Origin of the sequence: Phaeobacter sp. JH20_26 (assembly GCF_048056275.1) — a bacterium.
Lineage (GTDB): Bacteria > Pseudomonadota > Alphaproteobacteria > Rhodobacterales > Rhodobacteraceae > Phaeobacter > Phaeobacter bryozoorum.
In genome coordinates this window covers 111955-169625 of sequence record NZ_JAYMWL010000013.1, presented here as the reverse complement: position 1 = coordinate 169625, position 57671 = coordinate 111955, and the positions used below count along the sequence as shown (strand labels likewise).

General features: G+C 61.9%; 47 protein-coding genes and 3 pseudogenes (1 of these 50 running past the window's edge). 32 read left to right on the top strand and 18 right to left on the bottom strand.

What is annotated here, in order from left to right; all coding sequences use genetic code 11:
* On the bottom strand, positions 1-392 hold the 5' portion of the coding sequence (locus tag VWY60_RS06645) for a DUF808 domain-containing protein (protein WP_416540107.1). 580 nt of this gene lie to the left of the window's left edge; only the first 392 of its 972 coding nucleotides appear in the window; its start codon is at positions 390-392; its stop codon lies off the left edge, out of view.
* A gap of 284 nt (positions 393-676) precedes the next feature.
* Here VWY60_RS06645 and gap point away from each other — a divergent pair, with 284 nt between their 5' ends.
* Together gap and VWY60_RS06635 are read left to right on the top strand one after the other, a co-directional pair.
* Positions 677-1678 carry a type I glyceraldehyde-3-phosphate dehydrogenase gene (gene gap, locus VWY60_RS06640; RefSeq protein ID WP_340545723.1) on the top strand — a complete coding sequence of 334 codons (1002 nt, stop codon included), beginning with the start codon at positions 677-679 and terminating at the stop codon, positions 1676-1678.
* Positions 1679-1792: 114 nt separating this feature from the next.
* Positions 1793-1936 (top strand): hypothetical protein, encoded by a 144-nt coding sequence (locus VWY60_RS06635; RefSeq protein ID WP_340545724.1) that lies wholly within the window; start codon positions 1793-1795, stop codon positions 1934-1936.
* A 113-nt stretch (positions 1937-2049) separates the two neighbouring features.
* Here the strand turns inward: VWY60_RS06635 and coaD are convergent, their stop codons facing one another.
* The 3 genes from coaD to VWY60_RS06620 all read right to left on the bottom strand — a co-directional run bounded on the left by coaD (position 2050) and on the right by VWY60_RS06620 (position 4101).
* Positions 2050-2544 carry a pantetheine-phosphate adenylyltransferase gene (gene coaD, locus VWY60_RS06630; RefSeq protein WP_340545725.1) on the bottom strand — a complete coding sequence of 165 codons (495 nt, stop codon included), beginning with the start codon at positions 2542-2544 and terminating at the stop codon, positions 2050-2052.
* Between the two features lie 169 nt (positions 2545-2713).
* Positions 2714-3148 (bottom strand): CBS domain-containing protein, encoded by a 435-nt coding sequence (locus VWY60_RS06625; protein ID WP_340545726.1) that lies wholly within the window; start codon positions 3146-3148, stop codon positions 2714-2716.
* Positions 3149-3204: 56 nt separating this feature from the next.
* Complete coding sequence (locus VWY60_RS06620; protein WP_416534849.1) at positions 3205-4101, bottom strand: LysR family transcriptional regulator; 897 nt, start codon at positions 4099-4101, stop codon at positions 3205-3207.
* Positions 4102-4233: 132 nt separating this feature from the next.
* On the opposite strand from VWY60_RS06620, the gene VWY60_RS06615 reads away from it, so the two are divergent.
* The 3 genes from VWY60_RS06615 (at position 4234) to VWY60_RS06605 (ending at position 7741) form a co-directional block, all read left to right on the top strand.
* A complete protein-coding gene (locus tag VWY60_RS06615) occupies positions 4234-5733 on the top strand; it encodes a CoA-acylating methylmalonate-semialdehyde dehydrogenase (protein ID WP_416534848.1) in 1500 nt (499 codons plus the stop codon).
* Between the two features lie 201 nt (positions 5734-5934).
* Positions 5935-6969 carry a fatty acid desaturase gene (locus VWY60_RS06610; protein ID WP_416540106.1) on the top strand — a complete coding sequence of 345 codons (1035 nt, stop codon included), beginning with the start codon at positions 5935-5937 and terminating at the stop codon, positions 6967-6969.
* Positions 6970-7138: 169 nt separating this feature from the next.
* Positions 7139-7741: a L,D-transpeptidase gene (locus VWY60_RS06605; protein ID WP_340545730.1), complete on the top strand. Its 603-nt coding sequence runs from the start codon at positions 7139-7141 to the stop codon at positions 7739-7741.
* Positions 7742-7988: 247 nt separating this feature from the next.
* On the opposite strand, the gene VWY60_RS06600 is transcribed toward VWY60_RS06605, so the two are convergent.
* Positions 7989-9746: a UDP-N-acetylglucosamine-peptide N-acetylglucosaminyltransferase gene (locus tag VWY60_RS06600; protein ID WP_416540105.1), complete on the bottom strand. Its 1758-nt coding sequence runs from the start codon at positions 9744-9746 to the stop codon at positions 7989-7991.
* 307 nt (positions 9747-10053) lie between these two features.
* Between VWY60_RS06600 and VWY60_RS06595 the strand changes: the two genes are divergently transcribed.
* From VWY60_RS06595 to mmsB, 3 genes are read left to right on the top strand one after another with little or no spacing between them, the layout of a single operon-like run.
* The gene (locus tag VWY60_RS06595; protein ID WP_416540104.1) at positions 10054-11199 is read left to right on the top strand and encodes an acyl-CoA dehydrogenase family protein; all 1146 of its coding nucleotides are present in this window, start codon (positions 10054-10056) and stop codon (positions 11197-11199) included.
* A gap of 7 nt (positions 11200-11206) precedes the next feature.
* A complete protein-coding gene (locus VWY60_RS06590) occupies positions 11207-12247 on the top strand; it encodes an enoyl-CoA hydratase/isomerase family protein (protein ID WP_416540103.1) in 1041 nt (346 codons plus the stop codon).
* Between the two features lie 3 nt (positions 12248-12250).
* Entirely contained in the window at positions 12251-13126 is an 876-nt protein-coding gene (gene mmsB / locus VWY60_RS06585; RefSeq protein ID WP_416540102.1) for a 3-hydroxyisobutyrate dehydrogenase, read from the top strand.
* An 855-nt stretch (positions 13127-13981) separates the two neighbouring features.
* Here mmsB and uvrA read toward each other — a convergent pair.
* The 7 genes from uvrA to VWY60_RS06550 all read right to left on the bottom strand — a co-directional run bounded on the left by uvrA (position 13982) and on the right by VWY60_RS06550 (position 27027).
* Positions 13982-16858: an excinuclease ABC subunit UvrA gene (gene uvrA / locus VWY60_RS06580; protein WP_416540101.1), complete on the bottom strand. Its 2877-nt coding sequence runs from the start codon at positions 16856-16858 to the stop codon at positions 13982-13984.
* 110 nt (positions 16859-16968) lie between these two features.
* Complete coding sequence (locus VWY60_RS06575) at positions 16969-18219, bottom strand: MFS transporter (RefSeq protein WP_416540100.1); 1251 nt, start codon at positions 18217-18219, stop codon at positions 16969-16971.
* A 129-nt stretch (positions 18220-18348) separates the two neighbouring features.
* Positions 18349-19743, bottom strand: coding sequence for a dihydrolipoyl dehydrogenase (lpdA, locus tag VWY60_RS06570; protein WP_340545737.1), 1395 nt, complete (start codon positions 19741-19743; stop codon positions 18349-18351).
* A 191-nt stretch (positions 19744-19934) separates the two neighbouring features.
* On the bottom strand, positions 19935-20513 hold the full coding sequence (locus tag VWY60_RS06565) for a DUF924 family protein (protein WP_340545738.1): 579 nt from the start codon (positions 20511-20513) through the stop codon (positions 19935-19937).
* 137 nt (positions 20514-20650) lie between these two features.
* Complete coding sequence (locus tag VWY60_RS06560) at positions 20651-21925, bottom strand: MFS transporter (protein ID WP_340545739.1); 1275 nt, start codon at positions 21923-21925, stop codon at positions 20651-20653.
* Between the two features lie 249 nt (positions 21926-22174).
* On the bottom strand, positions 22175-23245 hold the full coding sequence (gene queA / locus VWY60_RS06555) for a tRNA preQ1(34) S-adenosylmethionine ribosyltransferase-isomerase QueA (RefSeq protein WP_416540099.1): 1071 nt from the start codon (positions 23243-23245) through the stop codon (positions 22175-22177).
* A 125-nt stretch (positions 23246-23370) separates the two neighbouring features.
* Entirely contained in the window at positions 23371-27027 is a 3657-nt protein-coding gene (locus VWY60_RS06550; protein ID WP_416540098.1) for a DUF3971 domain-containing protein, read from the bottom strand.
* A gap of 100 nt (positions 27028-27127) precedes the next feature.
* Between VWY60_RS06550 and VWY60_RS06545 the strand changes: the two genes are divergently transcribed.
* From VWY60_RS06545 to VWY60_RS06520, 6 genes are all read left to right on the top strand, one after another.
* A complete protein-coding gene (locus VWY60_RS06545; RefSeq protein WP_416540097.1) occupies positions 27128-27589 on the top strand; it encodes a peroxiredoxin in 462 nt (153 codons plus the stop codon).
* A gap of 156 nt (positions 27590-27745) precedes the next feature.
* Positions 27746-28624: a ferritin-like domain-containing protein gene (locus VWY60_RS06540; protein ID WP_416540096.1), complete on the top strand. Its 879-nt coding sequence runs from the start codon at positions 27746-27748 to the stop codon at positions 28622-28624.
* Between the two features lie 462 nt (positions 28625-29086).
* Positions 29087-30418 carry a DUF5930 domain-containing protein gene (locus VWY60_RS06535; protein WP_416540095.1) on the top strand — a complete coding sequence of 444 codons (1332 nt, stop codon included), beginning with the start codon at positions 29087-29089 and terminating at the stop codon, positions 30416-30418.
* The gene (locus VWY60_RS06530) at positions 30408-30950 is read left to right on the top strand and encodes a bactofilin family protein (protein WP_416534837.1); all 543 of its coding nucleotides are present in this window, start codon (positions 30408-30410) and stop codon (positions 30948-30950) included. Before VWY60_RS06535 ends, VWY60_RS06530 begins: the two co-directional genes overlap by 11 nt.
* A gap of 247 nt (positions 30951-31197) precedes the next feature.
* The gene (locus tag VWY60_RS06525; RefSeq protein ID WP_416538877.1) at positions 31198-32442 is read left to right on the top strand and encodes a calcium-binding protein; all 1245 of its coding nucleotides are present in this window, start codon (positions 31198-31200) and stop codon (positions 32440-32442) included.
* A gap of 225 nt (positions 32443-32667) precedes the next feature.
* Entirely contained in the window at positions 32668-34164 is a 1497-nt protein-coding gene (locus VWY60_RS06520; RefSeq protein ID WP_416540094.1) for a calcium-binding protein, read from the top strand.
* Between the two features lie 88 nt (positions 34165-34252).
* Here VWY60_RS06520 and VWY60_RS06515 read toward each other — a convergent pair whose 3' ends face one another.
* From VWY60_RS06515 to VWY60_RS06505, 3 genes are all read right to left on the bottom strand, one after another.
* Positions 34253-35260, bottom strand: a complete 1008-nt coding sequence (locus tag VWY60_RS06515; RefSeq protein WP_416540093.1) for a DUF3179 domain-containing protein — start codon at positions 35258-35260, stop codon at positions 34253-34255.
* Positions 35261-35461: 201 nt separating this feature from the next.
* Entirely contained in the window at positions 35462-36013 is a 552-nt protein-coding gene (locus tag VWY60_RS06510) for a peptidylprolyl isomerase (RefSeq protein WP_340545748.1), read from the bottom strand.
* A complete protein-coding gene (locus VWY60_RS06505; protein ID WP_416540092.1) occupies positions 36006-36512 on the bottom strand; it encodes a peptidylprolyl isomerase in 507 nt (168 codons plus the stop codon). Before VWY60_RS06505 ends, VWY60_RS06510 begins: the two co-directional genes overlap by 8 nt.
* Positions 36513-36705: 193 nt before the next feature.
* Between VWY60_RS06505 and VWY60_RS06500 the strand changes: the two genes are divergently transcribed.
* The 5 genes from VWY60_RS06500 (at position 36706) to VWY60_RS06480 (ending at position 42521) form a co-directional block, all read left to right on the top strand.
* Positions 36706-37896, top strand: a complete 1191-nt coding sequence (locus VWY60_RS06500) for a phosphoglycerate kinase (protein WP_416538880.1) — start codon at positions 36706-36708, stop codon at positions 37894-37896.
* Positions 37897-38152: 256 nt separating this feature from the next.
* Complete coding sequence (locus VWY60_RS06495) at positions 38153-38452, top strand: FtsB family cell division protein (protein ID WP_340545751.1); 300 nt, start codon at positions 38153-38155, stop codon at positions 38450-38452.
* A gap of 303 nt (positions 38453-38755) precedes the next feature.
* Positions 38756-39769 (top strand): pyruvate dehydrogenase (acetyl-transferring) E1 component subunit alpha, encoded by a 1014-nt coding sequence (pdhA, locus tag VWY60_RS06490; protein ID WP_340545752.1) that lies wholly within the window; start codon positions 38756-38758, stop codon positions 39767-39769.
* Positions 39770-39785: 16 nt separating this feature from the next.
* The gene (locus tag VWY60_RS06485) at positions 39786-41171 is read left to right on the top strand and encodes a pyruvate dehydrogenase complex E1 component subunit beta (RefSeq protein ID WP_340545753.1); all 1386 of its coding nucleotides are present in this window, start codon (positions 39786-39788) and stop codon (positions 41169-41171) included.
* 12 nt (positions 41172-41183) lie between these two features.
* Positions 41184-42521, top strand: coding sequence for a pyruvate dehydrogenase complex dihydrolipoamide acetyltransferase (locus VWY60_RS06480; protein ID WP_416540091.1), 1338 nt, complete (start codon positions 41184-41186; stop codon positions 42519-42521).
* Between the two features lie 289 nt (positions 42522-42810).
* Here VWY60_RS06480 and VWY60_RS06475 read toward each other — a convergent pair whose 3' ends face one another.
* Positions 42811-43701 (bottom strand): GlxA family transcriptional regulator, encoded by an 891-nt coding sequence (locus tag VWY60_RS06475; protein WP_416540090.1) that lies wholly within the window; start codon positions 43699-43701, stop codon positions 42811-42813.
* 180 nt (positions 43702-43881) lie between these two features.
* Here VWY60_RS06475 and VWY60_RS06470 point away from each other — a divergent pair, with 180 nt between their 5' ends.
* The 4 genes and pseudogenes from VWY60_RS06470 to VWY60_RS06455 form a co-directional block, all read left to right on the top strand.
* Entirely contained in the window at positions 43882-44892 is a 1011-nt protein-coding gene (locus VWY60_RS06470; protein WP_416540089.1) for a hypothetical protein, read from the top strand.
* Positions 44889-45704: an MBL fold metallo-hydrolase gene (locus tag VWY60_RS06465; protein WP_416540088.1), complete on the top strand. Its 816-nt coding sequence runs from the start codon at positions 44889-44891 to the stop codon at positions 45702-45704. The genes VWY60_RS06470 and VWY60_RS06465 overlap by 4 nt, the downstream gene beginning before the upstream one ends.
* Complete coding sequence (locus VWY60_RS06460) at positions 45701-47167, top strand: sulfatase-like hydrolase/transferase (RefSeq protein WP_416540087.1); 1467 nt, start codon at positions 45701-45703, stop codon at positions 47165-47167. Before VWY60_RS06465 ends, VWY60_RS06460 begins: the two co-directional genes overlap by 4 nt.
* Positions 47168-47798: 631 nt before the next feature.
* Positions 47799-48326 (top strand): annotated as a pseudogene (locus tag VWY60_RS06455) (IS5 family transposase); the annotation flags it as partial.
* A 330-nt stretch (positions 48327-48656) separates the two neighbouring features.
* Here VWY60_RS06455 and VWY60_RS06450 read toward each other — a convergent pair.
* Positions 48657-48950, bottom strand: coding sequence for a transposase (locus tag VWY60_RS06450; RefSeq protein WP_416540086.1), 294 nt, complete (start codon positions 48948-48950; stop codon positions 48657-48659).
* Positions 48951-49162: 212 nt separating this feature from the next.
* On the opposite strand from VWY60_RS06450, the gene VWY60_RS06445 reads away from it, so the two are divergent.
* From VWY60_RS06445 to VWY60_RS06420, 6 genes are all read left to right on the top strand, one after another.
* Positions 49163-49954 carry a MerR family transcriptional regulator gene (locus VWY60_RS06445; RefSeq protein WP_416540085.1) on the top strand — a complete coding sequence of 264 codons (792 nt, stop codon included), beginning with the start codon at positions 49163-49165 and terminating at the stop codon, positions 49952-49954.
* Between the two features lie 157 nt (positions 49955-50111).
* A complete protein-coding gene (locus tag VWY60_RS06440) occupies positions 50112-51029 on the top strand; it encodes a UbiA prenyltransferase family protein (protein WP_416540084.1) in 918 nt (305 codons plus the stop codon).
* Positions 51030-51504: 475 nt separating this feature from the next.
* Complete coding sequence (locus VWY60_RS06435) at positions 51505-51834, top strand: hypothetical protein (RefSeq protein ID WP_416540083.1); 330 nt, start codon at positions 51505-51507, stop codon at positions 51832-51834.
* Positions 51831-52778 carry a glycosyltransferase family 4 protein gene (locus tag VWY60_RS06430; protein WP_416540082.1) on the top strand — a complete coding sequence of 316 codons (948 nt, stop codon included), beginning with the start codon at positions 51831-51833 and terminating at the stop codon, positions 52776-52778. The genes VWY60_RS06435 and VWY60_RS06430 overlap by 4 nt, the downstream gene beginning before the upstream one ends.
* Before the next feature lie 262 nt (positions 52779-53040).
* Positions 53041-54078 carry an NAD-dependent epimerase/dehydratase family protein gene (locus tag VWY60_RS06425; protein ID WP_416540081.1) on the top strand — a complete coding sequence of 346 codons (1038 nt, stop codon included), beginning with the start codon at positions 53041-53043 and terminating at the stop codon, positions 54076-54078.
* A gap of 30 nt (positions 54079-54108) precedes the next feature.
* Entirely contained in the window at positions 54109-55206 is a 1098-nt protein-coding gene (locus VWY60_RS06420; protein ID WP_416540080.1) for an endonuclease/exonuclease/phosphatase family protein, read from the top strand.
* An 8-nt stretch (positions 55207-55214) separates the two neighbouring features.
* Here VWY60_RS06420 and VWY60_RS06415 read toward each other — a convergent pair whose 3' ends face one another.
* Entirely contained in the window at positions 55215-56069 is an 855-nt protein-coding gene (locus VWY60_RS06415; RefSeq protein ID WP_416540079.1) for a LysR family transcriptional regulator, read from the bottom strand.
* Between the two features lie 116 nt (positions 56070-56185).
* On the opposite strand from VWY60_RS06415, the gene VWY60_RS06410 reads away from it, so the two are divergent.
* From VWY60_RS06410 to VWY60_RS06400, 3 genes and pseudogenes are all read left to right on the top strand, one after another.
* The gene (locus VWY60_RS06410) at positions 56186-56425 is read left to right on the top strand and encodes a hypothetical protein (RefSeq protein ID WP_416540078.1); all 240 of its coding nucleotides are present in this window, start codon (positions 56186-56188) and stop codon (positions 56423-56425) included.
* Positions 56422-56816 (top strand): annotated as a pseudogene (locus tag VWY60_RS06405) (aldo/keto reductase). Before VWY60_RS06410 ends, VWY60_RS06405 begins: the two are co-directional and overlap by 4 nt.
* 4 nt (positions 56817-56820) lie before the next feature.
* Positions 56821-57351 (top strand): annotated as a pseudogene (locus VWY60_RS06400) (aldo/keto reductase); the annotation flags it as partial.
* Between the last annotated feature and the right edge of the window lie 320 nt (positions 57352-57671).

Here is a 57671-nt window from a genome sequence, read left to right as displayed (position 1 = left end):
TTGATGCTCATGTCTTCGTCAATGGCGTGGCTCGCATGGGGGAACAGCACGTGAAAGATCTTCTCGGCTCCCTCAAAACACAGATAGGAGCCGCCGAGCATTAGCAAGGGCGTGATCAGCCAGGGCGCGAAATTCGCCAGCAGCATGGCGACCGGCAGCAACAGAATCAGTTTGTTGAACAGCGACCCACGGGTAATGCGCCAGATGATCGGCAGTTCGCGCGCCGGGGCAAAGCCTTGCAGATACTTCGGCGTGACCGCCGCATCGTCGATGATCACGCCCGCCGTCTTGGCGCCCGCCTTGCCCGCCGCCGCGGCCACATCATCCACCGAGGCCGCAGCCACCTTTGCGATGCCTGCCACATCATCAAGCAAAGCCAACAAACCGCTCATACCCGGTCCCCTTTTCCATTCGCGCGCATTTTGGCCCACCCTATCCTATCGCCTATCAGGTACAAGCCGTTCAGCGCCCGCTTTGTTCCCGATGGCATGCAATCCGGGGCGCGTCGCACATCCGCCGCAGGGCCGCGAAAACCGTTATCGCAATCAGTCAATTTTGTTACCGCAACCAGTCAAGTTTTGCGCTAACAGTCTGGAATAAAGCCATTTTTAAGCTTTTGACCCGAGGGAATGGCAGCTATAGCGGAGGCAATTCTTGCTCGCTTGGAGATACGCATATGACCATCAAAGTCGGGATCAACGGGTTTGGCCGCATCGGCCGCTGCACCTTGGCGCATATCGCAGCCTCGGGCCGGGACGATATCGAAGTGGTCAAGGTCAATGCCACCGGCCCGCTGGAAACCGCAGCGCATCTGCTGAAATACGACTCCGTGCATGGCCGTTTCCCCGGCGAGGTCACCTTGGGTGAAAACACCATGAACCTCGGCCGTGGCGATATGCAGATGTTCTCCACCTATAATATGGACGATCTGGACTGGTCCGGCTGTGACGTGGTGCTGGAATGCACCGGCAAATTCAACGACGGCGAAAAGGCCAAGGCGCATCTGGCGCGCGGCGCCAAGAAGGTTCTGCTGTCCGCCCCCGGCACCAATGTCGACAAGACCATCGTCTTTGGCGTCAATGACGACAAGCTGCGGGCGGGCGACCGCATGGTCTCCAACGGCTCCTGCACCACCAACTGCCTCGCCCCTCTGGCCAAAGTGCTGGATGAAACCGTCGGCATCGAAAGCGGGATCATGACCACGATCCACGCCTATACCGGCGATCAGCCGACACTGGACCGCCGCCACGACGATCTCTACCGCGCCCGCGCCGCTGCCATGGCGATGATCCCGACCACCACCGGTGCCGCCAAGGCGCTGGGTGAGGTGCTGCCAAACCTGAAGGGCCGTCTGGATGGCTCTGCGATCCGCGTGCCGACCCCGAATGTCTCTGCTGTGGATCTGACCTTCCGCTCCAGCAAGCAGACCAGCGTCACCGAAATCAACGCCATCATGAGCGAAGCCGCCAAGGGCCATATGTCCCGCGTGATCGGCTATGAACCCGCGCCGCTGGTCTCGATTGATTTCAACCACACGGAGCAAAGCTCGATCTTTGCGCCGGATCAGACCCGCGTCGTGGAAAACAGCCTGGTGCGCGTTCTGGCCTGGTATGACAACGAATGGGCCTTCTCGGTGCGTATGGCGGACGTCGCTGTCGCGATGGGTCGTCTGGGCTGAGCCCCGGCACCACGGCCTCTGTGCGCAGCACTTGGCCCGCATGGCTTGTAAGACACCGCCCGGTCAGGCATATCTGGCCGGGCGTATCTTGTTTACCCCGGCCCCAGACCCATCATGACCAATAGAATTGCCCTGTTCCTTGCACTGCTGATCCTGGCTGGTCTGGCCGTGGATCTCTGGCTGTTTGGCACCGGGCATATGGTGTTTCTGGGCAAGCGCCTGTTTGAACTGATCGACTGGATTGCCTTCTGGCGCTGATCCGGCGGCGCCGCACAGATCAGGATCAGGTCACAACACATTGTTTGCAGACATAAAAAAGCGGCCCCGAACCGGGCCGCTCCCAATGTCGCATCTCTATCGCCGCAGGCGGACTATTTCGCCAGCTGGCGGCTCAGCTCGCTCTTGACCATCGGCGTGACGAACTTCGAAACATCGCCCCCCAGCCGAGCGATTTCCTTCACCAGCTTGGAGGCAATTGCCTGATGGCGCGCCTCGGCCATCAGGAACACCGTCTCGACCGAGCTGTCGAGCGCCCGGTTCATGCCAACCATCTGGAATTCATACTCGAAATCCGCCACCGCGCGCAGCCCGCGCACGATGATCTGCGCGCCCACGTCGCGGGCGCAGTCGATCAACAGGTTTTCAAACGGATGGGCGACAATCTCGGTGCCGGTCTGTTCGCTGAGCTTGGCGCATTCCGCCTCGATCATGGCGACACGCTCTTCCAGCGAAAACAGCGGCCCCTTGTCCCGGTTGATCGCAACGCCGATCACCAGCTTGTCCACCAGCGCGCTGGCCCGACGGATAATATCTATATGCCCCAATGTGATGGGATCGAATGTGCCGGGATACAAGCCAATACGCATGGGGCCTCTCCTGCCTGCTGGTTGGTTGCGCGCAAGCAAACATTTTTGTCATCAGGGCGCAAGAGCGTGGAAATACCGACCTGCTCCTGCGCCGTGACGTCAGCCGTCCGATGCGGGAGGACACCGCATCAGACGCGGGGCCACAGCCCCGGGTGTCAGGATCCTGAGGTCAGTGCCCCATGATCATACCTGCAAGGGCGTCTTTCTCCATCGCGACCTCGGCCAGCTGCGCCTTAACGACATCGCCCAGCGACACCAGCCCGATCAGCTTGCCATCTTCGACCACCGGCATGTGGCGAAAGCGGCCTTCGGTCATCTGCTGTAGCACGTCCTCGACGTTGGACTGGCTGGTGCAGGTGACCAGCTTGCGGGTCATATATTCGCTGGTGGCCTTGCTCAGGCAGCCGGAGCCGCTGCGGGCCAGCTCGCGCACGATATCGCGCTCGGACAGGATACCCTCGGCGGTTTCGCCATCACTGGAGACAACAACAGTACCGATCTTGTGCTCGCCCAGCAATTTGGCGGCCTCGGATATCGTTGCCTCGGGAGCAATGGTGACCACCCCAGAGCTTGCCTTGGACTTCAGAATCAATTGAACCAGCATAGGCGCTCCTTTTTGTAATTTTATTACCTACCACCAAGGGTTGCCCTAACCCGGCATCAAGTCAAGCCTTCCAGCCGGACCACTTCGTCGCGTATGCCTTTTGACAACGCCTGGGCAAACCGGTTCAGCCGGTCGCTGCGCTGATCCCCCTGGTGGCGCACCAGATAAAAACTGCGCGTCAGGCTGATCTTGTCGGTCAGAACCTTGCGCAGCGAGCGGTGCGACGGCAGCGTAAAATCATGCGCCACGCACAGCGCCGTACCCTCCGCCGCCAGTTTGATCTGCACCGACACCGAATTGGAGGCCAGCGCCACCCGGTCCACCCCTAGATCATTGAGATAATCCAGCTCCCGGTCAAAGATCATGTCAGGAATATAGCCGATCATCTTGTGATCCTTCAGATCCTCCAGCTTTTCGATCGGCGGATGGGCGCGCAGATAGTGGCGCGATCCCACCAGATGCAGTTTGTAATCGGTGATTTTCTGCACCAGCAGCTGGCCTGCGGTGGGCGCGCTGACGGTCACCGCCATATCGGCCTCCCGGCGGCTGAGGTTGATGACCCGTGGCAGCGCCACGATCTGGATATCCAGATCCGGGTTCTCGGCCCCGATTCTGGCACAGACCTGCGGCAGCAGATAATTGGCGCTGCCATCCGGCGCACCGATGCGGATCTGGCCCGACAGCGTGTCACTGGGGCCGACCAGCGCCTCCTGCCCGGCCCGCATCGCCTGTTCGGCAGCCTCGGCATGGCCCAGCAAACGGTCCCCCGCAGCACTCAGCGCATAGCCCTGCGGGGATTTCACGAACAGCGGCGTGTCCAGCGCCTCCTCAAAGCGCGAGATCCGCCGACCCACGGTGGCCGGATCCATCTTCAGGATCCGCCCCGCCCCCGACAGGCTGCTTTCGCGCGCCACTGCCAGGAACACCCGCATGTCATCCCATTGTGGATCCATGAGCTTTTCCCTCTCCTGCCGTCAACATTCTGTTAACCTTTGCGTTCCTGCAAAGCCTCTTTGAGATCTTTCCTCTTTTCCAGTGTTTTTTGCAAGCCTACGATACCGGCAACTGGAATGTAGGAGGATCCGATGAAAGAACTCGGCCATTTTATCAACGGCAAGCTGGTGTCCGGCACCTCGGGCCGTTTTGACGATGTCTTCAACCCGGCAACCGGCGAAGTGCAGTACAAATGCCCGATGGCCAGCGCGTCGGAGACCACCGATGCCATTGAAAAAGCCGCCGCGGCACAGCCCGCATGGGGCGCCACCAACCCGCAGAAGCGCGCCCGCGTGATGATGGCGATGGTTGGCCTGATGAACCGCGACATGGACAAGCTGGCCGAGGCGCTCTCGCGCGAGCACGGCAAGACCATCCCGGACGCCAAGGGCGACCTGCAGCGCGGTCTGGAAGTGATCGAATACTGCATCGGCGCGCCGCAGATGCTGAAGGGGGAATTCACCGACAGCGCCGGCCCCGGCATCGACATGTACTCCATGCGCCAGCCGCTGGGTGTTGTCGGCTCCATCATGCCGTTCAACTTCCCCGCCATGATGCCGCTGTGGCACGTCGGCCCGGCCTTGGCCTGCGGCAACGCCGTGGTGCTGAAACCGTCCGAGCGCGACCCCTCCGTGCCACTGATGCTGGCTGAGCTGTTCGTCGAGGCAGGCCTGCCCGAAGGCGTGTTCCAGGTGGTGAACGGCGACCGCGAGGCGGTTGACACCATTCTGGACAGCGAAATCATTCAGGGCGTGTCCTTCGTCGGCTCCACCCCGATTGCGCAGTACATCTACTCCCGCGCCACCGCCAACGGCAAGCGCGCCCAGTGCTTCGGCGGCGCCAAGAACCACATGATCGTGATGCCCGATGCCGATCTGGATCAGGCCGCTGACGCGCTGGTTGGCGCAGGCTTCGGCGCGGCCGGCGAACGCTGCATGGCAATCTCGGTTGCGGTTCCGGTTGGTGAGGAAACCGCCGACAAGCTGATCGAAAAGCTGATCCCGCGCATCGAGAAACTGAAGGTCGGCCCCTACACCGCCGGCGACGACGTGGATCTGGGTCCGGTTGTGACCGCGGCGGCCAAGGACCGCATCCTGGGCCTGATCCAGTCCGGTGTCGATCAGGGCGCCACGCTGGTGGTCGATAACCGCGACTTCAAACTGCAGGGTTACGAGGACGGCTTCTTTGTCGGTGCCCACCTGTTCGACCACGTCACCCCCGACATGGACATCTACAAGCAGGAGATCTTCGGCCCGGTGCTTTCCACTGTGCGTGCAGGCACTTACGAGGAAGCATTGAAGCTGGCGATGGATCACGAGTACGGCAATGGCACCGCGATCTTTACCCGTGACGGCGACACCGCGCGCGACTTTGCCTCCCGCGTGAACATCGGCATGGTGGGTATCAACGTGCCGATCCCGGTGCCGCTGGCCTATCACACCTTCGGCGGCTGGAAGAAGTCGATGTTCGGTGACCTGAACCAGCACGGGCCCGACAGCTTCAAATTCTACACCCGCACCAAGACGGTGACCTCCCGCTGGCCCTCGGGCATCAAGGAAGGTGGCGAATTCAACTTCAAGGCGATGGACTGACCTGTCGCCCCAAAACGAGAAAAGGCCCCGGACATTCCGGGGCCTTTTTCCATGGCGCTGCGCGCTCCCGCCCAGATAGAGCGGCAGGCGGGCGTTATTCGCGGCACAGGGCAAGAAAAATAAGGGCTTCGACCAATTTATGCTTGTTCCGCCGCGTAACTCGTCTATCCGGTCATGGATGGACAGAAAAACGGCAGGCGCATGAGCACGACAGACGAATCCAACCAGCCGCGGGCGGCTGCGAAATCCGCCCGCGACTGGGTCAAGATCCTGGCCCAATACCGCGACCCAAGCCCCCTGCGCAGCAGCTTTGAGCTGGCAGTGACGGTCGTGCCCTTCCTGCTGCTCTGGGCCCTGGCCTGGTGGTCGCTGTCGATCAGTTACTGGCTGACGCTGGCCATCTCCGTTCTGATCGCCGCCTTCCTGCTGCGGCTGTTCACCATTCAGCACGATTGCGGCCATGGCTCCTTTTTCAGCAACCGTCGGCTCAGCGACTGGACCGGTCGCATCATCGGTGTGCTGACCCTCACGCCATATGATGTCTGGCGCCGCACCCATTCGATCCATCACAGCACCCATGGCAATCTGGGCAAACGCGGCATGGGTGATATCCACACCATGACCGTGGCCGAATACCACGCCGAAAACCGCTGGGGCCGTCTGATGTATCGGCTCTATCGCCATCCTGTGACGCTTTTTGCCATCGGTCCCGGCTATCTGTTCTTCCTGCAAAACCGTATCCCCTACGGTCTGATGGGCCAAGCCCGCTACTGGATCAGCGCCATGGGCACCAATCTGACCATTATTCTGGCGCTGGCGGTGATCTGGTATTTCGGCGGGCTGATGCCGCTGCTGCTGATTTTTGTGCCCGCCACGCTGCTGGCTGCCACCGCCGGGCTGTGGCTGTTCTACGTCCAGCATCAGTTCGAGACGACACAGTGGGAACAGGAAGAGGACTGGCACCTGCATGACGCCGCACTGCACGGCAGCTCCCATTATGTTCTGCCGCCGGTGCTGCAATGGATCAGCGCCAATATCGGCATCCACCACGTTCATCACCTTTATAGCCGCATTCCTTTCTACCGGCTTCCCCAGGTGCTGCGCGACCATGCCGAACTGGCCGAGGGCAACCGGATGACCATCCGCGAAAGCCTCGCCAATGCGCGGCTGCACCTCTGGGACGAGAAGACCAAGCGCCTGCTGTCCTTTGCCCAGGCGCGCCAGCTCTACGGCTGACCCTCACCGGCGCCCAGGCGCCGAAAGAACGGCAGACTTCCGCCACTCACGGTCTCACCGGGCTACACAACCCTGTGAGACCGGCTGAATTTCGCGACCTGCCCCTAGGAAATTCCGCAGCACTACCTAGTTTGACAACTAATGCCCGAGCAGACTGTCGAAGGATACCATGAGCAACTTTCGTATGACCCGCCGCGCTGCCCTCACCGGGATTGGCGCCACATTGGCCACCCCGGCGCTGCTGCGCGCCCAGTCGAGCGACGCCTTTCCGGTGGAAGAGCCAAAGATCGAAACCGAAATCCCGGTGAAACGCAATATTTCCTCCTTCCAGCAGCAGGCCTGGCAGGATCACTTCGATGATCTGGGCGTGGGCTGCATGTTGGCCGATATTTCCTCGCGCGCGCTGCATTACTGGGGGCCGGATGGCGAGACCTACCGGCTGTTCCCCTCCTCGGTGCCGATGACCGAGGAGCTGACCCGACGCGGCTATACCGAAATCGTGCGCAAGGCGGAGAACCCCAGCTGGACTCCAACCGCCTCCATGCGCGAGCGTGATCCGACACTGCCGGTCCGCATCGACGGCGGCGACCCGGGCAACCCGCTGGGCACACGTGCGATGTATCTCGACTGGCCGGCCTATCTGGTGCATGGCACCCATGACACCCGCAAGATCGGACGGCAAAGCTCCTCCGGCTGCATCGGCCTTTACAATCAGCACGTCGAATCGCTCTACGAGATGGTGAAGATCGGCACAAAGGTGCGCCTGCTCTGATCCATCCGCCCGCAGGCGGCGGCCGGTCGAATATCTGTCGGCCTGAGCGCCGGTCGGCCACCATGGCAGATCCCCGCGCGACGCGGATGTCATAACAAAAACGCGCCTCCGGCAGACCGGGGCGCGTTTTTTTCCTCTTTGGCGGGTCGCTTTGCCGGGTCGCTTTTTCGACGGCAGGCTTTGCGCCGGAAGCACCGCCCGGCTCAGCAAAATGCGGATCCCGGTCAGCGACGCCACGGATGGCGGGTTAGACCTTGCCCTCCGCCAGGCTTAAATGATCCGGCTTCAGCCCATCGTCATAGCGCTGGATCGCCTTTGTTAGAAGCGCCTCGAAATCGCGGACATATTGCTCGGTATCATACAGCGGCGTGGTGGCAATATTCGCCTTCAGCTTCTCGCGCAGCGCCTGTCGTTCCTCGGCGTTCCGGGCCAGCCGCAGCGCCAGCGCGCGATACTCCTCCTCCGTCTCGGCAATCAGCTCAGGACAACCCACGGCGGTGACGACGCTCGCCGCGACCCGCGCCGCAAACTGCTGCCCCGGTTTGGTCACCACCGGAACACCCGACCACAGCGTCTCACTCGCCGTGGTGTGGGCATTACAGGCAAAGGTATCAAGAAAGATATCCGCCAGCGGCAGACGCGCAATGTGATGGGGAGTAGGACAACGCCCGGCAAAGACGATCCGATCCGCCGGCACGCCACGAGCCTCCGCCTCCTTGCGGATGTTATCACGGATCACACCAGGCACCGCAAGGAACCACAGGACACTGCCATCGACCTCCTTAAGCAGGTCCATCCAGATGTCGAACTCCGCCGGGGAAACCTTGTTATGGTTGTTGAACGAACAGAAAACCACCGCATCCTCGGGCAGCCCCATATCCGCGCGGGTCGGTCCGGTCTCGGGATGGGGACGACTGTTGTCATTTACCTGATAGCAATTCGGCATATACAGGATTTTTTCTGAGAAATGGCGCCGCCCCTCTTTTGGTACGGTGACAGCGTCAGCGACGAAATAGTCCATCGCGGGCATTCCCGTGGTGCCTGGGTAGCCGAGATAGGAGATCTGCACCGGTGCCGCGCGAAAGCCGAATATCGTTGGCCTTGCGTCTTTGGTGTAGCCTTTCAGATCGATCGCGATGTCCAGACTGTCCCCCCGGGCCAGCTCCGCGACATCCTCGTCTTTCAGGTTATGGATCGGCCGGTAGCAGTCGGCAGCGTCGAGCACGCGCTGACGCATGACATCGCTTGGTTCGCGGCTGTAGTCATAGATGTAGATTTCGTAGTTATCACGGTCATGCAATTCGAAGTGGCGCGCCATCAGGAACATGGTCGCGTGATTGAAGAAATCGCAGGAGAAATAGCCAATCCGGATCTTGCGACCAGCCACCGGAGTCCTGTTGAACTTACGGGCCACTTTTCGTTCGGAAATCGTCACCTTGTTCTTCGTCTTGCTCACCACGCGTTTCTTCTGGAACGCGGCGTCATCGACATAGAGCAGCGTGGTGAACGGATCGCCGTTGGCCGGGTCGTTATCGAGGATCCTCAGCTTGTTCTTCTGATCCTTGTAGACGGTCCAGTCGCAAAGGTTCATCTGCGACTGCACAAGCCGGGAGACATTCATCGCATTTTCCGGGTCGATCTGATAAACCGCCTCAAAGAAGCCAACGGCATCTGTCAGCTTGTCCATCAGAAACAGAATGGTCCCGATCGCGCTGAGCCATTTCGGATTGGTCGGCTCAAGTTTAAGCGCACCCATAAGATGCTTCAGCGCCAGTTCGTATTTTTTCTCCTGCATGAAGCTGGAAGCAATCTCCGCATGCAGCGTCGCGTTGTCCGGCTCAAAGGCAAGCGCGCGGGTCGCAAAGTCGCGCGCGCGTGGATAGTCAGCCTCGATAAAGGCACGCCCCGCCTCTGCTTTCAGCGCCAGCGCCGGCGATGGCGCCGGAGTTTCCAGCCTGCGACGCGCTGATTTCGGAAGATGTTTGGTGCGCAATGGCTTGTTCATCGAAAGTCTGCCCTCAGCTGATCATCCATGGCGGGCGATGCACCACGGTTTTTGACAAATTTCGGTCAGTTTGGAAGAAAATACCTAAGAAACGGTTCACTTACAGCCAGATGGCGCCCCTTGCGTCAATGCCACGGTCAACCATCGGCAAACGCCGCCGGACCGACATTTCTGCACAGCAGCTTTGCACCGCTGCGGCTTGCCCTGCTGCCCTTGGGTCGCTAGAAAATAAACAACCGTTCAATTCATGACGACCCCGGCGGGTCAGATCCGGGCCGGGCCGCGTTCACATCAGGGAGGATATGCTGTGGATTTCGCATTGACCGAGGAACAGACCGCCATTTTCGATATGGCTTTCGCCTTTGGACAGGAGCATATCGCCCCCTTCGCCCGCCAGTGGGAGGCCGAAGGCACCATTCCGAAATCGCTCTGGCCGCAGATCGGCGAGCTGGGGTTCGGCGCGCTTTATGTCTCCGAGGAAACCGGCGGCGCGGGGCTGTCCCGGCTGGATGCCACATTGGTCTTTGAGGCGCTGTCGATGGCCTGCCCGTCTGTTGCCGCCTTCCTGTCGATCCACAATATGTGCGCCAAGATGCTCGACAGCTTTGCCAGCGACGAGATGAAGGCCCGGATCATGCCCGACATCCTGTCGATGCAGACCGTGCTCAGCTACTGTCTGACCGAGCCCGGCTCCGGCTCCGATGCCGCCGCCCTCAAAACCCGCGCCACCAAGACCAACGAGGGCTACACCCTCAACGGCACCAAGGCGTTCATCTCCGGTGGCGGCTACTCTGACGCCTATGTCTGCATGGTGCGCACCGGCGAAGACGGCCCCAAGGGGATCTCCACCGTCTATGTCGAAGATGGCACGGCAGGCCTCAGCTTTGGCGGGCTTGAGGAAAAAATGGGCTGGAAGAGCCAGCCCACCGCGCAGGTCCAGTTCGACGACTGCACGATCCCGGCCAATAACCTGGTCGGCGAAGAAGGCAGCGGCTTCAAATACGCGATGAAGGGTCTCGACGGCGGGCGCCTGAATATCGCCTCCTGCTCGCTCGGGGCTGCGCAGCAGGCGCTGACCATGACCCTGAAATACATGTCCGAACGCAAGGCCTTTGGCAAATCTATCGACCAGTTTCAGGGGCTGCAATTCCGCCTCGCGGATATGGAAATCGAATTGCAGGCGGCCCGTGTGTTCCTGCGTCAGGCGGCGTGGAAGCTGGATCAGGGCGCGCCAGATGCCTCCAAACACTGCGCGATGGCAAAGAAATTTGTCACCGAAGCAGGCTCCAGAGTGGTGGATCAATGTTTGCAGCTGCATGGCGGCTACGGCTATCTTGCCGATTACGGCATCGAAAAACTGGTGCGTGATCTGCGCGTCCACCAGATCCTGGAAGGCACCAATGAAATCATGCGGGTGATTACCGCGCGCCATCTGCTGGCGGAAAACCACTGAGGCCGACATGAGCGATATTGATATCCGCATCACCGGCCGCGCAGGGCGGATCACCCTGACCCGTGGCAAGGCGCTGAATGCGCTGAGTTATGACATGTGTCTGGCGGTCGATGACGCCCTCAGGGCCTGGGCAACGGATGACGCAGTCGATCTGGTGGTCATGGACGCCGAGGGCGAAAAAGCCTTCTGCGCCGGCGGTGACATTGCCGAACTCTACCAGACCGGCACCAGTGGCGACTATGACTATGGTCGCCGGTTTTGGCGCGATGAATACCGTATGAACGCCCGGATCTTCGAATATCCCAAACCGGTGGTCAGCTTCCTTCAGGGGTTTGTCATGGGTGGCGGCGTCGGTCTTGGCTGCCACGGCACCCATCGCATTGTCGGCGACAGCACACGTATTGCCATGCCCGAGGTCGGCATCGGCCTCATCCCCGATGTGGGCGGCAGCCTGATGCTGGCTCTGGCGCCCGGTCGGCTTGGTGAATATCTGGGCCTCACCGGTGCGCGCATGACGGCGGCGGACGCGATCTACGCAGGCTTTGCCGACCATTACATTCCCGAGGCCAGCTGGCCTGCGCTGATTTCGGAGCTTGAGCAGACCGGCCATGCCAAGAGTCTCGAAAGCAGCGCGGAGACCGCTCCCGAGGGGCAGCTGGCCGCCCTGCGTGCCGACATTGACCGCAGCTTTGGCGGCGAGGCGCTTGGCGATATCCTGACAGCGCTCAATCATGACGCCAGCAGCTTTGCCGAGGACACGCTGAAAACCCTGCGCCGCAATTCGCCGCTATCAATGGCCTGCACCGTCGAGCTGCTGCACCGGCTGCGCCTTGGCAGCATGAGTATTCGCAAAGCGCTGGAACTGGAGTATCGCTTTACTCACCGCGCAATGGAAAAGGGCGATTTTCTGGAGGGCATCCGCGCCCAGATCATTGACAAGGACCGCCAGCCCAAATGGCAATATGCAGATCGTGAAGTGCCTGCTACCGCTGTCAGCCAGATGCTGATGCCGCTGGCCCGCGACACGCTGCAGTTCGAGGAGGAGTAAGACATGAACATCGGATTTATCGGTCTCGGCAATATGGGAGGCCCAATGGCCGCCAATCTGGCCAAGGCAGGCCACACCGTCACCGGCTTTGACATGGCGGATGTCTCGATCGTGGGCGTCACCATGGCGGCCTCCGCCGCTGAGGCCGCGACCGGCGCAGAGGTGGTGATCACGATGCTGCCCAACGGCGAGATCCTGCGCTCGGTTGCCGATGACGTGATCCCCGCAATGGCGACCGGTGCTACATTGGTTGACTGCTCTACCGTCGACGTCGACAGCGCCCGCGCGGTCGCCGATCGTGCCGGGTCGGCCAATCTGATGTTTGTCGACGCCCCGGTTTCCGGCGGTATTGGTGGCGCATCGGCCGGCACGCTGACCTTCATGGCCGGTGGTAGCCAGGCCGCCTTCGACGCCGCCAAGCCGCTGTTTGACGTGATGGGACAAAAGGCTGTGCACTGCGGCGATGCCGGCGCCGGTCAGGCCGCCAAGATCTGTAACAACATGATCCTCGGCATCACCATGATCGGCACCTGCGAGGCCTTTGCCCTTGCCGACAAACTGGGTCTCGACCGTCAGAAGATGTTCGATGTGGTCTCCACCTCCTCTGGCTACAGCTGGTCGATGAACGCCTATTGCCCGGCGCCGGGGGTTGGCCCGCAGTCGCCTGCCGATAATGACTACAAACCCGGGTTTGCCGCCGAGCTGATGCTGAAAGATCTGCGTCTGGCCCAGCAGGCCGCCCATAGCGCCGATGCCGACACGCCGATGGGGGCACTGGCGCAGGCGCTTTATTCCATGTTTGTTGAGGAAGAAGGCGGCGCAGGCAAGGATTTCAGCGCCATGTTGCCGCGCTTCGCGGCCCGCAGCCGCCACGATTGAACCGACAGCTGAGCCTTTTTGTCTCCGCCAGATCCGGCCCCCCTTGACCTGACGCCTGCCTCAGGGTTCGTAAAAACATCCAGACGCCGCACCCATTCCGGGCTGCGGCGTTTTTCTCTGATTTGGCGTTATTCACGCATTTTGATGCTGGCCCCCTCAGGCGCTTTACAAGCGGGGGAATTAAATAAAATGATCAACAGTTTGGCGGGAAAGCTTCGTTAACAGACAATTAATTAACAGATCTTCACATTAGGAAATGTAAAATTATTATTTTTACGCAAGGCGACGCGTTAACTTTTTCCTAGACGCATGAATATTCATATGTCAACCTACGAATAGATCAGCCAAATATCTGATCCCCCCTGACGATGCGGCTAAAAATGGCCACTCTCTCTGGAAGCAATCCGGGCCCTATTTCGTTAATTGGCAGTAGGCCGATGGCGTATAGACATTAATACAGCAATTATCAGGAAAGGACCGACCGATATATAAGCGACACTTTGCGAATACGTAAGAAACGACACTGAACCCCCACCGGTATCGTCTATTTCGTCGCATTTACACAGGTTCGCTTGGCTTCTGAGAAGAAGACTTCCACGCCAATTGGATTAAACGATTTTGGTTTGCGGCATCTGCTGCCTGCGCCCCTCGTCCGCAGGCTCTCCCCCACCCCCCCGAAGGGTGCCGCGCCGTCCCAATCCAGCTCTGTGGAAAGCGCCGCTGACAGAATGTCGGCGGCGCTTCGTCTTTTTAGGCTTCGTCGTTTCAGGATACCGTTTCGCAGGACATTGGCAGGATCGGCTCAGCGCGACAGGGACTATGTCCCGCCATAGACTGACCGCCGCGCCTGGCGGATCACTCCGCCGCCAGGCTGCGCGCCTTCAGGATATCCTTCAGGTAGTGGCCGGTATGGCTGCCTTCGGTGGCGGCAACCTCCTCGGGTGTGCCTGCGGCCACGATCTGACCGCCGCCGTCACCACCTTCAGGACCGATATCAATGATCCAGTCGGCTGTTTTGATCACATCGAGGTTATGCTCGATCACCACGACGGAATTGCCCTGGTCGACCAGCTCATGCAGCACTTCCAGCAGCTTGCGCACATCCTCGAAATGCAGACCAGTGGTCGGCTCGTCCAGAATATAGAGCGTCCGCCCGGTTGAGCGTTTGGCCAGTTCCTTTGACAGCTTGACCCGCTGCGCCTCGCCGCCGGACAGGGTGGTCGCCTGCTGGCCCACCTTGATATAGCCAAGGCCCACCCGCATCAGCGCATCCATCTTGTCACGGATGGACGGCACTGCCTGGAAGAACTGCTGCGCATCCTCCACCGTCATATCCAGCACATCGGCAATCGACTTGCCCTTGAACTGGATCTCCAGCGTCTCACGGTTATAGCGTGCGCCCTTGCAGGTTTCGCATTCGACATAGACATCCGGCAGGAAGTGCATCTCGATCTTGATCACCCCGTCACCCTGACAGGCCTCGCAGCGACCGCCCTTCACGTTGAAGGAAAACCGACCCGGTTTGTAGCCGCGCGTCTTTGACTCCGGCAGCCCTGCAAACCATTCGCGGATCGGGGTAAAAGCACCGGTGTAGGTCGCCGGGTTTGACCGTGGCGTCCGGCCAATCGGGCGCTGGTCGATGTCGATCACCTTGTCCAGATGCTCCAGCCCCTTGATCGTCTCGCAGGGCGCCGGTGTCTGACGCGCGCCGTTCAATCGCATGGAGGCGGTCTTGAACAGCGTCTCAATCGTCAGCGTGGATTTGCCGCCGCCAGAGACGCCGGACACACAGAGGAATTTGCCCAGCGGAAACTCCGCCGTCACCTCTTTCAGGTTGTTGCCGGTGGCCTTCACCACTTTCACCGATTTGCCATTGCCCTTGCGCCGCTCGGCGGGGACCGCGATCTCACGCTTGCCCGACAGATATTGCCCGGTGATCGAGGCTTCATCGGCCGCGATCATCTCCGGCGTGCCATGGCTGACCACCTGGCCGCCATGCACCCCGGCACCCGGACCAATGTCAAAAACATAATCCGCCTCGCGGATCGCATCCTCGTCATGTTCGACAACAATCACCGTATTGCCCTGATCGCGCAGGTTTTTCAGCGTCTCCAGCAGCCGGTCATTGTCGCGCTGATGCAGCCCGATAGAGGGTTCATCCAGCACATAGAGAACACCCGTCAGACCAGAGCCGATCTGCGACGCCAGACGGATCCGCTGGCTTTCGCCACCGGAGAGCGTGCCGGCATTGCGGCTGAGCGTCAGATATTCCAGACCGACATTGTTGAGGAACCCCAGACGTTCGCGGATCTCCTTCACGATGGCGCGGGCGATTTCCTGTTTCTGCGTCGACAGGTGGTTGGGCACATCCTCGATCCAGGCCAGCGCCTCGCGGATCGACATCTGCACCACCTGCCCCACATGCAGCCCGGCGATCTTGACCGCCAGCGCCTCTTCGCGCAGCCGGTAGCCTTCGCAGGTGCCACAGGGGCGGTTGTTCTGATAGCGTTCGAACTCCTCACGGATCCAGCTGGAGTCGGTCTCGCGGTAGCGGCGTTCCATATTGGGGATCACCCCCTCAAAAACCCGCGTCACCTCATAGACACGACCGCCCTCATCGTAGCGGAACTTGATTTCCTCATCGCCAGAACCGTGCAGAAACACCTGCTGCACCTTATTGGGCAGGTCCTTCCACTTGGTGTTCTTGTCGAACTGGTAATGTTTGGCGATGGCTTCGATGGTCTGTAGGAAATAGGGCGATTTGCCCTTGCGCCAGGGCGCCAGCGCGCCGTCATAGATCTTCAGGTTCTGATCCGGCACCACCAGCCGCTCGTCAAAGAACAGCTCAACCCCCAGACCGTCACATTCCGGGCAGGCCCCAAACGGCGCGTTAAAGGAAAACAGCCGTGGTTCGATCTCGGGAATGGTAAAACCGCTGACCGGACAAGCAAAATTCTCGGAAAAAGTAATCCGCTCCGGCTTCGGCGCTTCTTCGCCCTCGGCCGCACGCGGGGCGGTTTCCAGAATGGCGATGCCATCAGCCAGATCCAGCGCGGTGCGCAGGCTGTCGGCCAGCCGGGTTTCCAGCCCCTCACGGACCACCAGACGATCAACCACCACATCAATGTCATGGCGGAACTTCTTGTCCAATGTCGGCGGTTCATCCAGCTCGTAGAATTCGCCATCCACCTTCACGCGCTGGAAGCCCTGTTTGCGCAGCTCGAGGAACTCCTTGCGGTACTCCCCCTTGCGGTCCCGCACGATGGGCGCCAGCAGGAAACCACGGGTGCCCTCCTCCAGCGTCATGATGCGATCGACCATATCCTGCACCTGCTGCGCCTCGATCGGCATTCCGGTGGCCGGCGAATAGGGCGTGCCCGCGCGGGCAAACAGCAGACGCAGATAATCGTAGATCTCGGTCACGGTCCCCACAGTCGAACGCGGGTTCTTCGAGGTGGTCTTCTGCTCGATGGAGATCGCAGGCGACAGGCCGCTGATGTGATCCACATCCGGCTTTTCCATCATGTCGAGGAACTGGCGTGCATAGGCCGACAGGCTCTCGACATAGCGGCGCTGGCCTTCGGCATAGATGGTATCAAACGCGAGGCTGGACTTGCCCGAGCCGGACAGGCCGGTGATCACCACCAGCTGATCGCGCGGGATATCCACGTCGATGTTTTTCAGGTTGTGCTCGCGCGCGCCGCGCACTTCGATCGATTTCAACTCAGCCATACTGCCCCCAGATTCAACGCCAGCCGCCCTTGCGACCGGTGTCCGACCCTACAGATAGGGACTGCGCGCCGAGTCTCCAATAGAAAAAAGAGAACAGAGGGCGAACGCCTTCAGATAGCTGCCCTTTGCGCCCGCCGTCGGGCCAGCATCACATGCACGGCCAAGCCGCCAAGGAACAGCAGCAGCGCCATCCCCATCATCCCGTGGTATCCGCCAAGCGCAACAGCCGCCACCATCAGCGGCGTGCCAATGGCATTGCCCATATTGCCGGCCTGGCTCATCGCGCCATTGGATTGCGCCTGCTCTGCCGCCTCAGCATTCAGCTGCGGCACCGAGGCAAAGCTGGCCCCCTGCACCAACCCAAAGGCCACCGCCAGCGCCATGCAGGCCAGCGGCAGCCCCGGCGCCAGCAGCAGCCAGACCGCGCCACCAGCGGCCAGCAGGAACCCGGCCTGCACCACCCGCACCGCCGCCACCCGGCGCAGCAACCAGACCCCGAGTGTCATCGAGGTGGCAATGCTGACCAGCGGCATGGCGCTGACCACGCCGACCCGTACGTCCGCATCCAGATGCGGCGGCAGGACCGTCAGCAGCGCCACGAAACAGGTGGTATAGAACAACCAGCCCGCCGCCGGGGCCACTTTGGCCGGAGAGCGGTAGATCTCAAGATGCAGGCCCGGCAGCTCCGCCAGCTTGGGCAGCGGCAGACGCGGCGGCACCTGCACCGATTTCAGCACCCGCCCCAGCACCAGCGCCAGCACCGCCATCACCAGCGCATGAGCGCCAAACAGCGACAACAGGCCGAACCCGGCAACCAGCGGCAGGCCGAACCAGACTAGCAGTGCAAAGGACACGCCAAAGAAGGTGCTCCAGATCGACAGCGCCGTGCCACGGTGGCGCGGGCTACAGATCTGCGGGATCAGTGTTGGGGCTGCCACCACGATCCCCAGATGCGACAGACCTTCGATCAGCCGTGTTGCCAGAAACAGACCATAAGGCAAATGCAGCGCCTGAAGCGCCGACATCGCCGCCCCGATCCACAGCGCCCAGACAAGGCTGCGGCGATAGCCGAAGGAGGCGACAAACCCGCCCGCAACCACGCCCAGCAGAATGCCCAGCACCCCGACCATGGTCACCGTCAGGCTCAGCGATGACCCCGCAGCCGGATACAGCAGCCCCAGCTGATCAAAAATGATCGCGATCTTGCCGTATTGCGCCGCTGCCCCCAGACCGGCGACCCAGATGATCATCACCACGCCCCAGCGGGTCTGCGGTTCCTGGAGGTGGGGGGTGTTCATGGGGCTGCCCTCATTGCAATTGCGCCTGGCGCTTGGAATCCGCCAAAACCGGTCGAAGCGCATGGCATAGCGCGCCCCACTGCAAAGCACCAGCCGAGCGATACATCAAACACGCCCCCCCGGACGCAGAAACGCCCGAAGCATGGCCTCGGGCGTTTCTGTCATCTCAATCAATCAGGCCAAAAGACCAGATTACATATGGATCACCCGATCAAATGCATCGAGCACGCTCTCATGCATCATCTCGCTCAGCGTCGGATGCGGGAAGACGGTGTTCATCAGGTCTTCTTCGGTGGTCTCCAGCTGGCGACCCACCACATAGCCCTGGATCATCTCGGTCACCTCGGCGCCAACCATATGGGCCCCCAGCAGTTCGCCAGTCTTGGCGTCAAAGATGGTCTTCACCATGCCCTCGGCCTCACCCAGCGCAATCGCCTTGCCGTTGCCGATGAAGGGGAAGCGGCCGACCTTGATGTCATAGCCCAGCTCCTTGGCTTTCGCTTCGGTATAACCAACTGAGGCGACCTGCGGCTGACAATAGGTGCAGCCTGCAATGCTTTCCGGCTTCACCGGATGCGCGTGCTTGCCCGCGATCAGCTCGGCCACCATGACGCCCTCATGCGACGCCTTATGCGCCAGCCAGGGCGCCCCTGCGATATCGCCGATGGCATAAAGGCCATCGACGCCGGTGCGGCAGTATTCATCGGTCACGACATGAGTGCGGTCGACCTTGACGCCCAGACCTTCCAGCCCCAGCCCCTCGACATTGCCGACGATGCCCACGGCGGAAATCACGGTGTCGAATTCCTGTTTCTCCACCTTGCCGCCGACCTCAATATGGGCGGTGACTTTGCCCTTGCCGCGGTCAAGCTGCTTGACCATGGCTTTCTCCATGATCTTCATGCCCTGTTTGACAAAGGCCTTCTTGGCAAAGGCGGAGATTTCCGCGTCCTCGACCGGCAGCACCCGGTCCATCACCTCAACAACCGTGGTGTCAGCGCCCAGCGTGTTGTAGAAGCTGGCAAATTCAATGCCGATGGCGCCGGAGCCGATGACCAGCAGCTTCTTCGGCATCCGCACCGGTTGCAGCGCGTGCTTGTAGGTCCAGACCAGATCGCCGTCCGCTTCCAGCCCCGGCAGCTCGCGCGCACGGGCGCCAGTCGCCAGCACGATATTCTTCGCCGCCAGTTCCTGCGTGCCCTTTTCGGTTTTCACCGACACTTTGCCCTTGGCCGGGATCGTCGCCTCGCCCATGACCACGGCAATCTTGTTCTTCTTCATCAGATGGCCAATGCCGCTGGACAGCTGCTTGGCCACCCCGCGCGAACGTTTCACCACAGCGTCCAGATCATAGCCGATGTTGTCTGCCTTCAGGCCGAAATCCTTGGCCCGCTCCATCAGGTGGAACACTTCCGACGAGCGCAGCAGCGCCTTGGTCGGGATGCAGCCCCAGTTCAGGCAGATGCCACCCATATGTTCACGTTCGACAATGCAGGTCTTCAACCCCAGCTGGGCGGCACGGATGGCGGCAACATAGCCCCCCGGCCCTGCGCCGATTACGATCACGTCATAGGTTTCTGCGGCCATGGTGGTTCCTCGCCATACTGGATCAAAAACTAGTTCACCGTTAAACTATTTCTCGCGGCACTGCAATCACACTATGCAACCGCATAGGAGCCATGCAAGAAACAGCGACGCCGCACCCCGTTCCTTGGGGCGCGGCGCAAAAACAGTGTCAGGGCAGGATGCGTTTCAGGCAAGCCCGAAAGGCAGCCGCCTCAGCCTGCGGCCTGAAGACTGCGCATGGTGCTGCCATAGCCACCGGCCATGACGTAATCCATTTCCGGCGCGGTGCTGCTGCGCGCCAGCGCCTCGTTGCGATAGGGGAAACGGCCGAACTGGCGGATCACCTCGCGGTGGGCGCGCGCATGCAGCAGATTGGACGCGCCGTTCTTGGGCATCCGCTCCAGCATCAGCCGCACGCAGCGTTCCTGATCGCACAGGTTCTCCGAATGCATCAGCGGCAGGTAGAAAAACTGCCGCTGCGGTTCGTCGATCTTCATGTCCCAGGACTTGCTGATCGCACATTTCGCCGCCGCCAGTGCCAATGTATCCGACGAGAAGGCCTGCGCCTGCCCCCGGAACATGTTGCGCGGAAACTGATCGGTCAGGATGATATAGGCCAGAACCCCCTGCGGGCTGCTGCGCCAATGGTCGCATTTGCCGGCACAGGCCGCCTCCCATGTTGGCTGAAACCGGCGCCGGATCTCCTCATCCAGCGCGTCATCCTGCATGTACCACCCCTTCTCTCCCGTGCTTACAAGCCAGAAGTCCAGGATCTCCTCGGGACCTGTCATAGGTCTGCCTCCACATAGATACCGTTCTGAAATTCAGACTTTTTTGCAGAGATTTTACAAGGGCAAGCCCGTCACGGTTTGCGTCATACACGACAGTTTCGTGAAAAACTTGCCACAGTTCCCGTGAGTTAGCGCAATCAGCTCGCTTCGGCGGCGGCTTCTTGCTCCTCGATGTCCGCCTCGATGGCATATTCCTGGGCGAACTCAACCGCAACAGGAGAGGCCGTCGGCGACATCGCAGACATGATCCCAGTCTCTTCGGTGGGAATCGCCGGGCGCTGGGTTGTGCGATAGGCAGCATAGACCGCCAGCATCAGCAGCAGCAGCGCGGTAAACAGGAAGAACCCCGGCGCACCAAAGACCTCATCCCCCATCAGCCAGCCGGTGATCAGCGGCCCGGCGACAGCGCCCAGCCCGTTGATGAACACCAGCCCACCCGAGGCCGCCGCCATGTCGTCATAGTCGAGATAATCGTTGGTATGGGCAATCAGCAGCGAATAAAGCGGGTTGGTCATGCCCCCGATCAGGAAGGCCGCAATCAGCAGGAAACGGAAATCAGCCCCCAGGATCATCGCCCCGATCGCAGCACCGCCGGCAACCGCCGCGCCAAACAGGATCAGGATCCGCCGGTCCATCCGGTCGGACATCCACCCCAGCGGGTATTGCATCAGCACAGCCCCCACATAGAAGGTCGCAACGAAGATCGAAATCTGCGTCAGGCTCAGCCCGGCCGCAGCGCCATAGACCGCGCTCATGCCAAATTGCGCCGAGAACACGCCCCCCAGCAGGAACATGCCCACACAGCCCAGCGGCGAGGCATCCATCAGCTGGCGCAGGGTCATCGGCTTGGTCCGGTCAAAGGCCGGGGTTGGCGAGATCGACAGCAGAATGGGGGCAAAGGAGACCGAAACCACCACCGAGGCGATGACAAAGGTCTCATAGCCCGAGGGATCGCCGACCAGCAACAGCGCCTGCGCGCTGACGATGCCGATCATCTGCACGATCATATAGAGCGACAGCGCCTTGCCCCGGTTGGCATTGTCAGAGGCATTGTTGAGCCAGCTTTCGGCGGTGACATACACGCCGGAGAAACAGAAACCGATCAGCACCCGGCCCAGCATCCAGGCCACCGGGTTGGTGATTGCCGGATAAAGGATCATCACCGCCGAGATGAACGAGGCCAGCGCCGCAAAGACCCGCACATGGCCGACCCGCCGGATCATCTCCGGCGCCAGACGCGATCCGCCCAGAAAGCCGACAAAATAGGCCGACATGACAAAGGACATCTCGAGGGTAGAAAACCCCTCGATCTCGCCCCGAACGCCCAGCAGGGTCCCCTGAAGACCGTTGCCGACCATCAGCATACCCATACCCAAAAGCAGCGCCCATGCGCTCGACAGCACCTGCCACATTGCCCGTCTCTCCTACTTCGCTTGTCCGTACCAGAGCGCGCCGAACGGGCTCTGGGCCCGCTCCGGGGTCCTGGTGAATTGGTCACGGGCATCGCAATCGCCCGGCGCCGTTATGAACAGGGTCTTATGGCAGCTTCATGACCAAGAGACCCCAAAAACCGGGTGTGCCCATCGCAAACCCGGTGACAATTGGATCCGGCAGGACCATAGCCCAGACCAGTTAAAAATGCTTCTCGCTGAAATTATCCCTCAGGTCTGCGACATCTCCGCCACCGGCGGTATCAAAAACGACGCATCGCCATAGGAAAAGAAGCGGTAGTTTTCTGCCAGCGCATGGTCATAAATCGCCCGGATCCGGTCCTGCCCCATCAGCGCCGAGACCAGCATCAACAGCGTCGATTTCGGCAGGTGGAAATTGGTCATCAGCGCATCCGCCACATGGAAGGTGAAACCGGGATAGATGAAGATGTCGGTATCGCCTTCCCAGGGCTCGATTGCACCGCTCTGCCCGGCGCTTTCGATCAGCCGCAGCGCCGTGGTGCCAACCGGGATCACCCGGCCACCTGCGGCCTTGGTTGCGGCAATCTCGGTGGCGGCCTCGGCGCTGACGCGGCCCCATTCGGCGTGCATCCGGTGGGTGGTCACATCCTCGACCTTGACCGGCAGGAAGGTGCCTGCCCCCACATGCAGGGTCACATAGCTGATCTCGACCCCCATGGCCTTCAGCTGTGCCAGCAGCGCCTCGTCGAAATGCAACGAGGCTGTCGGCGCCGCCACCGCGCCGGAATTGCGCGCCCAGACGGTCTGGTAATCGCTCTTGTCCTGCTCATCCGCTGGCCGCTTGGCCGCGATATAAGGCGGCAGCGGCATCGCCCCCGCCTCGGCCAGAGCCGCATCGAAATCGGTGCCACTCAGATTGAACGTCAGGTAGCCCTGCCCGTCCTCGACCCGCTCCAATGTCGCGCTCAGCGCCTCGGAGAACACGATCTCCTCGCCCGGTTTGACCTTTTTCAACGGCTTCAGCAGCGCCGCCCAGCTGCCATCGGCGCCGGGATCCAGCAGCGTGACCTCCACTTTGGCGGCCATCGGCCCCTGTGCGGTGTCGCGGTGGCGCAGCCCGCTCAGCCGCGCGGGAATCACCTTGGTGTCATTCAGCACCAGCCGGTCACCGGGGCGCAGCCACTGGCCCAGATTGGCAACACGCGCGTCGCAGATGCTATCGCCCTCGGCCACCAGCAGCCGCGCGGAACTGCGCGGCACTGCCGGACGGGTGGCAATGCGGTCATCGGGGAGGTCGAAGTCAAAATCACTGAGTTTCATAGGCTGCGATATAGGCTGTTGCGCGGCCCTTGGCCAATAGGTTTTGCACCTTTGTCCGCGATCGGCACACCGCCCATGAATCGCCTTGGAATGGCCCATGGATGGCCCGATGGCAGCGGGTCGCCCTAGCGGTCTTCGCCCGGCGAAACCGAATAGCTCGGCCTGTCGCGTTCGGCGCGCGGCACGGCGGGGGCTGGCGGCTCCTCCCCCGGCAGCCGCGGCGCCGGTCCGCGAAACAGCTCGCGGAACATCCCCGGCGCCAGCCCCGACAGCGGGTTCACCTGCACCTGAGGATCATCCGCCGTGCCCTTCAGCGTAAAGGCAAAGCCGATCAGCCCCTCACCCTTGCGGGTAAAGACGCGGCCGATGGCGTTGAGCAGATAAATCGGCGAGACCACCCCGCGCATGTTCAGCACGCTGCGCTCCAGATCGTAATTGCCGTCCATCGACAGGCCGATCGACGGCCCCACCGCGCTGCTTTCATGGACAATCAGATGGGTCGCCCCCAGCCTGAACCTCGCCTCCACCGTGGTGAACAGAATGCCCTGCCCGGCCAGCGCGTCGATCAGCCCGACAACGCTGACCGCATTCAGCAGCGCCGCCATTGCGGGGGCGTCCTTGATCCGGGTGTTCTTGACCTCGATCTGGCCGTCATATTCGCCGGGGGCGCCGGAGGCCGGCACCAGCGACATGTCGAATGTCCCGCCAGAGCCATGGCGCAGCACCCCCGCCGCGCGGAACACCCCACCGGCATCCTGAGACTGGATCCGGGTGGCAAAGCCACCATCCTTGGGCACCACCACGCCGCTGACCCCGGTCTGCCCGTTCAGCGCCGCGGTGAAGTTGCCGTTGAGACCGCCAGTGGTGGAAAACCGCCCGGCAAAACCGGTGAGCGCGATACTGTCGGTGACCTGCATCCGGTCCAGTTGCAGGCTGATCGGCCCGGTGCCGCCAGAGGCACCACCGCTGCTGCCGCTGCCGCCGGAACCATCGGGCATCTGCCGCAGATCCAGCACCCCGTTCAGCACATTGATGGCCGGCGACCGCGCGCCGCGCCCCACCAGATCGACAGCGCCCCGGAACCAGCCCTGCAGGTCAACGCGGTCAAACCGCGCCCGGCGCAGACCACCGCCCGGCTCCAGCGTGATGGCACCGGCCGCCCGCAGCCCCGCCGCCTCCAGCGACAGCGCCTGCACATCCGGCGTCTCCCCAAGGGTCGCGCTGAGTTTCAGCTGGCCGGTGCCTGCCTCGCTCATCCGCCAACTCAGCGCCGGAATGCGCAGCCCCAGCCCCGCCAGATCGCTTTCCAGGGTCAGCCGCGGCGCCTGCCCCTTGTCGATCACCACCTCATAACGGCCTACGCCGCGTCCGAATACCGATCCCGCAGGCAGGCCGATATCAAACGTATCAATCGTGTTCTGCGACAGTTCGATGGTGCCGCTGACCCGCACCGGCGCGGCCCCGCCCGCAGCCGCAACCGCCCGCTCCGCCGCCGGTCCCACCGCCTGCCGCCAGATCAGGCTGCCCGGCACCCCGGAAAGCGCGCCGCCGCCCTCGATCTGCACATGGTCCTGATTGCCGCTCAGGCTCAGGGCCTTTGCCGCCACGCGCTGACCCGGCACCAGCACATCGCTGCTGACATCACGCAGGCGCCCCCGGTAGTGATAGGTGATCTCCTCAGGCGTGACGCCCTTGCGCAGGGGCACCGCCAGCGTGCCGCTGATCGCAACCTGCCCCGTCGCCAGATCCACCGGCAACCCGGCCTTGTCCATCACCGACAGCGGCGGACGGTTGAGCAGCGACAGCGCCGCCGTCACCGGGCCTGTGGCCTCGATCCGGGCAATCCCCGGCGCGCCGTCCTTCACCGAAGTGTCAGGAATGATGAACGACGTACCCGCCGCATCCACGCGCCCGCCCTGATCCGCCGTCACCCAGCCCTTTGTCGCCATCACCACCAGACGGTTGCCATAAAGGCTGAACTGCCCCGCCGCATCGCGCAGCGGCGGCAGCGTTTTCTGAAACCGGACCGCCGCCTCCTCGAATGCCAGATCCAGATAGACAAACGGCTTTGCCGTGCCCTGGCCACGCAGCGCGAAATTCACATCTCGCGCATAGCCTGCCAGCAGGTTCTCGCGCACCCATTCGCGCGGCTTTGGCGGGGCTGCGGCAGGCCAGACCTCTTTCAGCCGCTCGGCGGTCATCCGGTTGGCGCGTCCGTTCAACGCGTAATCCCAGCCGGTCTGCCCCGCCGAAATCTCGCCATCCAGCAGGATCCGCGTCTCACCGTCACGCACCAGCATCTCGCCCAGACGCAGCCGAAACGGCGCCATCTCCAGCTTGAAATCCGCCGTCACCCCCGCCAGATCCAGCGGCGCTTCATAGAGTTTCGCCGGATTGAGGCTCAGGTCCTGAAACCGCAGCTGCCCCACCAGATCGGTGAGCTGGCCGTTCTCCACCCCGATCAGCCGCGCCCGCCCCTCCATCGAGCCGGAGCCCCAGCCGCTGTTCACCGACAGCTCGTTGAACTGCAGCTCCTGCCGCGCGGGCAGATAGGTGAAATAGCTCTGCGCGCCGGTGATCGGCACCGGGCGGGTGGCGGCGGTGGGCTGGATCACCCCCTCGCCAATCTGCAAGCTGGCAGAGACCGGCAACAAGGCACCCTCGCTGCTGATGGCACCGCGCAGAGAGCCCGAAATCGGCGCGTCCAGAACATCCAGCCAGCCGAGCGCGGCGCTCTGGGCGGCGATATCCTTGCTCGCCACCGAATTGACCAGGACACCGAAATCCGCCGCCTTGTCGCCAATGGCTGACCTGTAATTCGCCTCGACCGTGCCGACATAATCGCGCCCGCTCAGCAGCGAGAACCCGGCGGCCAGCTCAATCTCCTGTCCGCTCCGGCCCATGCGGATGCTGCCGCCATCCAGCGTCCAGACCCGACCCAGCCGCGCGTCCTCATAGCGTAGGGTCAGCGCCTCGGTCTCCACCGCAACCAGCGCCGACAGCACCGGCAGTTCCAGCTGCCGGTCCCATTGTTCGATCAGCGCAGGGAGGGTGGCGGCCTGCCGCAGCGGCGCCTCCCCCTCGGCCAAACTCAGCGCCAGACCACCACTGTTGTCACGCCGCAGCGTGCCGTAAAGACCGCTCAGCATGATCGTCTTGGGTCGGATCTGCCCGCGCAGCAGCGGCCGCATCGCCAGCGAGGCCTGCGCGTCCGCCAGCCGCGCCACCCGCGCGCCGGTCTCATCGCGCAGGGTCACATCGCGCAGGCTGACACGGGGCCGCCAGCCCCGGTTCACCACCAGATGAATGGCACCGAATTCAATGCTCAGACCGCCGAGGTGCTGCTCGATCCGCCGCTCCACCCGGTCGCGCAGCCAGTCCGGCGCATCTATGCGCGTACCCAGCCCGAGAAAGACAACCCCGCTTGCCAGCAGCGCTAGCAGCACGGCGGTGATGGTCGCACTGCGCAGCATCCGCCGCAGCAGTCGACGTTGGGGCCGCGCGCGCACCGTCGCCGCGGGCGGCAGATCAGCCCCTGCCGCCGCAGAAATGCCCAGATCCCCGGCCGAAATCCCGTCCGACGCACGAGGCCCCGGCACCGGCACCGCCTGTTCCACCGGTTCTGCCGGTGGCGCCTCATCGGGGCCCAGATAGACAACCCCCTCCGGCGGCGGCACCGCGCGCGCAACAGCCACATCCTCATCCGCCGCAGCCCCATCGGGTGCAGCCTCCTGCGTGGCCTGCGCCGACACAGAGGAAGATGGCTCCCGCTCGGGATCCACCGCTATGGGTGAGACCGGTTTAATCCTTGCTTTCCCTTTGCCCGTGATGGCCTAACTATGGCACGCAAACCCTGCGAAACCGTTTTGGAGACCTTAACTTATGCTCGCCCCCTCAGACCCAGCGCCCTCCTTTAACCTGCCCCGCGACGGCGGTGGCACCGTGACGTTGGAGGAGCTGCGCGGCAAGGCCGTTGTCCTGTTTTTCTACCCCCGCGATGATACCCCGGGCTGCACCAAGGAATCCATCGGATTTTCCGAGCACCTGCAGGCCTTTGCCGATGCCGGAACCGTGGTCTATGGCATCTCCAAGGATCCGGTTGCCAAACACGACAAATTTGTCGCCAAACACGGGCTGACCACGCCGCTTCTGTCCGACGCCGACGGCACCACCTGCGAGGATTATGGCGTCTGGAAAGAAAAGAACATGTACGGCAAGAAACACTGGGGGATCGAACGCTCGACCTTCCTCATCAATGCCGAGGGCAATATCGCCCGGATCTGGCGCAAGGTGAAGGTTGACGGCCATGTCGCCGAGGTGCTGGAGGCGGCGCAGGCGCTCTGAACGCGGCCCCATCCCGCCAGCCATTCCGCCCACCGTGCCGGCCGCCCCGCTGATCCAGATCGGCCTGACGCGGGGCCGCCTATCGGGTTGCGCGCCACAGCCGCCGGTGGCAGGGAGGGACAAGAGCAGCCCACCGCCAGTAACGGACCCGCCCAGATGACCAGCGACGCCCCGCAGACCGCAGCCGAGACCACCGCCCCGCTCACCCTTGCGCAGATGGCGCAGCAGGTGCTGACCACCGCCGACGGGCGCGAGAAAACCGCGCTGTCGCGTCGCCACGCCGCGCACTGGTTTGCCTCGCGCGCCGGTGATGCGGATAAGATCGAGATCGGCACCGCCAACCCGCCGCTGCACCCGGCCCGCCCCGAGCGCCCGGAGCTGCTGAACCCCCGCGATGTGCCGCGCCGCCGCCCCGGATCAGAGGCCGGCCGCAAGGCGCTGCTACATGCGGTAGCCCATATCGAACTGAATGCGGTGGATCTGCACTGGGACATCATCGCCCGCTTTTCTCATGTGCAGATGCCGCTTGGCTTCTTTGACGACTGGGTCAAGGCGGCAGATGAAGAATCCAAACATTTCAATCTGATGTGTGATTGTCTTGAGGCACTGGGCAGCCATTACGGAGATCTTCCGGCCCATGCCGGCATGTGGCGCGCCGCCGAGGACACCGCCGAGGATCTGATGGGTCGGCTCGCCGTCGTGCCGATGGTGCTTGAGGCGCGCGGCCTGGATGTGACCCCCGGCATGATCGAGATTTTCCGCAAGGCCAAGCTCACCCAGGCGGTTGATGCGCTGGAGGTGATCTACGCCGAAGAGGTCAGCCATGTGGCCTATGGATCGAAATGGTTCCATTTCCTCTGCGGACGCGACAATCTGGACCCGAAAGAGGTCTTTCACGATCTCGTCGGTCGATATTTCCATGGCCATCTGAAACCGCCCTTCAACGAGGAAAAACGTGCCGAGGCCGGCATCCCGCCCGATTTCTACTGGCCGCTCACCGAAGATATCCCGATGAAGCCCCCGGCCCTGCGCTAGGCCACCCACAGCCACAACAGGTGCGGGGCGCGGCGCCATCGGCTCCGCGAAGTGGCCAATAGCGCGCGCTCCCAGCGGCCTGCGCAGGACGCCGCAGACGGTCCAGCAACCTGACCTGAACACCCCTCCGATCCGGTAAGCCTGCCCCGTGTCGGCAGGCCGACCGCCGCAGCCCCATTACCGGCCTCACACCCCGGATCGGGCGGTTATCGGCGATTTTTCGCTCATTCACCCGCTGATCTTCGCCCTGCCGCGCGGTTTCCGCGCCCTCCCGCCGAACACCGGGCCAACAGGCTTGCCCAAATTCCTCCGGCTGGCTATTCCCTTTCGCCATGGCGCGTATCTGCGCGTCCAGGCACTGCGACAGGGGCGCTCCGAGGGGGACCGGAACCGACCGTCACACCGGCAGGAGGAGCGCCGGTACAGGCAGTGCGACAACTGGGGCAGGACAAGGACCAAAGCGTGCGAACACGTCTGGCAATCAAAATTCACGCATTTCTTGAACGTCGTTTCCCGGAGCGACGTGTGTTCCTCAAATCCGACACGGATACCCGTTTCATCCGGCTGCGCTCCGAAACCCAGCTCATCGCCTTTGCCGGCATGGCGCTGCTGGTGGCCTGGTCCATCGTCGCCACCGCCATCGTGCTGATGGACAGCATCGGCTCCGGCAATTTCCGCGAACAGGCCAAGCGCGACCAGATGACCTATCGTGCGCGGCTCAATGCGCTGTCGAGCGAGCGCAACGACCGCGCCGCCGAGGCGCTGGCCGCCCAGGAACGGTTCAACGCCGCTCTGACGCAGATTTCCTCCATGCAATCCGAGCTGCTGGCCTCCGAGACCCGCCGCCGTGAGCTGGAAACCGGCATCGAGGTGATCCAGACCACTCTGCGCCAGACCATGAAGGATCGCGAAGCCGCCCGCGACGCCCTCGCCGCGCTGAAACAGGAAACCGCCGCCGACAGCCCGGCCCAGCTGATGGCCGTCACCGCGCCCGTGCAGATGGAATTCATGGCCGAGGCGCTGGCCGAAACCGCCGCGGAGCGTGACCAGATCGAAGCCAATGCCCAATCCGCGCTTGAACAGCGCGACGCGCTGGAGCTGGAACTGCGGCTGATGGATGAGCGCAACGATCAGATCTTCCGCCAGCTGGAAGAGGCGATGGAAGTCTCCGTCGCCCCCCTCGACAAGATGTTCCGCAGTGCCGGAATGCCCACCGACCGTATTCTTGAACAGGTCCGGCGCGGTTACAGCGGTCAGGGCGGTCCGCTCAGCCCTTTAGCCCTGTCCACGCGCGGTGAGGAACCCACCCGCGAAGAGCGCAGAGCCAACGACCTGCTGCACCAGATGAACCAGCTGAACCTTTATCGGCTGGCCGCGCAGAAGGCGCCTTTCGCCTCGCCGGTGAACCTCAACCTGGTGCGCCGCAGCTCCGGCTTTGGTTATCGTCGCGACCCCAAAACCGGCGGCCGCCGCCTGCACAAAGGCTCCGATTTCGCCGGACAGACCGGCACCGATATCTTTGCCACCGCCGATGGCGTGGTGACTCATGCCGGCTGGCAATCCGGCTACGGAAAACTTGTGACAATTCAACATGCCTTTGGCATTGAGACGAAATATGCCCATAATTCGAAACTCCGCGTGAAGGTCGGTCAAAGGGTCTCGCGCGGGGATCACATTGCTGATATGGGTAACACCGGACGGTCCACCGGGACCCACCTCCACTACGAGGTTCGGGTCAATGGCAACCCCGTAAACCCGATGATCTATATCAAGGCTGCGAGAAATGTTTTCTAAAAGCAAAATCAACGAGCCCGGCCAGAAAGCGGCCGAAGCAACCCCTGCGGCACCTGCGCCGTCTTCCGCTCCGGTTCCGCCCGCCAGCGATTTCAAGGCCACCGCGCCCAAGGCCAAGCCACCGGCCTCCGTGCTCAGCTCGGATCTGCACATCACCGGAAACCTCAAGACCACCGGCGATATCCAGGTCGAAGGCACCGTCGAAGGCGATATTCGCGCCCATCTGCTGACCATTGGCGAAAGCGCCACTATCAAGGGCGAAGTGACCGCCGATGACGTGGTGATCAATGGCCGCATTGTCGGTCGTGTGCGCGGCCTGAAGGTACGCCTGACCTCGACCGCCCGCGTCGAAGGCGACATCATCCACAAGACCATCGCAATCGAAAGCGGCGCCCATTTCGAAGGCTCCGTTCAGCGTCAGGACGACCCGCTGAACCCCGGCAAAGCCGCAGCGCCCCGCGCCGCAGCCCCGGCACCGGCCCCCTCCGCCGCCGTCTCCGCAGCCACCGCCGCGCATAAAGCCGAGAGCTGATCCGAGCCTTCCATTGGCCGTATCGATAAAAAATCAACGCCGCAGGTTCCGCCTGCGGCGTTTTTGCTGCGCCATCGTCATCTGCCCGTCTGACCCGACTATCGCAGCACGCGGGCGCGACGTCGCCCGGTGAATGCAGCGCGATTCTTAGGCGCGGATCTTGCAGGCATAGGTTGCTCACTGTACGAGACCGTTAAAGTTGCAGGCATTTGGTCTGCTGCATCTCTCATCAGGATCTCTTTCTGTTATGGCAATTTTTACTGTAAATGATCCCACCGGAACGCTGACCCTGGATGGCATCAACGATCTTGGGTTTTCAGGTCTCAGCCTGAGTAGCCGAACCAGCAACCGGCTGTACTTTACCTCCCCCAGTGATACCTCGGTCACCCTGACCGGAACCTTCGCCTCATCCTCTCCCTACCTGTGGACCGTGAACTCCATGTCCGTGGCGACCGGCAGGACAACGGTCTATTCCTTCAGCGAATTTTCGATGAACTTCTATCGGTTCGCCTCGTCCAGCGGCAGCGCTCTCGAAGCTGCGCTGCTGACCGGTGATGATACCATCACCTCCAACATGACCGAGGGCAACCGCTGGCTGGCCTATGGCGGCGACGATGTCATCAGCCTTGGCACCGGCAATGACTATGTAAATGGCGGCACTGGCACCGATCGTTTGATCATCAACGACAATTTTGGCCGCGCTTCCGCGTCGTCCTTCTATGGAACCATCACGCTGGAGTCCGCCGATGGCCGCGACACGCTGGTGTCGATCGAACAACTGCAATTTGCCAACCGCAGCTTCGCGCTGCGCACCGGCAGCAGTTTCGACAACACGCTGAGCGGCGATCAGGATGCCCAGCTGACCAGCGACATGATGCTTGGTGGACGTGGCGCCGATACGCTCTCTGGCCTCTCCGGGCGCGACATGCTGCTGGGCGAAGAAGGCAACGATCGCCTGCTCGGCGGCACGGGCCATGACACGCTGAAAGGCGGCGATGGGGATGATCTCCTGCTTGGCGGCACCGGGCGTGACTGGCTGGCTGGCGATCTTGGCGACGATATTATCGTCGGCGGGTCCCACGGAGACAAACTCATCGGCGGCGGCGGTAATGACCAGCTGCGCGGTCAGTCAGGTCACGACCTCCTGCGCGGCAACTCCGGCCAGGATACACTCCTGGGCGGCCAGGGAGACGACCGCCTCTATGGTGATGGCGGCAGCGACCGGCTGATCGGTCAGGAGGGTGACGATACGCTGACCGGCGGCGCTCACGCCGATACCTTTGTCTTCCATCGTGGCTATGGCAGCGATGTCATCACCGATTTCACCCTTGGCGAGGATCTTATTCAGATCGGGCGTGGCGCGGATGGGGTCGAGGATCTCACCTTCACCCAGCTGGGCGCCGATGTTCAGATTGCCTTCGCCGATGTCACCATTCTGGTCGAGAACAGCACGCTTGAGCAGATCGAGGCGGCGGACAATTTCCTCTTCTGAGCGATATCGCAGATCAGCACTGACCAAGGGCGCCCCCAATCGGGGCGCCTTTTTCAATACCGCAGGCGACAAGTCCGCCGTGCACACGGTGCAGAGTTTTCGCAACAGAATTAACAAAGGTTAATTATTCGTTAACCCGAGACTTCCCCGATCCAGACCCGCCCCCTAGGTTTCCGACAAAAGCATCAAAAAGATGCAACGGGCATTCAGGCAGCAGGTCAGACCATGGCAGAGCTTTTTGTAGCGGCCGCGTCAAATATGGCGCCGCCGTTTGATTTCAATGACTTCGACTTTACCAAAGTGGCTGTTCTCAGCACATCCGAGACCCAGATCGCCGTGCAATACCGCGACTTTGTGCTGGTGTTTCAGGGCAGGTTCACCTTTGACGAGACCGGCAATCTGACTGCGGACAGCCCGCTCAACAGCTTTGCCCTGTTCCACCACCAGACCCTGATCCTGTCAGTCAGCGGCTTCAGCCTGCCCTCGCAGATGATTGCCACCAGTGACCTTCATTCGCTGCTGGCACTGGCGCTGGCGGGCGATGACACCATCACCTCGGCCTGGAACGGTGGCGAGCGGATCCTGGGGTTTGGCGGCAACGACACCATTCAGGCAGGCGGCGGCAATGATACCATCATCGGCGGCCCCGGCGAGGATGAGCTGCGACTGGCGGAGGGGATCACCAGCTACAGCTTTGCCTTTGACGACATCGCAGGCGCGCAGCTCACGACGCGGGTCGGACAGGACCTACTGCTCAGCGTGGAGACGGTGCGCCTCGCCACCCAGACCCTGCATATTCAGGAAGGCGGCAGCGCCGACGATATCCTGACCACCCGCAACGCGGCGGAGAGCAACAGCTCCGACATGATCCATGGCCGGGGCGGCAATGACAGCATCACCGGCGGCGCGGGCAAGGATTTCCTGCTGGGCGGCACCGGCGCCGACACCCTGTCGGGCGGGCGCAACAATGATTTCCTCGACGGCGAGCTGGGGGACGATCACCTCTCCGGTGAGACCGGTCACGACAACCTGCGTGGCAGTCTTGGCAATGACACGCTGATCGGCGGCGCTGGCAATGACACCCTGCGTGGCGACAACGAGATTGGCCCGGCCGAAAATGCCAATGACCTGCTGATCGGCGGCAGCGGCCACGACAGCCTTGACGGCAACGCAGGCCACGACACGCTGAGGGCCGGTAGTGGCGCCGACACGCTTGATGGCGGCGACGGCAATGACCGGCTTGACGGTGGCAACGGGCGCGATCTGATCACCGGCGGGACGGGCGACGACAGCCTGACCGGTGGGCGCGGCAATGACACGATGACCGCCGGTACCGGCAGCGACCGGCTCAGCGGCGGCGGTGGCCACGACGTGATGCGCGGCGATGCCGGCGATGATCTCCTGCTGGGCGGGCGCGGGCATGACACGCTGTTTGGCAGCGACGGCGCCGACCGGCTCATCGGTCAGCCCGGCCATGACCGCCTGACCGGCGGCAGCGGTGCCGACAGTTTTGTCTTTGGCCGTGGTTCCGGTCAGGACACCATCACCGATTTCCGCCTTGGCGAGGATGTGATCGAGATCACCCGCGGTGCAACCCGCATCGACCACCTTGGATTTGCACAGCTCGGCGCGGATGTGCGCGTCACCTTCGCCAATGTCTCCCTGCTGGTCGAAGACGTGACCGTCGATCAGCTGATGGATACCGATAACTTCCTGTTCTGATTAGATACCGCTCTCAGAATATGGCTATGGGCGCGCCTTTGCCGGTGCGCCCTCTTTTTCGTGCAGAACTCGGTTGAGCACCGCCCCCTCACTCCAGCATCCAGCGCCCCTTGGGCCAGAAAGCATGATAGGCAAAGGCAAACATCACATCATGGGCCAGATCCGCACCGTTCTGTCCCCGCACCCGCACCGATCCGACGTCGCGCCCCTTGCCCAGCTGCCCGGCATCCAGCGCCGAGGCCTGCCCGGCCCGCCAGCTGAGGACCACCCCCGCCTCGCGGATTTCCCCGGCCTTGGCCAAGCGCGCCAGGGGCCAGGCCCGGTCCCCCACCCGCACCACACGCGCCAGCGGCGCGATACCATGGGGCGGCGGCGCGCCATCATAAAGAAACGGCCAGTTCGACCGGTCATAGCCCTGATAGGGATTGCGGCCATAGCTGCGGTTGTGGCGCGGCTCAGCCATCACCAGACCCTTTGGGTAGGCGGCGCGAAATGCCTGCCAGCTGTCCAGCCAGCTCGGCAGCTGCCGCAGCTCCCGGCCCGTCATTTCGCCCACGATGCCGGTGCCCGTGGCCTGCTGCCACCAGCTCTCGCTCTCGCGGTCATACATCACCATATCGGACTGGCGCAGCTTGCCGGTGACGCCAAAGCTCAGGGTGCGGCCAGCCACCCGCCGGTCAAAGCTCATGGCGGAATTGCACAAGGGACAATAGGTGATCGCAACCGGCGTGCCACCGACCCGGTCATTGACGATTTCATGCCAGATCAGATAGCGCAGCGGATAGGCCCGCGCCGCCTGCCCCGGCAGATCCAGCACCACCACCGGTTCGGCGGGACTCAGCCCCGTCACCTGCGCCGCCGGGTGAAACGCCGGATCGCTCAGCGCCGGAATGCCATCCTTTGGCGGACCGCCGGATTTGATCTCATCCCAGCTGGCCACGGCGGAGCGGCTGAAATCGGTCTGCGGCCACTCCCGCGCCCATTGCGCCGGATCAGCCGCCGCAACAGCGCCCAGCATCACCAGCAAAGCCGCTAGCACAGCGCCGACCGTCCCGGCGCGCAGCGGATCCCGTTTCCCTATCGCCAGCCGTGACATCTCTGCGCTCCCCCTTGACCTGCGACCAGCTTCGCAACTGATCTTGAGGCGCACAGCCTGCCGCAAAATCCCTTCACATGCACCGCACAAGCCCGTGACAGGCGCGCGTATCCCAAGCTGAAACAGCAAACGGCCCGCACCACGCAGGGTACGGGCCGTTGCAATATATATCAGGTCAATCCGGCAGGCCGGATCGCAGGATCACTCGGTCACTGTGACGGTTTTCATCACATCGGGCTGGCCGACAACGGCGCCGTTCTGACTGCTGCTGCCGCGCTTGATCGCGTCAACCACATCCATGCCCTCGGTCACCTTGCCCACAATGGTGTACTGACCATTGAGGAAATGCCCCGGCGCAAACATGATGAAGAACTGCGAATTGGCGCTGTCGGGATCCTGTGAGCGGGCCATGCCGACCACACCGCGATCGAACTCCAGATCGGAGAATTCGGCCGGCAGGTCCGAGCGCTCGGAACCGCCCATGCCTGCGCGGCGCATATCGCCACCCAGCTTGCCGAATTCCACATCACCGGTCTGCGCCATAAAGCCTTCGATCACACGGTGAAACACCACGCCATCATATTTGCCCTCGGCTGCCAGCGCGGTGATCTGCTCGACATGTTTGGGGGCCACATCCTCGAACAGGTCGATCTTGATGGTGCCATTGGCGCCCTCGCCCTCGACCGCGATCTCCAGACCGCTGGCCAGCGCAGGCCCCGCCATCAGCGCAAATACCGCTGCCAGCTTATACATCGGCTGCCACCTTGACGCTGATCATGCGGTCGGGGTTCGCAGGCGGCTCGCCACGGGTGATCGCATCGACATGTTCCATACCTTCGATCACGCGGCCATAGACCGTGTACTGACCGTTCAGGAAATGGTTGTCCTTGAAGTTGATGAAGAACTGCGAATTGGCCGAATCCGGATTGGCGGAGCGCGCCGCGCCCAGCGTGCCACGGTCATGCGGCAGCTTGGAGAATTCCGCCGGCACATTCGGCAGGTCAGAGCCGCCGGTGCCTGCCATACGCAGGTTGAACCCGTCTTCCATATCGCCGTGCTGCACGTCGCCGGTCTGCGCCATAAAGCCGTCGATCACCCGGTGAAACGCCACATTGTCATATTCACCGCTACGGGCCAGCTCTTTCATGCGTGCGCTGTGCTGGGGGGCCACATCGGGCAGCAGCTCGATCACCACCTTGCCGTCTTTCAGCTCCATGATGATGGTGTTTTCGGGATCCTTGATCTCGGCCATGTGGCCCTCCTGTGCTTTGCATTCGCCCGATAGTTAAGCCCCGCGCCGCCGATTGCCAAGGGAGCTTTGGTCACGGAGCATTGACTGGGCGGCAAAAAGCCCCGAAACATCGCGCCAACAGCGCCAGCCCGCCTCCGCGCGACTGGCCTCGCACAGCACGACCAACACACGCGACCAACAGAAGGATATGATCATGGGCTGGACCGCACTCGACAAGATGGACCTGGCAGGCAAGCGCGTTCTGGTGCGCGTCGATATCAATGTCCCGGTCGAGGATGGCCGCGTCACCGATGACACCCGCATTCAGCGCGTCGCCCCAACGGTCAAGGATATCCTCGCCAAGGGCGGCACCCCGATTCTGCTGGCCCATTTCGGCCGCCCCAAGGGCAAGGTTGTCGAAGAGATGTCGCTGCGCCCGCTGGTGCCCGCACTTGAGGCCGCGTTCGACGCGCCGGTGACCTTTGCCGCCGATTGTCGCGGCCCCGCTGCCGAGGCGGCGCTGGCGGGCCTGCCCGCAGGTGCCGTGCTGCTGCTGGAAAACACCCGCTTCCACGCGGGCGAGGAGAAGAATGACGCCGCTCTTGCGGCTGAGATGGCCCAGCTGGGCGATATCTATTGCAACGATGCGTTCTCCGCCGCCCACCGCGCCCATGCCTCGACCGAGGCGCTGGCCCGTCTGCTGCCCGCCTGCGCCGGCCGCCTGATGGAGGCCGAGCTGACAGCGCTTGACGCAGCCCTCGGCCAACCCCAGCGCCCGGTCACCGCCGTGGTTGGCGGTGCCAAGGTCTCCACCAAACTGGAACTGCTGGGCAACCTCGTCGGCAAGGTCGACAATCTGGTGATCGGTGGCGGCATGGCCAATACCTTTCTCGCCGCACAGGGCATTGATGTGGGCAAATCGCTTTGCGAGCACGATATGGCCGACACCGCCCGCGAGATCCTGACCAAAGCCGAGGCAGCAGGCTGCAAGATCATCCTGCCCGTCGACGTCGTCGTTGCACGCGAATTCAAGGCCGGGGCCGACAATGAAACCGTCGCCGCCGACGCCTGCCCCGCCGATGCGATGATCCTCGACGCAGGCCCGCAGACTGTCGCGGCCGTCGCCGATACGCTCTCCGCCTCCAAAACGCTGATCTGGAACGGCCCCATGGGCGCCTTTGAAATCGCGCCCTTCGATGCTGCCACCAATGCCGCCGCACAACAGGCCGCCGCGCTGACCAGATCCGGTGCGCTGGTCAGCGTCGCGGGGGGCGGCGATACCGTTGCGGCCCTCAATCAGGCCGGGGCTGCGGCTGATTTCACCTATATCTCCACCGCGGGCGGTGCCTTCCTGGAATGGATGGAGGGCAAGACCCTGCCCGGCGTCGCCGCACTGGAGGGCTGACCCGAATCTGCCACCTGTCGCAGGCCGGAGGCCGGTATCGCCGCCAAAAGGTTAAGATCGCGGAGACCCGCAAGATCCGTTAACCACTTATTAACACCTCGCACCCCTGCCATCCGGTTGGGGTGCGTTTTTGCGTCAGAATGTTCATAATTAACAATTTTCACCTTTCACAAACCATGATGCCTGTGGCAGTATTGTTGCAGACGCCGGGTAAACCGGCGCGAGACTTGAGCAGCAGATCATACAGGCCATCACCGTGACCCGAACCAATCGACCCTCTCTGGGTGCATTCGTCTTTTCCACGATTGCATTCGCGCTGAGCGCATATTTCACCTTCGCTGCCGTGCAGGGGGATTTCGGGTTGTTCAGGCGGGTCGAGATCCAGGCCGAAGTGGAAGCGCTGCGTCAGGATCTCGACCAGCTGAAGCGTGAGACCGCGCAGATGGAGAACCTCACCCACCGGCTGTCCGATGATTACCTCGATCTGGACCTGCTGGATGAACAGGCCCGCTCCGTTCTGGGCCTGCTGCGCTCGGATGAAATCGTCATCCGCTAAACAGCCACCCCGGCGCAGACCGCTCTGAAACATGTGATCGCCCGCAGCCTCGCTCGCGGGCGTTTTGCTGTCCGGCGGGCGCAAGGCTGCGCCGCGCGATGCCAGCCGATACCCCATGCTGCAGGCCAGCCCCCGATCAGCCCTCAGGTCAACGCCCCGGTACACCGCTGAAACACTGGTGAAACACCATCGCCTTTACCCCTTGGTGACGGCACGTCATAATAACACTCGCATGACGTAACAAAATCCATTATGAACTAGTTTAGCATTAAACTATCTAGCCTTAAGGGGGAGCCCGCCACTATGGCTGCGAGAAAAAGTGTCAAGAAACCAAACGTTTCTGCCGAAGAGCTACTCGAGTACTACCGCGAGATGCTGCTGATCCGGCGATTCGAGGAAAAGGCCGGCCAGCTCTATGGCATGGGTCTGATTGGCGGCTTCTGCCATCTCTACATCGGACAGGAAGCGGTTGTTGTCGGCCTTGAGGCCGCCGCCGAAGAGGGCGACAAACGCGTCACCTCCTACCGCGACCACGGCCATATGCTGGCCTGTGGCATGGACCCCAACGGCGTCATGGCCGAGCTGACCGGCCGCGAAGGCGGCTACTCAAAGGGCAAAGGCGGCTCGATGCACATGTTCTCGAAAGAGAAACATTTCTACGGCGGCCACGGCATCGTCGGCGCGCAGGTGCCACTGGGCGCAGGCCTCGCCTTCTCCGACAAATACAAAGGCAACGACCGCGTGACATTCGCCTATTTCGGTGATGGCGCCGCCAACCAGGGTCAGGTCTACGAGACCTACAACATGGCCCAGCTCTGGGATCTGCCGGTCGTCTTCGTGATCGAGAACAACCAATACGCCATGGGCACCTCGGTGCAGCGCTCGACCAAATCCCCCGCCCTGTGGAAACGCGGCGAAGCCTACGGCATCAAGGGCGAGGAAGTGGACGGCATGGATGTGCTGGCCGTGAAAGAGGCCGGCGAACGCGCCGTCGCCCACTGCCGCGCAGGCAAAGGCCCCTATATCCTTGAGGTCAAGACCTACCGCTACCGTGGCCACTCCATGTCCGACCCCGCCAAGTACCGCACCCGCGAAGAGGTGCAGAAAATGCGCGAGGAACGCGATCCCATCGAACAGGTCCGCGACATGCTGCTCACCGGCAAACATGCAAGCGAGGACGACCTCAAGGTGATCGACAAAGAGATCAAGGACATCGTCAACAAATCCGCAGACTTCGCCAAGGAGAGCCCGGAACCGGCGCTCGATGAACTCTGGACCGATATTTATGCGGATGAGCTGCCGCAAGAAACCGCCTGAGGGGACGTAATACGATATGGCAACTGAAATCCTGATGCCCGCCCTGTCGCCGACCATGGAGGAAGGCACCCTGGCCAAATGGCTGGTCAAAGAGGGCGATACAGTAAATTCCGGCGATATTCTGGCCGAGATCGAAACCGACAAGGCGACGATGGAATTCGAAGCCGTTGACGAAGGCGTCATCGGCAAGATCCTGATCGGTGAAGGCACCGAGAACGTAAAGGTCAACAGCCCGATCGCCGTGCTGCTGGAAGAGGGCGAAAGCTACGACCCCGATGCGGCCCCCGCAGCATCCGCGCCCTCCACAAGCGAAGCGCCGGCGGCAGAGGCACCTGCGGCGCCCGCAACCGCCGCCGCTGCTGCCGCAGCCCCCGCCGCACCCGAGGTGGACACCACCCCGGACTGGCCCGAAGGCACCGAAGTGGTGCAGACCACGGTCCGCGAAGCCCTGCGCGACGCCATGGCCGAGGAAATGCGCCGCGACGGCGATGTCTTCCTGATGGGCGAGGAAGTCGCCGAATATCAGGGCGCCTATAAGATCTCGCAGGGTCTGTTGGACGAATTCGGCTCCAAGCGCGTGATCGACACCCCGATCACCGAACATGGTTTTGCCGGCATCGCCACCGGTGCGGCCTTTGGCGGTCTGCGCCCGATTGTGGAGTTCATGACCTTCAACTTCGCCATGCAGGCGATTGACCACATCATCAACTCTGCCGCCAAGACGCTCTATATGTCCGGCGGTCAGATGGGTGCACCGATGGTGTTCCGTGGTCCCAACGGTGCCGCTGCCCGCGTGGGCGCGCAGCACAGCCAGGATTACGCCGCCTGGTACATGCAGATCCCCGGCCTGAAGGTGGCGATGCCCTACTCCGCCTCCGACGCCAAGGGTCTGATGAAAACCGCGATCCGCGACAACAACCCGGTGATCTTCCTCGAGAACGAGATCCTCTACGGCAAATCCTTTGAAGTGCCGAAGCTGGATGATTACACCGTTCCCTTTGGCAAGGCCCGGATCTGGCGGGAAGGCACTGACGTCACCATCGTCTCCTTTGGCATCGGCATGACCTATGCGCTGGAAGCGGCGGAGAAACTGGCCGAGGATGGCATCAGCGCCGAGGTCATCGACCTGCGCACCCTGCGCCCGATGGACACCGGCTCCATCATCAAATCGGTGATGAAGACCAACCGTCTGGTCACCGTCGAGGAAGGCTGGCCGCAGGGCTCTGTTGGCAGCTACATCTCCTCTGTGGTGATGCAGGAGGCCTTTGATTACCTCGATGCCCCGGTGATCACCTGCACCGGCAAGGACGTGCCCATGCCCTATGCCGCCAATCTCGAAAAACACGCGCTGGTCACCACCGATGAGGTGATCGAAGCGGTGAAACAAGTGACCTACCGGTAAGGAGAGACAGCGATGCCCACAGAAATCCTGATGCCCGCCCTCTCTCCCACCATGGAGGAAGGCACCCTTGCCAAATGGCTCGTGAAGGAAGGCGACACCGTCGCCTCCGGCGACCTGCTGGCAGAGATTGAAACCGACAAGGCGACGATGGAATTCGAAGCCGTCGACGAAGGGGTGATTGGCAAGATCCTGATCCCCGAAGGCAGCGAAGGCGTGAAGGTCAACAGCCCCATCGCCGTGCTGCTGGAAGAGGGCGAAAGTGCCGACGACATCGGCGCCACCCCGGCTGCCCCCGCAGCCGCGGCAGACGAGGCCGCCCCGGCGGCGTCCGAGGAAGCCGCCCCGGCCTCTTCCCCGGCGCCGGCAGAGGCCGCCGCTGCGGCAACACCCGCGCCCGCAGCCCCGCAGGGCGCCGATGGCAACCGCATCTTTGCATCGCCCCTGGCGCGCCGTATCGCGGCTGACAAAGGGCTGGATCTGGCCGCCATCTCCGGCTCCGGCCCCCGTGGCCGCATCGTGAAGGCCGATGTGGAAAACGCCAAACCACAGGCCGCCGCCGCCCCGGCAGCAGCCACTCCGGCAGCCGCCGCAGCCCCTGCCGCAGCCGCCGCCCCCACAGGCCCCTCCGCCGATCAGGTCGCCCGCATGTACGAAGGCCGCAGCTATGAGGAGGTCAAACTGGACGGCATGCGCAAAACCATCGCCGCCCGCCTCACCGAGGCCAAGCAGACGGTGCCGCATTTCTACCTGCGCCGCGACATCCAGCTGGATGCGCTGCTGAAGTTCCGCGGCGAGCTGAACAAACAGCTCGAGGGCCGTGGCGTCAAACTCTCGGTCAACGACTTCATCATCAAGGCCTGCGCCCTGGCGCTGCAGGCCGTGCCGGATGCCAATGCCGTCTGGGCCGGTGACCGCGTGCTGAAGATGGAGGCCTCCGATGTGGCGGTCGCGGTCGCGATCGAGGGCGGCCTGTTCACACCCGTTCTGCAGAACAGCGAGACCAAATCACTCTCGACGCTGTCGACGGAGATGAAAGACCTCGCCAAACGCGCCCGCGACCGCAAGCTTGCGCCGCATGAATATCAGGGCGGCAGCTTTGCGATCTCCAACCTCGGCATGTTCGGCATCGACAATTTCGACGCCATCGTGAACCCGCCGCACGCAGGCATCCTTGCCGTCGGCGCAGGGGTGAAGAAACCGGTTGTCGGTGCGGATGGCGAACTGGCCGTGGCCACCGTCATGTCGGTGACCATGTCCGTCGACCACCGCGTAGTCGACGGCGCACTTGGCGCCGAACTACTGAACGCGATCAAGGACAACCTTGAAAACCCGATGATGATGCTGGCCTAAACTGCCACAGGTCAACGGACAAGCAAAAGGAAAGGACCGGCGCAGCGCTCCGGTCCTTTTTTGTGGAGCGGGTGTCTTGTTCCAAAGGCCAGCTTAAGCCTCCCGCGCGCGGGCGCAGCTGGACGATTGCCAGAGACAGCGACGCGCAGAAGCGCCCTTTGCAAACTCGGCCGTTTGAAGCAACCAGGTGAGGTTTTATGCTGCGGCGCGGCCCGCTGTTCCGGTCATTCGCTGCGGCTGCGAGGTGTTGGACCTGGTGAATTCACACACAGCGGGACTTTTCTGCCATTCATTCTTTTTGCTCGAGTGGCTGCTTTTGGAGTGTCCGGTACTTCCCCGGCCTCATTTTAAAACGCGCATTGAAGGCTTCTGAGAAATGGGGGGTGCTTCGGTAGCCGCTTGCTTCCGCGATATCCGGCAAGCTCTTGGAGGAAGACTTCAGCAGGCCGGCGGCGTAGTTCAGCCGGATCCGGGCTGACAGCTCGCCTGGGGTGCAGTCGAACACAGCGCGGGTCAGCCGTGAAAGCGTCCGGCTGGAGGTAGCGATTGCGGCGCAAATCTCGTCCAGGGGCCTTGGGGCTGAGAGGGTCTGCTCGACCAGCTGAATATAGCGGGCGAGCCGCGGGTCGAGACTTTCCAGCGAACCTTTTAGTCCAATGGATGCAGCAAAGGTTTCCGAACGCTCAGGTTTGAGCAGCACATACCGGCGGACGTTCTCGGCAATTGCAGAATCGAAGGTCCGCGACAGCAGCTCAAGCATCAGGTCGGTTACCGCATCTCCGCCGGCACAGGTTGCAACCCGCTGGTCGATCAGGAAGGGCTGGAAGGTGAAACGGGTTTCGGGAAACGCGGTTTCCAGCGCCGGAAGCTGCGCCGGATGTGCCACAGCCCGCCTGCCCGCCAGCAATCCCGCCTGGCCCAAAGCAAAGATACTGGTGCCAAGGCCAATGACCCAGCCGCCATGACGGTGGCACGCCCGCAGGCCCGCGAGCAGGGCCGCGTGGGAGTCTTCTGGCAACAGATCACGGGACGAACAGACAAACACGTAGTCGGCCTGTGGAATGACCGGCCAGCCGTGATCTGCCAGGACCACCGCTCCGCAGGAGCTGCGCACCGGGCCTGGGGCGCCGGCGGCGGTGACCGCCTCAACCTGCACGTTGCTGCCGGTGTCATTGGCCATGCGGATCAAGTCACGCGCGATTCCGTAGCCAAAGAGTGAAAACCCGGAGTGAACGGCAAAGACTGCGAGCTTCTTAGGAGGCATTGGCGGTACTCCATATCATTCTGGCAGGATACCGTACTATCGAAGCCTGCGGCCATGCAAATCTGCTGCCAGACGATGATTGGAGCGGGGGGAACCATGCTGAACATTCTGGGCTGGCAAGGGTATGATGCGGGGCTGAGCAAAGTGTTTGACAGCTTCACCAGCGACACCGGAATTGCGGTTACTTTCCGGGGAGTTCGCAATCAGGATGAGATGCACGCGTCGGCGCAAACCGAAGATTTCGATATCGCCTGCCCGACCACCGACAGGCTGGCCAGCTGGCTTGACAGCGGGCTGATCGCCCCGCTGGATGAGGACCGGGCCGGATACGGGCGGATTGACCCGGCCTTTCATGCCGATGCCCATACGATCATCCGGGGCAAGCGCTATGGCTCACCCAATCTCTGGGGCGGGGCCGGCATCGGGCATCACACAGGTAAGGCGCCGCTTGACGGGGCTGAGGCCAGCCTGATGGCGCTGTTTGACCCTGTTTTTGTCGGGCGCTTGACCCTGCGCGAGGACACGGCCTTTGTCGCTGCCGGGCGGGCGCTGGAAAGTGCCGGCAAGCTGCCGTTCCCGTTTGTCGATTCCTATGCGTTTGAGGAGCGGATGATTGCCAATTACGATGTCATCTGCGCCTTTCTTTGCGGGCATGCAGCCCATATCGCGCGCTTCTGGTTCAGCGAGGAAGAGGGCATTGATGCGTTCCGATCCGGCGGGTGCGTGATCGGCTACAGTTGGGACACGACAATAGCGGCCCTGACGCGGCAGGGAATGCCATTTGCCTTTGCCGCCCCGGCGGAGGGCGCAAACTGCTACCTGCAGAATTTTGTCCTGAGCGCCAGGGCTGACCCGGGCCCCGCGCAGGACTGGATTTCCTGGGTCAACACTCCAAGCGGTTCTGCATTGTATGCCTCAGCCTTTGGGGCCAACCCGGCGGCAAAGGGTGCACGAGAGGTGCTGCCGCCGGAGGATCAGCCGTTCTTTGCGGCCAGCTATCCGGACAACGCCCTGGGTAAGCTTTGGTGGCAGCCCGGGCAACCGTTATGGTTTGTGAAAAACCGTGGCGAATATGCCCGGAAATTCCGTGCGGCAGCCAAGGGATGACAGGCTGGCCGGTGCAAAGGGTTGAGGTAGGGGCGCTGCGTATCACGGTCCTGCCCCTGGGTGAAATCTTCGACGATCTGCGCCGCTGGTTTCCTCCGGGTTCCCTGGCTGTTGCGGGCGGCGAAACACGGCTGCCGGTGAACTGCCTGCATATCGGCGGGCCTGGCATTTCGGTTCTGATCGATGCCTGCGATCCCCGGTGCTACTCGGAAACCGGATCTGCAGGCGGCAGCATCGGGCAACGCCTGGAGGAGGCCGGAATTTCCCCGGGGGGTATCACCCATATCCTTTTGACACATGGGCATCACGACCATTTCTGCGGTGTGGCCGGCCCCGGCAATGAACCTGCCTTCCCAACGGCGCGGCATGTTCTTCCGCCGCAAGACTGGGCCGACGGCACGCTGACACCTGAAGCGCAACGGGCCGATGGCGATGCCGCCGACCCTGCGTCACTTGAAATGCTGTACCGGCGCGGATTGCTGGACCTGGGTGAAAGCGCCGTACCCTTGCCGGAGGAAATCCGCCTGCTCGACGCCCCGGGTGAAACCGCGGGCCATCGCGTGGTGCGTGTTTCCTCGGACGGCGAGGTCCTGTTTTTTCTGGCAGATCTGTTTCATGTGGCGGCCGAAATTGCCGATCCGGGCCTGTGCCCCTGGTGGGCGGATGCGGCCGCGCTGAAGGCAAGCCGCAGCCGGATCATATCCGCCATGCGCCGCGGCAACGCGCGTTTTTTGTGCAGCCACATTTCGGGCGTTCTGTCCCCGGATCTCTTTCCCGATTTCTCAACCAGCCCCTGCGAGACCTCTGCATGACCAAGACAAAGCAACCGAACATCCTGCTGATCATGGCCGATCAGATGACGCCCTTCATGCTTGAGGCATGCGGCGGTACTGGCGCGAGGACGGCAAACATGACCGCGCTGGCCCGGCGTTCGGCCAATTTCACCAATGCCTATACGCCCAGCCCGATCTGCGTGCCCGCGCGGTCCTGTTTCATGACCGGGCTCTACACCTCGACCACCGGCTGTTATGACAATGGCGACCCCTATCACAGTTTCATCCCGACCTTTGCGCATTACCTGACCAATGCCGGGTATGAGACGGTTTTGGCGGGCAAAATGCATTTCATCGGCGCCGATCAGCTGCACGGGTTCCAGCGCCGCCTGAATACGGACGTTTATCCGTCGGGGTTCATCTGGTCCTACCCGCTGCCTCCGGAAAACGATCCGAACTTCAAGGCATTTGACTTCACCCCGCAATACCTGGCCGAAAACATCGGGCCGGGTTGGTCGAAGGAGCTTCAATATGACGAAGAGACCCATTTCAAATCGCTGGAGTTTCTGCGCAACGCCCCGGGCAATCCCTGGCTGCTGACAGTCTCTTTTACCAACCCCCATCCGCCCTACAAGGTCCCCAAGAAGTACTGGGAGAGGTACAAGGATGCAGATATCCCGCTGCCTGACTATCCCGATGACATGGATGCCAGGTATTCTGACTATGATCTCGCTTTGCGCCGCTGGCACGGGCTGCATATCCGGGGCGATGAGATCCGCGATCCGGCAAACCTGATTGCGATGCGCCGCGGCTTTGCCGCCTTGGCCCATTATGTAGACGACAAAATCGGCGAGCTTCTGGAGGTTCTCGAAGACAGCGGCCTGCGCGAAGAAACGATCGTCATCGTCACATCGGATCACGGTGAAGTGCTGGGGGAAAAGGGCATGATCCAGAAAAGGGGCCTATATGAATGGTCCGCCCGGATCCCGATGTTCATAGACATTCCGGGGGCTGAGCCCCGGCAAATCGGCACGCCGGTTTCCTTGCTGGATCTGCCCGCAACCCTGATTGATATCGCCGGGCAGGAACCGGTGCGGCGGCTGGAAGGCCGATCCCTGCTGCCAGCTATTCACGGGGCCGGTCTTGATGTCATTCCAGTGATTTCCGAATACCACGGCGAAGGGATCATGCGCCCCAGCTTTATGGTGCGGCTGGGCGACTGGAAATATCATTACTGCCACGGCTCAGCGCCGCAGCTATACAACCTGGCGCAAGATCCCGGTGAATGGAACAACCTGGCAGGCGATCCCGGTTATACCGAAATCGAAGCTAGGCTGAACCGCGAAATCACCGGCGGCTATTTCGATCTGGAGAAAATCAAATCCGACGTCTGGGACCGGCTTGCCATGAAACAGGTGGTCAATGACGCGATGAAGGCAAACGGCACGGCCTGGGATTATTCAGCGGCCCAGGACGCGGCGTCACAATACGTCCGCACCTGAAACACGGGGCAACCGGCTTTCACGGTCGAAATTCGCAGCAAAATAGCGATGCGGCCATTCGAGCTGATTGCAGCACCGGTAGATATGGGCTCACTACCGACTTGCGGCGATGCGGCGGCAGGGTTGCAGTAGATCTCGTACCACATTCAAGCTACCAGATGACGCCAGCCAGCCCGAAGCGGTCATAGACTTGGTGTGACGCGGCAAGGATGCTGCCGGTGCAAAATTTTCGGGCCATCTCACCAAAGGCGGCCACTCACCGAACCCGGCGAGCTACTGCCAATGCTGCGGACCGCTTCAGGGGGCGCGATGCGCAGATAGTGACCTTTGCAAAGTCTCGGGGGGCTGGCAGTCGGACGGCGATCCCATGCTGCACGAGCAATGAAAGGAGCAGACCTTCGCCGCAGGTGCAGCCACCAACCATCATCGAACGGAAGGGATGCGGACAGAGCCGTCGCTCAGGCCGCAGGGGGCAATGCCCGCGGGCAGCCCAAAGCTGAAATTGAATTTCGCTCAGAGAGTCGAATTCGAGGACCCTGAGTTCATCTGTTACCGGCTTGCCTGCCTCGCGACGTAGAAGCGTTCTTGGCATACATATCTCCATGCCAGATAAACACATATACGGCCGTAACGGACTTGGGGTGGGCCGAAACGGCGCGTCTGGCGCAAGATCCATCTCGGGATTGATGAGGAAACACTGGAGGTCCGCGCTGTCGAGATCACCGGAAGCCACATCGGCGACGCACCTGTGCAGCCCGACCTGCTCAGCCAGATCCCGATGAACGAAGAGATCGGGAGCATCACCGCCGACGGCGCCTACGGCACTCGAAAATGCCATGACGCCATCGCCGACCGCGGCGCTCATGCCGTCATCCCGCCCCGCAAGAACGCCAAGCCATGGAAGACCGTCACCGCTGGAGCCGTGGCTCGCAACGAGGCCCTGCGAGCATCGAAGTATCTGGGCCGCGCTCTGTGGCGACGTTGGAGTGGATACCACCGCCGGAGCCGCGTCGAGACAAAGATGCATTGCGTGAAACTGCTGGGCCAGCGGCTAATGGCACGGGACTTCGACCGCCAGGTCGCAGAACTCCAGGTCCGGATCGCCGTTCTGAACGGCTACACCGCGCTCGGCATACCAATCACAGAACCTGCGGGATAAGTCTGTCGGGGGAAAGGGGAACCTTGGCAATCACCTGTTTTGTGCAACAGAGCCGATTTGAAGTAAACGCAATCCGCCTCAAAGAAATTATCACTGACTAATCCAAAGGTATTCAGTCAGAACTTGAGCACGAAATCGGGAAAATATTGTCCTACACACCGGATCAAGTCGATGCGTTAATCCGACACGTGACGCATGATAACCCTTAGCGTACGATTTCGCCCCTAGCTGCAACCGACCCCTAGTAGAACGAAGACCGCGGGATCGACAGCAGCTTGCACTGTTTCCCGACCGACAAGCCAGAATTGGCTGGTTCGACCATTTTCCGCCTCACTTGCCGATCCACGGTTTGAGCTTTCGTGACAAAAAATCGTTGGCGAGGGCCAGCTTCCCAATCTTGGCATGCAGCTCTTTGACCTGCTCTTCGTTGATCGCGGGGGCTTTCTTGCTGCCACGCTCGAACACACCGGATGCAACTTCCAGCAATGCCCGTTTCCAACCGTGGATCATCGTCGGATGAACGCCAAATTGGCTGGCCAGCTCGGCGACCGTATGCTCCGCCTTCAATGCTTCAAGCGCGACCTTGACCTTAAACTCAGGTGAATGGTTCTTCCGCTTCGACATATCTGATCTCCAATTCGTCGAAGATCAACAGACAGCAAATCGTAGCTTATGTCAGTGTCCGAATTTCGGGGGGGTAGCTCAGTTCCGCAACATTTTTATGATCGGCTATTGCGTTGGCCCTTGGGGCCAAGACATCCTTTGGTTGTCAAACGTGGTGCGGTTACGTGCCATACCCAACGACAAAACTCATATGGAAGGTGGGGCGCTGTCAGGTGCCGCAAGACCACTATGCTGACCAGAACAAAATTCCAATACGAGACGGGCTGACCCGCAAGGCCCTGCGTATTTACGAGGACAAAGGTCTGCTCGAACCGCAGGATGGTGCCAACCGGCAGGCATTGTACCCCCGAAAGGACGTGGACCGGGCGATCCTGATCCGGCTGCTCAGACAGGCGGGCATTTCCGTCGCTCAGATCGAGTCCTACCTGAAACCAACTTCCGCTCATGATCTGTGTGGCGGTGCCGCCGAGATACAGTTACGCGAGTCTCTGGAGAGCGTCGCACGCAACGCCTACAAGGCTTTGGAACAGCTCGAAGTCCTTACCAGCCATGCCGACGCACAATACAGCGATTACGTCACGGAGGCATTTGGGCTTTGGGGGCGCTCGGCGAGCGTGTCCAAGTCGCGCGTTTCCGACTACGTTGCCGACTTCGCCAGTACCTTGGAGAAAGCAGGTGTGCCAAACCGTTATATCGCCGCCCGCTATGAGAACGAACAGGCCGATTGGGTGGACATCACCTGCTACACGGAAACTGTCCCTGGTAACAGCCTTCCGGCCATCGAAGGAAAACGCCTGTTCGTCCCCGAGGACATCTACTTTGCTATGCGAACCACGGGTCTATCGGGCGAGTACAATTACTTTGATTCTTGTTACGCGGTCCTTGGCGGCCGAAAACCTTCAGAACATCGCTCGGGTGCCGCCGGGGTGGCTGTCGAAATTTACACCGACTACCCGCACGACGGGGTACATGGCAAAACCTTTGAAGCCCTCATTCTGAGCTGAACGTTTCCCGCAAGCGAAAAAGCTCTCGCCCCACAGCCGAGCGGGCCGATCCTCTTCTTGCGGACCCTCTGGCAAGTCTTGCCTCCACCTACGGAGAAATTCCGATGACGCACGACATTCACCCCCCTCCACCGCTCTGCCCATCCCACGCGTGATAATGGAGTATGTTGCGCTGATGCGTCCTTCGCATTGGTCCAAGTCACTGATCGCCGTGCCTATCGGGCCGACCTTGATGCTGCTTGATGGTGATGCAAACCGGCTGCTGGCATTGGTCGGAGCCGTGGTGATGTTCAGCCTCGCCTCTGGGGCGGTCTACGTCATCAACGATCTGTCAGACATGGAAAAGGATCGTCTACACCCGACTAAGCGCTATCGTCCGCTGGCCTCTGGAGCCGTCAGTCCGCGTGGCGCAGTCGGCCTGATCACAATGCTTGCGGTCTTGATGATAGGCTTGGCAGTGGCCCTGCCGCCGCTGATCTCCGCGATCGTCAGCCTCTACATCGCCTGCAACCTGACTTACAGTCTACGCCTCAAGAACGTCCCTATCGTGGAGATGCTTCTGGTCGCGACAGGTTTCGCGTTACGGGCTTGCGCAGGATATGTCGCGTTCGAAGCGGTGCCGGACGCCTGGGTAATCGCCACGGTTTTCTCCGGTAGCCTGCTCCTGACTGTGGGAAAACGCCGCGAAGAGATGCAGCGCTTGTCGCGCTCCGCAGAACATCGTCCAGTGCTGGCGCATTACTCCGCGCCGTTGCTGGACGTCTACATGCAGATAGCCGCCGCAGCGGCACTGGGCAGCTTTCTCGCTGCCCTAATGCGGATCGTGAACGCCGCTGATCTCAGGATGTTGTTCTTTGTCAGCCTGCCCTTTGCCATTTACCTGTTCCTACGCTACCTAATGGTGGCCTTGGCTGGGAGCGGAGCGGAAAACCCGACACGCCTGCTGCTATCGGATCGCGCGATGCATTGCGCTTTGATTGCTTGTGCAACCGCTATCGGACTCGCCACAACCTTCGAGAACGCCGATCTTCTCAATGGCATTTTTGCCTTCGAGACGATGGAGAAGCAGTCATGAGGTCCCTGACCCGTTACGCACCGCGAGTGCTCTTGGGCGTACAAGTTGCGCTCACGCTCTTGGCCGTTCTCTGGCTCGTCCGCTTCGTATTCGACAATGCCGCCGATCTCGCGCTAGCGGCGGCCCGGCTGGATGCTCAAACGTTCGCCCTTGCTGCCGGTGCGGCGATTCTCGGACTGATCCCCGGTGCTTGGGCTTGGCAACGGCTTCTGGCGCAAGGGTCGGACCGTTACCCCTGCTCAGGGTCTTCATCGGCACGGCCCTTGCGGCCTGCCTCGCCGCAGCACTGCTCGGATTGCCCGCGTTTGCTGCCTTCATTGCCTAGCCAGTTGCGCCCTCCAGCCTCTCCGTTGCGATCCCAGCTGCGGCATTTCTGCTCTGGGCTGCTTTCAGACCAGTATGGCCAGTTTTCCCGGAAATGCTTACCCGGTTGGGCATACCCGCGCCCCGCGACTTTGTGGTGACGGTGATCATAATGGCGTTTGCCTGGACCGTGACCGGGCTGCACCTAGTGGCTTTCGGCACGGTTCTGGATGCCAAGCCACTGTTTCTACTCTCTGCCTTCGCACTTTCCGCCATTGTCGGAATCGTCTTTTCCGTGTTGCCCGGTGCCCTTGGGGGCCGGGATAGTGCGCTCACTGTGATCCTCGCCAGCCAACTCGCGCCGGTTGACGCCATGGCCATCGCCCTGCTCAGCCGCGCGCTGATCGTCTCTGTGGATGTCCTAGGCACCACGGTCGCTGCCCTTGCGCTGTCGCGGGGCGGTCCCTTCCCCCTGTCGAACAGAAAGGCCGCAATGCCATGAAACCCGGACATTTCGATATCTGCGTCGTCCTGAACTATTACACGCCCTATATGTCCGGGCTGACGGAAACCGCGCGGGTCGTTGCTGAAGGACTGGCGGCAAAGGGCTGGCGCGTTGCAGTGGTCTGCACAGACCACGAGACCGACTCCGCCACTCGCCTATCACGCGAAGAGGTTATGCGGGGAGTGCACGTTTTTCGCGCACCTGTCCTGTTCAAGATCGGCCGTGGCCCGGTTAGCCCGGGGTTCATCCCGCTAGTACGGCGTATCGGGAAGCACTCGAAGTCCCTGCACCTGCATCTGCCGATGCTCGAGGCCGGGGCTATTGCCGCCCTTGCGCCTGACATCCCGCTGGTCTCGACTTATCACATCGACCTCTGGCTTGCGCCTAGCCTGACCAGCCGCCTGCAAATTGCCGCCGTCAACCGATCCGCTCGGAGCGCCATCCGGCGGGGGGATCACGTGGTGGTTAATTCCGACGATCAGGCGCGTCATTCGCTTCTGTGGGACGACATCTCCCAAAGCGCCTGGTCTTCCATTCCCGCGCCCTGTCTCGACCCGCGCGGGGGACAGCCAGTTATGCGAGATAGTCCTGGGCATCACACTGGGTTCTTGGACCGGATCGTGCCTGACAAAGGCATCGAATACCTCATCCGTGCCTTCCTGCGCGCCGCCGCACCTCAGGACCGGCTTCTGCTGGGGGGCGAGTACGATACCGTTGCTGGTGGATCGAACATCGCTGAGCTGCGCGCCATCGCGGACGGCGATCCACGCGTGCGGTTCCTAGGCGCTTTGGAACGCAGTAAGACAAGGGACTTCTATGCTTCGATTGATACTTTCGCACTGACCTCCGTGGCCGAGTCCTTTGGTATCGTTCAGGCCGAGGCGATGATGTGTGGCCTGCCGGTGGTCGGATCCGACCTCCCCGGCGGTCGGGTGCCATAGGTAGAGACCGGCTTTGGCATCCTAACCCAACCCCGCAACGTGGAGGCAATTGCCGATGCGCTCATCAAGCTGCGGAACTTCCCAGGGCCGGAGAGGCAGCGCCTCGCGAAACTGGCGCAAGATCTCTATGGCGCGGACGGCTGCGTCCGCAGGTACGCAGATCTTATCGTCGACCTTATTGAGGCGCGCTCGGTGACGCAGCGGCACAGCCTCTCTCAACCCGCAACCTCCAGAAACTGATCAGCAGAAAAGTGAAATCGCCATGAAAATCACCATCACCGGAGGTGCAGGCGTCCTCGGCCGCAACCTTGTTGCCCGCCTGACGAACGAGGGTCATGATGTGACCAGCCTCGACCTCTCCCAAATGTCGGAGACGCCCGGTTGCACGCAGATCATCGGAGACATTCGTTACCCTGTCACCGTGGCGCGCGCCGTGACCGGGGCGGATGTGGTCATTCATGCCGCCGCCGCCCTGCCGAGCTACAAACCCGCCGACATCCGCTCCATTTCCGTCGGCGGGACCGAAGTAGTCATGGCGGCCTGCCACAGCGCGTGCATTGAACGGGTGATCCATATCTCCTCCTCCGCCGTGTACGGTCTGCCGGACATCGTGCCGACGCCGGAAGATCACCCCCGGCAGCGTGTCGATCCCTACAATTGCGCCAAGATCGACGCGGAGTTGGTCTGCGAAGGCTACCGCGACCAGGGCATGGTTCTGCCGATCCTGCGGCCCAAAACCTTCCTCGGGCCGCACCGTCTCGGCAACTTTGCCATGCTCTTCGAGTGGGCCGACGAAGGGCGGCACTTCCCGTTGATCGGAGGCGGCCACTATTGTAGCCAGATGCTCGACGTGGAAGATCTCGTGAATGCGGTCGAAGCCGTAATGACCTTGCCAGATGCCGCAGTCAACGGTGCCTTCAATGTAGCTGCGACCGACTTCACCACCCTGCACGACGATTTTCAGGCCGTGCTGGATGCGGCGGGACACGGCAAGCGCGTCATCGCACTGCCCGTCGCCCCGGCCATCGCGGTGTTGCGCGCGCTGGAAGTTAGCGGCTTGTCACCGGTGTACAAGCGTCTGATTTACAAGCTCAGCCGCGATGCCTATGTGGCCACGACCAGGGCCGAAGAGGTGCTGGGCTTGCGCCCGCGCGTGTCCAACCGCGAAGCCATCGTGCGGACCTTCCGATGGTGGCAGTCGCAGCGGCCCGCCAATGCCAGACAACGCGGCGCGACCGGTCGCACCAGCCGCGAACCTTGGAAGCAGGGCGCGCTTGGTCTTGCCAAGGTCATCTTCTGACGCATTGCCACTCGGATCGGAGATCCTGCCATGTCCCGTTTTATCTTGTTCCTTGCCGGTCTCTGGCTGGTACTTGCTGCGGCGCACGAGATATTCACCGGGCGTGCCTGGGTCTGGGTTATACCCGGCGTCTCGCCGCCACTTATGTTTGCCGCTCTGCCCGTGCTGTTTCTCGCCGTCGCGCCCTTCCTGAAACGTCATCGCGCCGCCGTCGCGGGGCTGGCCATTGTCACCTTCACGGTGTCGCTACCCTCCACCGGGTTTAACTTCGCAGCGCTATGGCACGCGCCCGCCCCCCGCTCCGAAGGGCTGCCGATCAAGGTCGTGCAGCTCAATACCGACTACTGGGGACAAATGCGGGACGGTACCCTTACCGATCCGCGCGACAAGGACGCTATGCTCGCTTACCTACGTGCGCTCGATGCCGACGTCTACCTGCTCCAGGAGCACATGACGCGAGTTGGCGATACCGCGCCGCCGGTCACCGATCTGTCCGACGTAGCGGAGATCTTCCCGGAATACGAAGCGCGCACCGCCGGGACCCTACTGACGCTCAGCCGCCTGCCGATCAAGGCGCATAAGATTGTCACCTCCGATGCGCGGCGCATTCTACAACTGCCACCGCCGCCCTACGTGCTCAAGGTCGATGTCGAGCTCGAAGGCGCGGTCGTGTCAACCTACAACGTCCACATGCCGATCCAGATCATCATCGAGCAGGATTGGTTCTCGGCCGCGTTCTACAACGAGATCAAGCGTCGGCACGCCATCAGGCAGCAAGAATTCGCGGCGCTCACCGCCGATGTGCGCAGCAATCCGAAGCCACTGGTGATTGCCGGCGACTTCAACACCTCGCCTGCCATAGGCGACAACCGGAAGCTTTTGAAAGCCACGCGAGACGCGGTCAGCTACACCTCTATCGTCTACCCCGCAACATGGCGCGTTGGTGGGCAGCTGCCAAAGCTTTGGCGCAACGACTGGTTTCTTGTGGGCAATGCCATAAAGGTCGCGGATTTCTGGCAGCTCGATCCGGAAGGCAACTCCGATCACCTCGGACAGGCGGTCAACCTGCGGGTGACGGCGGCGCGGATAGACGCTCGACCGTTCTCGGTGCTCGAAGGCGAGGAGTGAGCTTCTGGTCAGCCCCCCAGCCGTTCGAGCACACGGCGCATGCGGTCGATGGCGCGGCGCACTTCGGGCAGGTGGCGGTCTGCTTCATGGGTTACCAGCCACTGATCATGGGTCAGCTCCGGCACCACAGGACCAGCGCGTCGCAAGCCCGGCTCCGCTTCGCCGATGAAGATCGGAAGCAGGGCGGTCCCATGCCCGGCCAAGGCAAGGTCCAGCGCATTGCGCGGGCTGTTCACTTCACACACGGCATCGCCGCCAGTGATTTGCGCCACCCAGCGTGCTGAGGGCGTTTCGGTCACCACTCTGATCCAGCGCTCCGGTGCACCGGGCGCGGCGTACGGCGCGAACTCCACAGCGGCCAGCTTGCGCCCCGCCAAAGTCTCCTCCGTTGGGCGCCGGTTACGGAAGCCGATGACCACTTCCCGATGCACGATGTCCATCACGCGTTCTGCGGACACAAAGCGCAGGCGGATGTCCGGCGGGGATCCGGTCAGGGCGCCAAAAGACCGCAGCAAGGCCAGCGTCGTCCAGGTGCCTGCGGAAACCTTGACCAGTGGCAGTCTGTCTTTACCGGGGCGCTGCACCAGCCGAGCAATCCGCGCCTCAACTCCCGACAGTCCACCCAGAAGCGCCTGTCCTTCGCAGGTCAGCCGATAGCCCCTGTCGTGACGCACGAACAGTTCCCGACCAAGGCTGCGTTCAAGCCCGTGCATCCGGCGCCCCAGCGTGGCGGCGCTACGCCCGGTGGTTCGCGCGGCGGCCGACAGCCCGCCGTCCCGCGCCACTGCTAGGAACAAGTTCAAGTCTTCCCAGTCGAGTGTTCCTGCAATCGTCTCGTTCGTTTTCGGATCATCCGCGACCATCATTTCACCAGCGAAAAGAGAAGTTCAAACCGTTTCGTTTCATGACGCCAACTTGTTCGCTATCCTGCTTTCAGGTCAAGCGCCGCAATCCCAGCAACTCCGAAAGGAGATCACTCGTGCCCCATACGCTCAAGACATCGACCGAATTTCCTGCCGCGCGCTCCTCGCCCGAACAAAGGGCACAGGACGCTTTCATGGATATGCATGACGGAAAGGGTGCCCACGCCCTGCTCTGGGGCATAGAAACCATTGCATCGGTCGGCACTTTTCTGGGGCACCTTCTGGCGAGCGTAGCAACGCTTCTCAGCCGTACTCAGGCAAGCCTGGTACGAAAACAAGGGAAATCCACCAAATGACAAACTTGCTCGGAGACGCCGAGAAGCGCCCCATTGGTCGAAATGGTCCGAACGTTTCGCGATTTGGTCTCGGGACCATGACGTTCGGTGTCGAAACCCCGGAAGACGAAGCCCATCGTCAGCTAGATTACTTTGCCGATTCGGGCAGAACGCTGATCGACACCGCGGACGCCTATGGGGGGGTGCCTCCGAAGAAATCATCGGGAAGTGGGCCGCGAGACGTCCTCAGGGGTATGGGGACATGATCCTCGCCACCAGCGCCCGCTTTGCACCACCGCCGAACAGTTCTGGGGCTTCGCGCCGGGGCCTGCAGTTAGCCCTCGAAGCCAGCCTCACTCGTCTGCGCACGGAAACCATCGACGTTTTTTTTCGTTTACGGCTAGGACCGTGAGACAAACATCGACGAGACACTCTCGACGCTATCCGACTTCGTTCGAGAAGGCAAAGTTCATCACGTCGCATGGTCTAACATCGCTGGCTGGCAACTTCAGAAAATTGTCTCTCATGCGCGCGCGCACCGCCTGCCGGTACCAGTCGCGCTGCAACCGCAGTACAACCTTCTCGACCGGTCCATCGAATTGGAAGTCCTGCCCTGTTGTGCCGAGGAAGGCGTCGGTCTGACACCGTGGTCGCCGCTCGGTGGCGGGTGGCTGACGGGAAAATACAATGAAAAAGCAGGGCCCAGCGGCGTAACCCGGCTGGGAGAAGACCCCAACCGTGGCGTCGAAGCCTACGATTTACGCAACTTCGACCGTACTTGGCGGATCCTCGCGGCTCTGAAACAGGTCGCGCGAGATCTTGAGCGTCCACCGGCGCACGTCGCGCTGGCTTGGTTGGCGGATCGCCCCTGCGTCAGTACCCATTGCTCGGCGCGCGCACGAAAAAGCAGCTTGCGGACAATTTGGCCGGCGCCGACCTGGTGCTGACGCAGGAACAAAGCGCCCGCCTGACGCGAGCGTCGGCCCCGGGCCTGCCGAATTACCCGTACGGGTTCCTTCAGGACTGGTCAGGATTGGACTTCTGGCAGAATCTGGGGACTGCAACCTCAAAGTGAAACTTGACCTTCTACGGTGAGATAATACTTACGCCCACTCTATACCCTGAGCAGTTAGTCCCACTGTGTGGTGGCCTGTAACGACTGACGCAGACTGAGAAGGGGTCTGATCCGGCTTGGGGCGGAATCGTATCATAAGGCATTCCCGACCTTCGCTGCATGGCGCAAGAACTGGTAAGGAGCGGACGAAGT

Coding starts and splice junctions, on each gene's coding strand:
- gap (WP_340545723.1), top strand. CDS start 677: ATGACCATCAAAGTCGGGATCAACGGGTTTGGCCGCATCGGCCGCTGC.
- VWY60_RS06635 (WP_340545724.1), top strand. CDS start 1,793: ATGACCAATAGAATTGCCCTGTTCCTTGCACTGCTGATCCTGGCTGGT.
- coaD (WP_340545725.1), bottom strand. CDS start 2,544: ATGCGTATTGGCTTGTATCCCGGCACATTCGATCCCATCACATTGGGG.
- VWY60_RS06625 (WP_340545726.1), bottom strand. CDS start 3,148: ATGCTGGTTCAATTGATTCTGAAGTCCAAGGCAAGCTCTGGGGTGGTC.
- VWY60_RS06620 (WP_416534849.1), bottom strand. CDS start 4,101: ATGGATCCACAATGGGATGACATGCGGGTGTTCCTGGCAGTGGCGCGC.
- VWY60_RS06615 (WP_416534848.1), top strand. CDS start 4,234: ATGAAAGAACTCGGCCATTTTATCAACGGCAAGCTGGTGTCCGGCACC.
- VWY60_RS06610 (WP_416540106.1), top strand. CDS start 5,935: ATGAGCACGACAGACGAATCCAACCAGCCGCGGGCGGCTGCGAAATCC.
- VWY60_RS06605 (WP_340545730.1), top strand. CDS start 7,139: ATGAGCAACTTTCGTATGACCCGCCGCGCTGCCCTCACCGGGATTGGC.
- VWY60_RS06600 (WP_416540105.1), bottom strand. CDS start 9,746: ATGAACAAGCCATTGCGCACCAAACATCTTCCGAAATCAGCGCGTCGC.
- VWY60_RS06590 (WP_416540103.1), top strand. CDS start 11,207: ATGAGCGATATTGATATCCGCATCACCGGCCGCGCAGGGCGGATCACC.
- mmsB (WP_416540102.1), top strand. CDS start 12,251: ATGAACATCGGATTTATCGGTCTCGGCAATATGGGAGGCCCAATGGCC.
- uvrA (WP_416540101.1), bottom strand. CDS start 16,858: ATGGCTGAGTTGAAATCGATCGAAGTGCGCGGCGCGCGCGAGCACAAC.
- VWY60_RS06575 (WP_416540100.1), bottom strand. CDS start 18,219: ATGCGCTTCGACCGGTTTTGGCGGATTCCAAGCGCCAGGCGCAATTGC.
- lpdA (WP_340545737.1), bottom strand. CDS start 19,743: ATGGCCGCAGAAACCTATGACGTGATCGTAATCGGCGCAGGGCCGGGG.
- VWY60_RS06565 (WP_340545738.1), bottom strand. CDS start 20,513: ATGACAGGTCCCGAGGAGATCCTGGACTTCTGGCTTGTAAGCACGGGA.
- VWY60_RS06560 (WP_340545739.1), bottom strand. CDS start 21,925: ATGTGGCAGGTGCTGTCGAGCGCATGGGCGCTGCTTTTGGGTATGGGT.
- queA (WP_416540099.1), bottom strand. CDS start 23,245: ATGAAACTCAGTGATTTTGACTTCGACCTCCCCGATGACCGCATTGCC.
- VWY60_RS06545 (WP_416540097.1), top strand. CDS start 27,128: ATGCTCGCCCCCTCAGACCCAGCGCCCTCCTTTAACCTGCCCCGCGAC.
- VWY60_RS06540 (WP_416540096.1), top strand. CDS start 27,746: ATGACCAGCGACGCCCCGCAGACCGCAGCCGAGACCACCGCCCCGCTC.
- VWY60_RS06530 (WP_416534837.1), top strand. CDS start 30,408: ATGTTTTCTAAAAGCAAAATCAACGAGCCCGGCCAGAAAGCGGCCGAA.
- VWY60_RS06525 (WP_416538877.1), top strand. CDS start 31,198: ATGGCAATTTTTACTGTAAATGATCCCACCGGAACGCTGACCCTGGAT.
- VWY60_RS06520 (WP_416540094.1), top strand. CDS start 32,668: ATGGCAGAGCTTTTTGTAGCGGCCGCGTCAAATATGGCGCCGCCGTTT.
- VWY60_RS06515 (WP_416540093.1), bottom strand. CDS start 35,260: ATGTCACGGCTGGCGATAGGGAAACGGGATCCGCTGCGCGCCGGGACG.
- VWY60_RS06510 (WP_340545748.1), bottom strand. CDS start 36,013: ATGTATAAGCTGGCAGCGGTATTTGCGCTGATGGCGGGGCCTGCGCTG.
- VWY60_RS06505 (WP_416540092.1), bottom strand. CDS start 36,512: ATGGCCGAGATCAAGGATCCCGAAAACACCATCATCATGGAGCTGAAA.
- VWY60_RS06500 (WP_416538880.1), top strand. CDS start 36,706: ATGGGCTGGACCGCACTCGACAAGATGGACCTGGCAGGCAAGCGCGTT.
- pdhA (WP_340545752.1), top strand. CDS start 38,756: ATGGCTGCGAGAAAAAGTGTCAAGAAACCAAACGTTTCTGCCGAAGAG.
- VWY60_RS06485 (WP_340545753.1), top strand. CDS start 39,786: ATGGCAACTGAAATCCTGATGCCCGCCCTGTCGCCGACCATGGAGGAA.
- VWY60_RS06480 (WP_416540091.1), top strand. CDS start 41,184: ATGCCCACAGAAATCCTGATGCCCGCCCTCTCTCCCACCATGGAGGAA.
- VWY60_RS06475 (WP_416540090.1), bottom strand. CDS start 43,701: ATGGCCAATGACACCGGCAGCAACGTGCAGGTTGAGGCGGTCACCGCC.
- VWY60_RS06470 (WP_416540089.1), top strand. CDS start 43,882: ATGCTGAACATTCTGGGCTGGCAAGGGTATGATGCGGGGCTGAGCAAA.
- VWY60_RS06465 (WP_416540088.1), top strand. CDS start 44,889: ATGACAGGCTGGCCGGTGCAAAGGGTTGAGGTAGGGGCGCTGCGTATC.
- VWY60_RS06460 (WP_416540087.1), top strand. CDS start 45,701: ATGACCAAGACAAAGCAACCGAACATCCTGCTGATCATGGCCGATCAG.
- VWY60_RS06450 (WP_416540086.1), bottom strand. CDS start 48,950: ATGTCGAAGCGGAAGAACCATTCACCTGAGTTTAAGGTCAAGGTCGCG.
- VWY60_RS06440 (WP_416540084.1), top strand. CDS start 50,112: ATGGAGTATGTTGCGCTGATGCGTCCTTCGCATTGGTCCAAGTCACTG.
- VWY60_RS06435 (WP_416540083.1), top strand. CDS start 51,505: ATGGCGTTTGCCTGGACCGTGACCGGGCTGCACCTAGTGGCTTTCGGC.
- VWY60_RS06430 (WP_416540082.1), top strand. CDS start 51,831: ATGAAACCCGGACATTTCGATATCTGCGTCGTCCTGAACTATTACACG.
- VWY60_RS06425 (WP_416540081.1), top strand. CDS start 53,041: ATGAAAATCACCATCACCGGAGGTGCAGGCGTCCTCGGCCGCAACCTT.
- VWY60_RS06420 (WP_416540080.1), top strand. CDS start 54,109: ATGTCCCGTTTTATCTTGTTCCTTGCCGGTCTCTGGCTGGTACTTGCT.
- VWY60_RS06415 (WP_416540079.1), bottom strand. CDS start 56,069: ATGGTCGCGGATGATCCGAAAACGAACGAGACGATTGCAGGAACACTC.